Genomic DNA, 57,671 nt, shown 5'->3' with positions numbered 1-57,671 from the left:
AGTATTCTTTCTTACTTCATCTACACGTTTTAAAATTTCTTCTAGTGAGCGTCCGTCATTTGCCATTTTTGCAGCTTCAATTACTTGATATGCTAAAGCATGTGTAATAAATTGAGAATCAACAACTGTTACTTTTGTATCGGTCATTGATGCAGCGCTATTTGCAGTTGCTACAGTACCGCTCATTCCACTTGTCATATGGATAGAAAGGACTTCGCTTCCATCTTCCCCTAGCTTGTCATACATTTCTACAAATGTACCCATAGCTGGTTGTGATGTTTTTGGTAATTCCTCTGATTTAATCATTTCTTCAATAAATTCGTCAGGTTGTAAATCAACGCGATCTAAATATGTTTGTCCATTTACAGAGATTGATAATGGTAAAACATGAATGTCATATTTTTCGATTACGTCTTGTGATAAATCTGCCGTTGAATCTGTTACAATTTTAATTTTTTGCATACTATACTTCTTCCCTTTCCAATACGCTCTCCTTGTTATTATACTAGTATTCCCATTGCTTTCAACAATTTGGAACGAAATTTCATCAAATTAATTATATTTTCATACCTAAAATGAAAAAGACAGAGTTTACTAACCCTGTCCGTACTTCGTATCATGCATTTTTTTCAAGGGTATTTGTTTTATATACATTTAAATAATCATTCCACTTCAAACATTTTTGTAAATATTCACGGAAAGAATATGAAAATCTTGGGTGTTTTTGTTTTTGAATTTTTGCAATAAATAATTGAAGACGAGACTGAATTAGAAACGATAATGGATGCTGTGCCTGTAGGACAGGGATTTCAAATATTTTAATACAATCCCCTGTTGAATGAGTGAAATAAAAACTTTTCGTAATCACAATATCAATCCTCTTTTTCATTGGATTTTTGAACTTCTACTTTACGCTTGTAACACGTTGTTTAAAGTGGCGACTCCCATGAATACAAAAGTATCCTTAGACAATCTCTGTAGTCCTTATGGTTAGAAGATTTATACTCTATTCATCTCCACCTAATCCATCCCTCATCCTAAATTTCTAATAAGACGAGGACTCGTTATCCGTATATTGCTTAATATATTTAGTATAAACTTATAAAAGCGCAAAGTTTGTCTAAATTTTGGAGATTCTATATTTTTTTTCTTCTCTATATTGTATACGTTTATAGCTAGAGTATAACAAATAAATAAAAAAAGTGCCTTTATAACGAGGCACTTTTCGACTGAATTTCTTCTTCTCTTTTCTTTTTTCGCTTACTAACAATCTTTGATAAAGCAATACTAATTTCATAAATACAAATAAGCGGTACCGCAACTAAACTATGAGATAAAAAATCTGGCGGTGATATACACGACGCAATGATAATCAATGCTACGTAAGCATACCTTCTTATTTTTATTAGAAGTTCCGCCGTCAATAGTCCAATACTCGTTAAAAACATTACTACTACAGGCAATTCAAAAATTACAGCAAATGGAACTGTTAAATTAAGAACAAAATGAAAATACTTTTCTGTCGTAAACATCGTATTAAACATTTCATTACCTATCGTAGTTAAAAAATGAAATAAAAACGGCATTACAACGAAATATCCAAAGCATAAACCTGCAATAAATAATATAGACAATACCGGTATATACATTATTGTCAACTTTTGTTCATTTGGATGTAAACCTGGTTTTACAAATAACCAAATTTGTATAGCAGCAAAAGGAATTGTACAAACGATAGCAAATACTGTAGCAATCGAGAAAAAAATCCACAATACATCACTTGGACCGAGAACAGTTAATTTCATTGGTAAATCTTTTACAAGCCAAAAATAAATATCCTTTGTAAAAGTAAATCCAATAATTAAAAATAGTACAAAGGATAACACCGTATATATTACTCTTTTTCGAAGCTCAACAATATGTTCTACTACGCTCATTTCCCGATCTTCCATCTCGTTCACCACACTTTATTTATCCATTACAAGGAAAATACACTACATTTTTTCTTTCTTTTCCTTTTCTTGAAATGCGTCATCTGTCAATTCTTTCGTTGATTTTTTGAACTCTTTTAACGTTTCCCCTAAAGCCTTCCCGATTTCCGGCAATTTTTTAGGTCCAAATAAAATGAGTACTGCTACTAAAATTAAAATTAACCCTGGAAAGCCAATATTTGAAAACATTTCCCCATCCCCTTTATTAGTAGTTTCCTTGTCCTACTATTACATAATTTTATTTTGTCAAAAAAGTTTGAAAACGTCAACAAATCCATTGTCTTTTGTCAAAAAAATTCAAAAATATAATCAATTATACAAATTTCATTTTCTATTGCTCTTGTGTATGATATGGTAAGGGAAATGACATATTATTTTATCCCGCTTTAACGGGCAGTAAGAACCACCACCTCAAAATTCAATGCAAGCCAAGAAGTTACGTGGGGGCTCAACTGCCCGTAAAAGCCCGATTGGTTCAACTAATAATCAGTGGGGGATGCCCCCCACTGATTAAAGTTTCACTTTATGATAGTAGAAAGGATTTGCATTATGACTGAAAAAATGACACGAATGACCCAATTTGTAAAAGAAGAAATTGCAAATGCAATTACACATGGTATCGGTGCCATTTTAAGCATCCCTGCCTTAATCATATTGATTATTCATGCTTCAAAGCATGGTACCGCATCAGCTGTAGTTGCATTTACTGTTTATGGTGTAAGCATGTTCTTACTGTACTTGTTTTCAACGTTGCTACATAGCATTCATCATCCTAGAGTAGAAAAAGTATTTACTATTTTAGATCATTCAGCCATTTACTTATTAATTGCTGGCACGTATACTCCTTTTCTACTTATTACACTTCGTGGGCCATTAGGATGGACGTTGCTTGCTATTATATGGACACTTGCAATCGGAGGTATCATCTTCAAAATTTTCTTTGTACGTCGCTTTATAAAGGCATCAACTTTATGTTACATCATTATGGGCTGGCTCATAATCGTTGCCATTAAACCACTTTATGAAAATCTAACTGGACATGGTTTTTCACTACTTTTAGCAGGAGGAATTTTATATTCTGTCGGAGCTATATTCTTCCTTTGGGAAAAGCTACCTTTCAACCATGCCATATGGCATCTTTTCGTTTTAGGTGGTAGTGCGATGATGTTCTTCTGTGTACTCTTTTATGTCTTACCTACAGCATAATAAAAAAGGTTTCAGCTTACTATAAGCTGAAACCTTTTTTATTACTTATGTAATTGTGATGCGATAACTTCCTGTGTATGCTTCGTTAATTCTTTAATATCCATATTCGCATAATCTTCAGGTGTAATCGGCTTAGAAATTGTTACTATTGCATGAGCTGGCTTCATACGATTTCCATTCGCTTCAAACATCTTATATGTACCATCTAACGTTACAGGTAAAATTGCTACACCTGACTTTACTGCAAGATGGAAACTACCAGCCTTAAACTCTCCAACTTCCCCACCCTTACTTCTCGTTCCTTCTGGGAAAATTACGATAGAATGTCCATTCTTTAATAGTTCGATTCCATCTTTAATTGCTTTAAGAGATTGACGACGATCGCTACGATCCATAAATACACAATTCATCAGTTCCATCCAAGTTGGTACAACTGGGAACTTTTTAATCTCTGCTTTTGACACGAATCCAATTGGTTTATTTAAGTAACCTAGTAAAACAGGGATATCCATATTACTTTGGTGATTACTTACAACTAGTACCGGCTTGTCTTTCGGAACATTTTCAAGTCCTTTAACTTCTACTGTCCCTCCAGCTACACGTACCATTTTCTTACCAAACCAATTTGTCGTTTTGTACACAGCATTATCTTTTTCTTTTGGCGCCATCATATTTACTTGTCTTTTAAGACGCCACATTCTTGGTGTAATCGCAATTACAATTAAAATTAAATAAAAGATTTTAAAAAACGTTTGAATCATACAGAACCCCCACCTATTATCATTCCGACCTTCATTATACTAGACAAACGAAGGAAAAAGAAGAAAAAAAGTCCAAACAGCAAGTGTTTGGACTTTTTAAGCATTCTATATTAGAAACGTTTTGCTAATTCACGAGCATTAGCAATTGCGGCTTCTTTAATTTCTTGTGCTTTTTCAGGGTTTGCATTCATACCTTCAACTGCAATATATTCAGTATCATTTACACCAACAAATCCTAATACAGTTTTTAAATGATTGCGACCGAAGTCTACAGCTGCGTATGCTCCTTCAGAATATACACCACCTGTTGCTTGAATGTGAAGTGCTTTTTTACCTTCTAATAAGCCGACTGGACCATTTTCAGTATATTTGAATGTTTTACCTGCGATTGCTACGTTATCTAAGTATGCTTTTACTACTGGTGGATAGCTAAAGTTCCACATTGGAGTTACGAATACATAACGATCTGCATTCATAAATGTTTCTAAGTTTGTGTTCATTGCTGCTACTTTTTGTTGTTGAACTTCAGTTAAAGCTTCAAAGCCTTCACCTGCTGCAAATTTACCCCAAGCAGCAAATACATCTGCATCAATTGCTGGTACTGTAGTGTTGAATAAATCAATTGTTACAACTTCGTCTTGTGGATGTTCGTTTTTATAAGCTTCGATGAAAGCTTCCCCTACTGCCATTCCGAAAGAACCTTCTGCTGAATTTGGATTTGCTGTAATAAATAGTACTTTTGTCATTGTATTCTCTCCCTTTTTTCTCTTTATCTTTAATTCAAGATTTATTTTTCGAAAGTTAATAACTTACCTTATGTAAGTATGATACAAAAAGTTTCAATCGATGTCAATAAAAAATAGCTACTTTTTTTTCGTAAGTTAATGATTTATTTTGTTTCTTTAAAATTTAGTATACAGATATTAAGACTTCTCACACAAAAAGGCTATCTCTATAAATTATAGAGATAGTCTTTTATTACATATTATTTTTGAAAAACATGTTTTACTTTTTCAGCTGGAATGTTACTTCCACCTCTACCTTTTACATCTTCAATCATCATTGTAATGACCACATCTGGTGAATTTAAATCAAATGCAGCGAACCAACCTAGTTCTTTTCCTTCGGCCTCTTTTGATACTTTTAATTCCGCTGTACCTGTTTTTCCAGCAAGAGTCATGCCATCAATTTTAGCAATTTTCCCTGTACCATCTGGATCATTAATTACTTTCGTCATTGCAGTTTTTAATATATCCTGATTTCCTTTAGAAATTACATTTTCTTTCCAAGCTTTTGGTTGTTTATCTGTTTTAATAATATACGGTGACGGAATCGCTCCATCATTTACAATTGGCGCATACGTTAAAGCTAAATGAAGAGGAGTCATTAATACTTGTCCTTGTCCATATCCTGTATCTGCCATTTGAATATCATTTTTAATACCGTCATTTGCAATTTTAGAAGCAGGGAATCCATATTCAATTGGTAGTTTCTCATCGAATCCGAATTTTTTTGCTTCACTCATAAACTTGTCTTTTCCGATTTTTAAAGCTTCTTGTGCGAAGTAAATATTATCCGAGTATTTCATCGCCTTATCAAGATCAATCGGATTTGCATCTTTCACACGCGTTACATAGTAATTACCCCAAGAAGAATCTTTTGTCCATTTTAATCCTTCAATTTTCAACTCTTCTTTTGAATCAATCGTTTTCGTTTCAAGACCAATTGCAGCTGTAATAGGTTTAAATACAGAACCTGGTACCGACAATTGTGTAAAGCGATTTGTCATTGGTTTTTTCGGATCATTATTCCACGCTTCGCGTTGTGCCTTTGATGTCCCTCGTGCAATTATATTAGGATCATATGCTGGACTACTTACTAGTGCAATTGTTTCTCCACTTTTCGGATTAATTGCTGCACTTGAACCAGCTTCGCCCTTCATTTCATTATACGTTTTTTCTTGAACAACACTATCAATAGTTAAAGTTACATTTTCTCCATCAACAGCATCTGTTTTTGCCAAGTTTTTAATTTCTTTTCCTTGCGCATCTTCTACAAAGACACGGCCACCTTTTTTACCGCGTAGCTTTTCCTCTAATACTTGCTCTAAACCAGCTTTACCAACTGGATCATCAGCTTGATAGCCTTTCTTTTGTAGCGTTTTTAAATCTTCAGCATTTACCTTTCCAATATAACCAGTCAGATGAGCTGCCGCTTCCCCTAACGGATATGTACGAACATTTACAGGTTTTGTTGAAACACCTGGTAAATCAATGTACGTATTTTGTGTTGCCCCTTCAGGCAAAATTCCAATTGGTACGAGATACCCTGGTTTTACCCATTTAGCAGCTAATTTTTGATCAATTTCTTCTACAGACATATTTAACAACTTCGCTACTGTTTCTTTCGTTTGCGGAGCAGTATCGCCTAACTTTTCAGGAATCAATCCGATTTCAGAAGCTTTCCCATTCGTTGCAAGACCTTTTCCATTACGATCGTATATTTCACCACGTTTTGGCTGTGTTGTCTGCATACGCACTTTACTATCTTTCGTCATGCCAGGGAAAATAAAATCAGGAGTCCAATCTATTTTCCAAGATTCTTTATCTCCATCTTTTTCTTTCACCATTTTTGCTTCATGACCAAATGTAATTTTACCACCAACTGTATCCATGCTTACTTTAAAAGGAACAGGGCCTTCATCTTTTTTATCTTCTTTTACTTCCCCTGTTTCTACCTTTAAGTCTTTCACTTCGATACCAGAATAAATTTTCTCATATTTTTCAGTAAACTCTTTCTTTGAAATATCTTTTTTTGCATTTTTTGATAGTTGATCATACATATCTGCAAATTTTTGTTTATTCCACGCTTTTACATATGTATCAAACACTTCTTGTGGTTTTTCTTCTTTACCACATCCAACTAACATGAATGTTAAGCAAAGAAAAAGAATCCCCCATATCTTTCTCAATCGATTCTCCTCCTCTTTCTATATTAGTACTTTTGAAAATTTTAGCATTTTTACATGCTACCTCTCATTATAGCACTATCGAATCTCATCTATAAACTTATATTGGTGAATATAAATAAAAAGATTGACGTGAATTCTCACATCAATCTTTATTATTATTGTTGTTTCTCATATACATGGTAATAATACGTATACGGGTTTTTTTCATCCGTTAAACCTTTTTCTACAAAAATCTCTTTCCAATTTGTCATATCCATTTCTGGGAAGAATGTATCTCCTTCAAATGCATGATGGATTTTTGTTATATACAACTTGTCTACATAAGGTAAAAAGAGATCGTAAATTTGCGCTCCGCCAAAAATAAAAATCTCTTCTTCATTTTTACATAGTTCGAACACTTCTTCTACAGAATGAACAACTTCACAGCCTTCAACATGATACCCTTCATTACGAGTTACAATAATATTACGTCTTCCAGGCAGTGGTCTACCAATCGCTTCATAGTTCTTTCTTCCCATAACAAGCGGGTGACCCATCGTTGTTTTCTTCACGTATTGTAATTCACTCGGTAAACGCCAAGGTAAATTATTATCTTTACCAATTACTCTATTTTCGTCCATAGCGACCATAAATGAAACAATCATTTTTTCATCTCCTCTACAATTATACTGCAACCGGTGCTTTAATTGCTGGATGCGGATCGTATCCTTCAATCGTTAAATCTTCCATTTCAAAATCGAAAACAGATTTCACATCTGGATTTAATGTAAGTTTCGGGAATGGACGTGGTTCACGTGCCAATTGCTTTTCTACTTGTTCAAAATGATTCGTATAAATGTGTGCATCTCCAATTGTATGAACAAATTCTCCTACTTCAAGATCACATTCATGTGCAATTAAATGTGTTAGTAGTGAATAACTTGCGATGTTAAATGGAATTCCAAGGAATATGTCACCACTTCTTTGATATAGCTGACAAGAAAGTTTTCCGTCCGCTACATAAAATTGGAATAATGTATGACAAGGGGGTAATGCCATATTTGGTACGTCTTCAGGATTCCAAGCAGAAACGATTAAACGACGTGAGTCTGGTGTTTTTTTAATCATTTCAATTACATCTTTTAATTGATCAAGTGTCTCACCAGCTGTCGTTTTCCAAGCACGCCACTGTTTACCGTAAACGTCTCCTAAATAACCATATTTATTTGAGAACTCATCATCTTCTAAAACGTTCTTTTTAAACAATTCCATTTGCTCATCGTACTGTACTTTAAATTCTTCATCTTGTTGTGAGCGAAGACCAAAATCAGTCATGTCAGGACCAGTATACTCATCACTTTCTACCCAGCTCTTAAACGCCCATTCATTCCAAATGTTATTATTATGCTGCAATAAATAGCGAATATTTGTATCACCTTTCATAAACCAAAGCAGTTCACTTGCTACAAGGCGAAACGGTACTCTCTTTGTTGTTAATAAAGGAAAACCTTTACTTAGATCAAAACGCATTTGATATCCAAATACAGATACAGTGCCTGTCCCTGTACGGTCTTCTTTCTTCGTACCATGTTCCATTACATGGCGGCATAAATTTAAGTATTCATTTTCAGCATGTTTCATATGTAGGAAAACCTTCTTTCAATCGTATATGCAATTTATCATAACATGAAAAATGGTAAATTTAATAATCTTAATTAATAAAATTTCTTACATTAATTCTTACAAAATTATTAACTTTCCATATTTTAAAAGGTTTTCATTTTCTATTACCGAAAGTATAGTGCGGTAGAACAAAATTTATATTTGGAGGTTAGAAGTATGTCTAAACTTGGAACGCCTGTTATGACTTCTTTACAAACAACGGTTGAAAAAATGATGAAGGATTTAAATGTTCCTGGTGCTGCTGTCGCTGTTATAAAAGACGGTGACGTTATTATTTCAGAAGGTTTTGGCTATCGTAATATAGTAACAAAAGAGGCTGTTACACCGAATACTCGATTCGCAATCGGTTCCTCAACGAAAGCATTTGGCACACTTTCATTAAGTTTGTTAGCACAGCAAAAAAAGTTTAATTGGGATACCCCTATCCAGTCTTATATACCTAACTTTACTTTATCTGAACTACTTGCTAGCTCACAAGTTACAGGACTGGATTTAGCTTCTCATCGAACTGGAGTGAGTCGTCATGAGGCCCTTTGGTACAGTTCTTCCTTATCTCGAAAAGATCTCGTTGAAAAAATAAAACATTTACCACTTGATGCACCGTTCCGGACTGCATTTCTATATAACAACTTAATGTATGCAACAATTAGCTACATTGTTGAAAACATTACAAATCAAACGTGGGAGCAATACACTACAGAACATATTTTAGAGCCTTTAAATATGAATCAAACAAACTTCTCTGTTACAGATTCACAAACTACAGATGATTATGCTTTACCTTACGTTGAAAATGAAGGTGAAATAAAAGAAGTTCCATTCCATAACATCGATACAGTTGGCGCTGCTGGGTGTATTAATTCTACAATTGAAGATATGGCAAATTGGGTACTTCTCCACTTAAATGAAGGAAAATTTGGAGATCATGAATTAATCTCCTCTGAATTATTACAACAAATGTATACACCACACAATTCAATTCCAGATCAACCGGTTTTATCACTCCCTGAATCTCCATTAAATAGTTACGGTCTTGGTTGGTTTATTAGCGCTTATCGTGGTAAAAAAGTGATTCATCATGGCGGTAATATCGATGGATTTTCAGCGCTTGTTTCATTCATACCAACAGAAAACATAGGCCTTGTCATTTTAACGAATGCTGGAGGAACATTACTTCCTACTTATCTGGCTAATCAAATTTATGACGAACTACTTGAATTAGAATCCATTGATTGGCATAAACGTGCTGTAGAAGATACTAAAAAAATGAAGGAAATGATGAAAGAAGCAACTGAATCCCTCCCTGAACAAATTAAAGGGACTACACCTTCGCACAAGTTAGAGGATTATACTGGTACTTTTGAACATCCTGCATACGGAACATTACAAGTATACAAACGAGATGATTCGTTATATGTACAATTTATGGAAATGGATATTCAATTAGGGCATCATCATTACGACATCTTCTCTGCAAAAGTTGACTTATTCCAAATGAAAATGAGCTTATTATTCGCTTATGAAATGAATGTAAGTGGTGAATTCCCATCCCTTCAGTTATATGTACCAGCTACATTAAGTACTCAGCCGCTTACATTTAAGAAAATTAAATAAGTATTTTGATGGTAAAAAATAAAGGTAGGTGCGAATTACACCTACCTTTTCTATTCCTTATTAATCTTATCTAGTTGAAACCAAATTGGCTTCGATAACTCAAAGTTATTATGATCCTCTAAAACTATAGTAAGACGCTCTAACATATCATCTAACATATGCGGCGCTGCTCGTAATGTCCAGACAATCGAGGAGAAAACTGTCATGCCAACATACACCGTGTATAATTTCCAGAACTCCTCTGGTATTTTCCTATTAAAGTATCCTTCTATTTGTCCGATTGAATACGGAATACTAATGTCCCTTGCAAACAGTGCAATTTTTACAAAATCATGAAGTGGATCGCCCCAGTCGTAGCCATTAAAATCAACAACACCTACATATTTTCCATCCCGTACAATTATATTTTCTAAGTGAAAATCATCGTGTTGAAATCGATTCGGGCGGTTCTTTAAATATTTTTCATTTTCTTCTATAAACTTTATGATTTTATCATCATTTTTTATTTTTATTCCACATGTTTTGTATGCCTCTACATATTTACTATGTTTCTTCATTGCTCTTTCATACCATGGAAGTATATCATTAGGAGCTTCATATGTATGCATTTTTGCTAAATCTTTTCCTGCCTCTATACCAATATCATATTGTTCTTTTGGTGAATACGTAGGCAATAGCTTCTTCGCCTCCTCCCCTTCTAAATATGAAAAGATACCATAGCATAAACCTTCTTCTGCCAACAAACCCATTTCAATTGGTTTTTGTGCTTGCACACTACGGTTTTGCATTTCATTTTAAATTTGAAACTCTATTTTCTTTCTTTCATACTCTTTTATATCGCCTGTCCGCAATAAATATTTTTCATTATTCGCACTCGTAATTATATATTTCTTATCAGGCGAAAAACCTTTAGAAATTTCTTTAATATCCACTGCATCTTTTACAATTTGTATATTGTTTTGCCGTGCTGTAATTATCTTCATATCTATTCCCCTTACATTTCTGCATTTGGTGTATAGGCAACTTCTACAATAAATCCATTTGGATCGTAAAAATCAATCGTATAGTAACCTTCCGAATAATGATTCATTTCAATTGGACCACGTATTACCTTCACTTTCGTACTAGAAAGAAAATCTGCTACTTCATCAACTACCTCTCTATGAATAGCTTGATAACAAATATGTCTAGGCCCTAACGTCCTTACGATTTCCTCATCTACTTCTTTAAAATATATTTCACTTTCTCCTGTGCTATATGCTACTTCATTTAACTTTCTCCATCCAATTATGGAAAACAACTTATTATAAAAACAAATGGACTCCTCCAAATTCGCTACCCAAAATTCAATATGATGAATGCCTGCTCGAAGTGTATTCATATTAAGAATACGCTCCTTGTACTACTTCCACAATTTCCATCGGCTTATGAACCATATAATCTGGTGCATCTTTTTTCACTGTTTCAATAACATCATATCCCCAAGATACCCAAATTACGTTCACTTCAGCCTTTTTACACGCTGCTACATCTCGCTGTTCATCACCAACGTATAACATATCTTTCTCTGTTATTTTTTTCGATTTTAAAAACCTTTTTATCATTTTATCTTTACCAAACAAATTTTTAGAACAATACACTTCTTGAATATTTTCGATACCATTCTTGTGTAAAAAAGCCCGAATATGCTCTTCTGAGTTCGATGATATGACTGCAATTCCGTAGCCTTTTTTATGTAGTTTATCTAATACATCTTTCATTCCATGGAACAAAACGAGATTTTTTATAGCAGGCTGATATAATTTATAAAATTCCAACGCTAATATCGGTAATTTATACAGTGGTACATCAAGTTGTTTACATCTCTCTGGCATCGTTAATTTACGTAAATGCTCAATTTCTTCTTCCTTTACTGCTTTATACCCATGTTTTTCAGCAAGTTGATTATAAATCCGTACAAATATATTTTGTGAATCTACTAATGTGCCATCAAAGTCAAAAACAATATATTTTTGCATCTCCATACTCCTTTTGCTTCTTTTTTCTAAACCTATGTTATTCAACAACATAGTTGTCTGTCCCTTCTATAAAAATAAAAAAGAACAAGATTTTCTCTTGTTCTTTTTAAGACAACCATTTCGGCGGTACATTTGTATTCCAATAAATATTTCCTAACTCATGATGTCCAGAGTATCCATCATCAAAACGGTGATAATGGAAATTAAAATAATAACCATCTTGCGGCGGATGATCTCTTCTTACATGGAAACGCAATAAATCATTTCCTGATTTCGTATCGTAGACGTGAAAAATCTTTTCATTATTTCCACCAGCTGGTTTTTGAGAAATCGCTAATGATTGTAGTGAGTCTTCTGGTACATCACTAGCAAGCTCAGCAATTGCCTCTTCAATTTTTGGTAATATTACATCTTTAAATTCATCTTCAATTACTGGACCAATTTTAGTACCAAACTTTTGCATCGACTGCTTCTCTGCTTCTTGCATTGCATAAGTAATAAAAGTATCGGTGGTTAACCTGTCATTCGTTTCTTCATATGTATAGGACGTGCTCTCCAAACTTTGTTGCCCAGCTGTGCTCGTAGGCTTGTCCGCAGCTTTGGCATTATCAAGTAATATGGAAGGAGGCGTCACTAAACCAAATGTAAATACGGTAATTAATGCGACTAAGGTTTTTCTAAACCAATTTGGCATTTATGTTCCCTCCCCTTTCACTCATTATTTTTTATATAACGGTGGTTTCTTCTATTATACAAAATGATTATAATTTTTGCACTTTACAATTTTGTTAACGTTCACATATTTTTCACTTGAATATGAAATTGTAAGATTTCATACAATAAAAATACAACAACAACAATAAGGAGGCGATCAGATGACTTTAGATGTCATGTATTCCGCCGCAAGTATACTCGTTTTAGTATATTTTATTTATCAATGTGTTACAGACTAGAAAAAGAGCCGTCAATGGCTCTTTTTTAATGGTAGAAATACAATCCATACAATTAATAAAATAAAAACAACACTGCCTACCACAGCTGGCAATAAATAAAACTGTAAAAATATAACTGTTACAATCAAGGAAAAGAATAACATATAACTATCTATATATCATTATAAAATATTTATTTTTATGGCAGGAAAAAACATTTTTTAACAGAATATTAAATGTTTGATTACATTTTATTGGAGTGGATAATATGTCTTTTCAAATTCGTGAAGCAACGATAGATGATATAGACGCACTTTGTTCTTTAACGAAAGAATTAAAAGGTTCCTCTATTTCCTATGAAGATATGAACAATCGATTACAATTCGTACAAATGAGTCCGTTTGATTTTTTATATGTTTACGAGGAAGAAGAAGCTATATTTGGATTACTTGGATTTCGTATACGTGAAAATTTAGAAGATGTAACACGTTATGGAGAGATTTCAATTATTAGCGTTGATTCTAACATACGACGTAAAGGCATTGGACAAGTTTTGATGGATTATGCAGAACAATTAGCAAAGAAACATAATTGCATTGGCACATGGCTAGTTAGTGGAACAAAAAGAGTAGAAGCTCATCCTTTTTACAAAAAATTAGGCTATGAGGTAAATGGCTACCGATTTGTAAAACATTTTTAAACTACTTATAAATTGAAGGGACTATAACTATGACAAACATTAAAGCAATTTTCATTGATCGTGACGGTACAATTGGTGGTGACACTACAATACATTATCCAGGATCTTTTTCATTATTTCCATTCACAAAAACATCCTTGCAAAAACTAAAAGCTAAAAATATAAAAATTTTCTCTTTCACAAATCAACCTGGTATCGCAGATGGAATAGCAACTGTAGCCGATTTTGTACAAGAATTAGAAGGCTTCGGTTTTGATGATGTTTATGTATGTCCTCATAAACACGGTGATGGTTGTGAATGCCGTAAACCAAGTACAGGCATGCTGCTTAAAGCAGCAAAAAAACATGGACTTGATTTAACACAATGTGCTGTAGTTGGCGATCGCTGGACTGATATTGTTGCAGGGGCAAAAGTAAATGCGACAACGATTCTAGTCCGAACAGGCGCTGGGTATGATGCTTTGCATACGTACCGAGACAAATGGGCACATATTGAACCAAACTACATTGCAGATAACTTTGAAGATGCAACAAACTGGATTTTAAATCAACTATAATACAAATTAAAAGAGGCGTTTTCAAAATGAAAGCGCCTCTTTTAATCTATTATTATTTAAAACGTTAATTCATAATGGAAATAACGATTATCTCTCAAATAGCCATTTTCAGCGTATAATCGTTGTGCTGATAAATTATCAATCTCTGTTTGCAATTTTACACCTTTTGCTCCATTTTCTAATGCGTATTCTTTAGCAGCTTCTAATAATTTTTTACCTGTTCCGGCTCCACGCTTCGCCGCTTGTACAAATAAATCATTTAAAATCCATAATTCTTTCATTGAAATAGAAGAAAATGATGGATATAGTTGCGTGAACCCAATATATTCGCCGTCTTCAACTGCTACGAAAATAACGGACTCTTTTCTCTCAATTCGATTTCGTAAAAATACTTTTGCCCCTTCTAAATCAGAATCTTGTCTATAAAATATGCGATAGTTATTAAAAACTGATGCTAGTCCATCTAAATCTGCAATTGTTGCCTCATATATTCTCATTTTACTCCATTCCCCTTCCAATACTGTCTCATTATATCCGTTGCCCATTTAGGCTGGTGTATTTCTTCTGTCGGCATAAACCCTTTCATTATTGGTTTTATATCCAATATAGGAGTGCCATCAATAGCATCTAATCCCTCAACAATAATTGATTTACCTTCTCTTTTGATCATCTTGACAATTGTTACACCTATGCGATTCGGACGATTTTTCCCGCGCTGTGCAAAAATACCTACTTCAGGATAATCCTTATTATTTCTAGGATGTCTAGCAAAATACTGAATTTGCTCGTCAGTTACTTTATGAAAATAAAAAACAACTTCAATATGAGAAAAATCTTCAATCCCTTGTATACTTTCTTCTGCATACATTTCAGTTAAAGTTATACGGGATCTTACTTTCCCCCACTCATCATCTTTTATTTCCTTTCTTTCATTATGTACAAATGCGATTGGTTGAACTGAAAACATACGCATTCCCCCTTAAATGTAACCACTTACATTATAAAATATTTTCTGAATGTTTTCCAGATATACGAATCAAGTTTACATAATACAATTATACTCTATCTAGAGCTACCTTGACTGCTTCAATTGCATGTATATGAGTTGTATCAAATATCGGGACAGATACGTTTTCTTGCTTTATTAATAATCCTATTTCTGTACAACCTAATATGATTCCCTGTGCTCCTTTTTGCACTAACTCTTCGATGACTCTTTTATAATATTCTCTAGATTGAGATACTATTTTTCCTAAACATAATTCTGTATATATTACTTTATTTATTTCTTTTCTATTTTTTTCTGATGGTACTATTACTTTTATATTATTTTCTTCTATACGTGACTTATAGAAATCTTGCTCCATTGTATATTTAGTTCCAAGCAGACCAACCTTTTGAATGTCTTTTCTTTTAATTTCTTTTGCAGTTGCATCAGCAATATGTAAGACTGGAATATCAATTTTCGCCTTTATTTTTCCAACTACCTTATGCATTGTATTTGTACAAATAATTATAAAGTCTGCTCCTCCCTTTTGTAATGAATATGCCGCATTCCTAGAATTTCTCCAGCACCATCCCAATCTCCGCTAGACTGACATCGTTCAATCTCTTCAAAATCCACACTATTAATCAAACATTTTGCTGAATGTAGCCCTCCTAATCTCTCTTTTATTTCTTCATTAATAATTCGATAATATTCTGAAGTTGATTCCCAACTCATACCACCTATAAGACCTATCGTTTTCATATAAACAACACCTACCTAAACTTTTTTATAAAACTAATAACAACATTTTATTATGTATATTATACACAATAAAACAAGACTTTAAGTTTGGAATATAAGGTCTTGTTTTAACGTAAATATAGAATAATTATACTTTCATTTCCAAGGAAATTTTTATAGAATATTCTGAAATTAATGATCTGATATTTTTATAAATTCTTTATACTTATAATTAAAACACTCTCGATACAACTCTTTGATTTCATCATATGATGGAACACGTGGGTTATTAGCTGGGCTACCACTTTCAATTGCATCTGATGCCATTTTAGAGATAGCATTTTCAAATTCAATTTCATCGATTCCGTATTCTTTTAAATTTGGAATACGAAGATCATAGCAAAGCTTTTTTATTTCCCAAAGCGTATAGTCTGCTACTTCCTCATCAGAATTCGAATACAAATCCTTATTTAAGTTACGTCCAATTTTTGCTAACCTTTTCACTGCACTTGTTTTCGTAAACTCTAACACTGTAGGTAATAGTATGGCATTTGATATTCCATGCGGTACATGAAATAATGCTCCCACTGGCCTTGACATTCCATGAACTAATGTAACTGATGCATTAGAAAATGCAATTCCAGCTTGTAAGGAAGCAATCATCATCGCTTCTCTTGCCTCCATATTACGTCCATCTTCATATGCTATACGTAAATATTTCATAATACTTTCAATAGCTGAAAGAGCAAGTACATCTGTAAGTGGTTGTGAAAATTTAGAAATATAAGCTTCAATCGCATGACATAACGCATCTATTCCTGTTGCTGCCGTAATTTGTGGTGGTAACGAACTTGTCAAAACTGGATCTATAATTGCTACTTTCGGTATAAAACTAGGATGCTTCATCATCATTTTTACATCTGTTTTTTTATTCGTAATTACTGCTACACTTGTAACTTCCGAACCAGTACCAGAAGTTGTTGGAATTGCAATAAGTGGTAGTGGATTGTTTTCTATTTCAATATCCTTTTGGACATAATCCTCAACTTCTCCACCATTTGTATATAAAACCGCTACTGCTTTCGCAGCATCAATACAACTTCCACCACCAATACCAATAATAAAATCGCACTTTTCCTCTTTACAAAGAGATAACGCTTCTAATACGTGTATATTTGTAGGCTCAGCATCCACTTTATTATATGTACTAACAGTAATACCTTTCTTATTTAGTTGTTGCATACACTTTTCAACATATCCTAATTTCTCCATAATTGTATCAGTAACTATAAAAGCTCTTTTCCCTAACTTTTTTGATTGTTCTCCCAGTTTTTCAAGCGAATTCCTTCCATATAATACCGACTTTGGCATACGAAACTCAGAAACCTCTTGCAAGTCCCCCACCCCTTCTTATCCTAATTAATATTTTATAATATAAATTATCGATTTGATGAATCTTTACGATTCAAATTTTTTAATAGAGTCCTGTTAAAGTATAGAATGCGATAACTAAAAATACAGCAACCGTTTTCAAAATAGTAATAGCAAATATATCTTTATATGACTGTTTATGTGTTAATCCCGTTACTGTAAGAATAGTAATAATAGCCCCGTTATGTGGTAGTGTATCCATTCCTCCTGATGCCATTGATACGATACGGTGCATAACTTCTAATGGAATATCAAATTGATTGGCCGCTGCAATAAATTTATCTCCCATTGCGCTTAATACTATTCCCATTCCTCCTGATGCCGAACCTGTAATTCCAGCTAAAATATTCGTCGTTACTGCACCATTCACTAACGGATTTGTGAAAGTAGCAGAGATGCCATCTCTCATAATTGCGAAGCCTGGAAGTGCTGCAATGACACCACCGAATCCAAACTCAGCTCCTGTATTCATCGTTGCAAGTAGCGCTCCACCAATACTTGTATTCAATCCAGCTTGGAAACCTGTTACTACTCGCTTCCAATATAATAATAACGTTGTTAAGATCCCTATAATAAGTGCCAATTCTACAGACCAAATTCCTACTACTGCACTTAATTCTACTTTTCCAAATGCTTTCATACCAATTGCAGAAAAATCAAAACCGCTTGGATACCACTTCGGTATCATAATAGTAAACACTTTATTCATTACACCTACTAAAATAAGTGGTATAAATGCAATAAGTTGTTGTGCTCTTGTAATTTCAATGTTATTAATTAATGGCATATTTTTTTGTTCTAATTGCACAGATGCTGCCATTTCAGTATTTCCATCATTAAAACCAAAGTATCCTTCACCTGCTGCTTTTGCCTTCTTACGTCTACTCTCTAAATATAGTAAACCTAATGTAAGAACAAAAATTGCTCCTACAATCCCAAGTATCGGTGCAGCATAAATATCCGTTTTAAAAAATGTTGTAGGTATTACATTTTGAATTTGTGGTGATCCAGGTAGCGCATCCATTGTAAACGTTACTGCTCCAAGAACAATCGTTCCAGGGATTAAACGCTTTGGAATATTGGCTTGTCGAAACAACTTAGCTGCGAACGGATAAACAGCAAACACTACTACATACACACTAACACCACTATACGTTAAAATAGCCCCCATTAATACAATCGCTAATATAGTACGTTTTTCACCAACTAACTCAATAATTGTTTTTGCGATAGAATCTGCAATTCCTGACATTTCCACTACTTTTCCAAATATTGCTCCTAATAAAAACACAGGAAAATATAATTTTATAAATCCAACCATTTTCTCCATAAAGATATTAGAAAAGAAAGGTAATACATAACTAGGTTCTGTCAAAAATACTGCAAATAATGCAAATATCGGCGCGAATAAAATAACAGAAAAACCTCTGTATGCTACGAACATAAGTAAACTTAGTGCTAATAATATAATAACTAACTCCAATTTTACCCCTCCATTAAACAGAATATTCAAAATTTTATTGATAAATTTCTACTAACCTTTTAATTCTGACATCCCTCCTCTTATTCATACAAATTTTTATGCTAAAAATGTCTAATTATAATTATTCGATTACATATGAAAAATCCCTTTAAACAGAAACGAATTCATCGTCATACGTTATAAAGGGATTGCTAGAATCTATATTTACTGCTGTATTAAATTTTTCTCTACACAAAAATGATACAGTTCTTCAACATCTTTCACTATGTAGGTCGCACTAACTTCAGTCAGTTCTTTTTCACAGCCATAGCCATATAAAACACCAATTGAAGCAATTCCATTCTGATTTGCACCTATTATATCGTGCTTTCTATCACCAATCATTATCATTTCTTCTTTATTTAGTTCTTCATGTGTTTGTAAAATATGAGCAATTATTTCTTCTTTTTTTATTCTCGTACCATCTAAATTACTTCCAATGATGTCTTCGAAATAATTCGTTAATTGAAAATGCTCTATAACTTGTTTCGCAAATACAGTGGGCTTTGAAGTTGCTACGAATATGCGATTCCCTGAACTTTTTAATTGTTGCAAGAGCTTCAGAATCCCCTCGTATACATTATTTTCAAACAATCCACGCTGCTTTAAATACTCACGGAAGTAAAAAACAGCACGCTCAACCTCTCCTTCACTCATATTATATCTCTCTATGAATGATTGCTGAATAGGAGGACCTATAAATGAATCTAGCTCACTTATATGTACTTCTTCAATTCCTACTTTTTTTAATGCATATAAAACCGAGTTTACAATCCCTTCTTTCGGATCCGTTAAAGTTCCATCTAAATCAAATAGAAATGTTTTATACATGCTTCATTCCTCCACTTAATTTACGGTATAAATAAGTGCTAACATCTCTTCCACTTCTCCCTATTATACTATCATTATCTATTTTTCGAAAAATCAATTTCCATATGTCACATACTTTCAGTTACAAAATACGATAGATATGATAAAGTAAAAAAGTTACAATTATTTTAATAGAAACTGGTGAAACAAATGTCAATTACGTTAATTTTTATAATGGCTTTCACAATTGTGATTCACGCAGTTGAAACAAGCTCTTATAGTATTCGATTAGCGGGGGTTCGTTTAAAGAAGATTGCTGTCGCATTATCCGTCGTAGGAATCGTATTACTCATTTCAAGAACGTCAAACTTACTACAAGCCTTTTTACTTGGCGGGATTGTGGACGAAGCAAAACTAGATCCTTCTATTGATTTAGAGCATATTATACGTCTTGTACTATTATCTGCTTCTATCGGTACATTGCTTGCGATTATACTGTATCCAACTTTGACAAAACTATTTGGATATGTCATTCAAAACTTTGAAACAGACGGTTCTTTCATTCGAATGATGAAAACGAATAACATTCAAAAATTAAAGTACACAAAAAAATATGTCCGCTTTCCAAAGTTAGAAATGATTCATAGACTGCGTATCGGTGGTATTCCAAAGCGTATTATGCTTATTAACATGTTTGCTACTGCTATTTATACAGCGGGAGTTCTTTCCGCACTATATGCTTCTTTTTTAATTCCAGCTTTCGCAACAAAAGCCACTACAGCTTCCGGTCTTATTAATGGTTTTGCTACTATTTTATTAACAGTGCTACTAGATCCACGTATTGCTCTTTTAACAGAGCGAGCTCTTCAATCAGAAGAAGGTGCTGAAGCAATGAGTAAAATGTATGCTTGGCTAATGATTTCTAGACTTTTTGGTACATTACTAGCTCAACTGTTATTCATACCAGGTGCTTACTGGATTACATGGATTATAAAGCTTATGAATTAAATTTACTCTCTAAAAAAAAGCAGGTGAGATAACAAATGACTATACAAACAGAACAAGATATCATTCGCTTAATAGAAAACGACGAATGGATGATGAATGTATTACAAATGGCAAAATCACTAGAGCTACCTGATTGGTGGATTTGTGCCGGATTTGTTCGTTCTAAAATTTGGGATACTTTACATGACTATGAAGCGAAAACGGCTATGCCTGATGTTGATGTGATTTATTATGATAGTCTACATCAAGATGAGATATACGAACAATCATTAGAAACGAAATTAATGAATATTGATGCTACTATCCCTTGGTCTGTAAAAAATCAAGCTCGTATGCATGTAGTGAATAATATGCCAGCATATTCTTCTTCTGTTAATGCTATTTCTAAATTCCCTGAAACAGCAACGGCTTTAGGAGTTACACTTGATGAACTAAACAACGTTATCTTAACAGCCCCATGTGGTATTGAAGATGTCCTTTCCTTACAAGTGAAACCAACAGCTCACTTTCTTGAATCGAAAGAACGATTACATATGTACAAAAACAGAGTTATAAAAAAGAATTGGCAAAGTAAGTGGCCTAACATCACAATCACATATCCAGAAATTTAGAAAGGGTGCCTCTCATTTATAGAAGCACCCTTTTCTTCATTTCAAAAAATGTATGACTGTTTCTGCAAATCTATCTGCTTCCTCATAATGAGGTGAATGGCCGCTCTCTTCAAATACGATATACTTGCCGTTTCGGGCATCTTTATTAAATGTTTTAATTTGTTCTTCACACGTTACTACATCATGTTTTCCTACAATTAATAACATTGGATTTTGTACATCTTTTATTTTTGATAATAATGATGTATGACATGCTCCCTCTAATTTTAATCTATCAAAGTGAATTTTGGAGCGATTTGAAAATATTTCCCACTCTTCATCACTGTATAAACTCTCATCTGTCCTATCTTCCTTATTATTGTAAATCTCCATTCTTTTTTCTTCTAATTCAGCGCTTAATCTTATATAAGCTTCTAACAACTCTTCTGAACTAGCATCGCTAGATGAATAAGCAAAGCACTCTTTTGCTACTTCTTCTTTTCCATACTTTTTTAATAAATACCCTGTCTTTTGCAACAAAGCCCTACTTGTTAATGCAAAATCAAAAGTTGGTCCTTCAAATATTATTTTCTCTATTGAACTTGGATATATCGACGCATAAAGCAATGCTACATATCCACCGAAAGAATGTCCAATTATAGACCACTTCTCAATTTGTAATACTTTTTTTAATTCCTCACAGTCTTCAATCAAATCATTTAATCCAAAAGCTTCGTCTTCAGTAATTTTTTCTGAACGACCAACACCTCTTTGATCTATCATAATTACATATAGAGAATCTTTTAAACGTTCCGCTTGATGAAATGAAAAATCATAACAACTCTCTCCTGGTCCACCATGCAAGTATAAGACTGGCTTATTTTTAGGATTTCCATGTGTTTCAACGTATAGCTTTTTCCCTCTAATATTCATATACTCTCCTGTTTCTATCAAATTCGCCATAAACATCACCATCTTCTTTTTTTACTGAATATTATAACATTTATTGTTAAATAATCCCTATTACATTTAAAAAGACGATAATGATTGCGAGCGGTGCTACAAATCGAAGTAAAAATACCCAACAAGTAAATACTTTCTTTCCATAATTTCCACCTACAAAAAACTCTGCTTCTAGTACCTTCTTCTCCATTTTGAATGAAACGAAAATACTAATAAATAGTGCTCCAAGTGGCATTAATATATTACTAGATAAAAAGTCTACTGCATCAAAAATATTCTTTCCAAAAATCGTAATATCACTCCATACTCCAAATGATAACGCAGATGGTATACCTACTAAGAAAATGCAGAAGCCAATCATCCATGATAATTTCGTTCTTCTTTCTTGTTCACCATTTGCTAATGCTGAAACAACAGTCTCTAGTAGAGAAAATGCCGATGTTAATGTTGCAAATGTAAATAGTGCAAGGAATACTGTTAAGAAAAATCCACCGAATGGGATTTGACTAAATACAGATGGTAATACGATAAACAGTAATCCAGGTCCTTCTGTTGGCTCCATTCCTAATGAAAATACGGCTGGAAAAATAGCAAGACCTGCAAATAATGAAACAAATAAATTTAATCCAACAATTGTTATTGCTGATTTTGGTAAACTTTCTTTTTTATTTAAATAGGAACTATACGTAACCATAATTGAAATCCCGATACTAATCGCAAAGAATGATTGTCCCATTGCGAACAAAATACTTTCTGAAGTAATCTTTGAAAAATCTGGTTGTAAGAAAAACTTCACACCTTTCATTGCATCATCAAGTGTTAACGAACGAATAATAAGAGCGACAAATAAAACGAACAATGCTGGCAACATATATTTACTTGCTTTTTCAATTCCGTTTTGTACACCCTTTGATACAACCCATATCGTAATGAACATAAAAGCGAAATGGCCCATAATAGCCCAAGCGGGATTCCCAATTGTTTCAGTAAATAATGTAGCGTAATTTTGTCCTGGAGTAATCAGTTGTCCAGTTATTCCTCTGAATAAATAAATTAATACCCATCCACCTACAACACTATAAAACGAAAGTAGTATAAAACATGTTCCAACACCAAGGCGTCCAATCCAATGCCATCCTGTATTTGGTGCAATCCTTTTAAATGCTCCAACTGCTTGTTTCTGCGTACTGCGTCCAATCATAAATTCAGCTATAAGTAGCGGTAGTCCAATTAAAACAGTAAATAATATAAAGATTAAAAAGAACGCTCCTCCCCCACTCTTCCCAGCGATATAAGGAAACTTCCATATCGCACCAAGTCCAATTGCAGATCCTGCTGCAGCCATTATAAAACCTAATTTCGAAGTCCATTGCTCCGTCTGTTTCATCTCATTTTCCTCCTAATTAAATCTTTTTATATAAATAAATAAATTTTACAGACCTACCCAATTAAACCCTCCATTTCTTCTTCTATATAATAAAAAAATGGCCTAGCATCTCTATATAAAGAGACGCTAAGCCATTTACTTAACGCGGTACCACCCTTATTGATTCCATTATGAATCCACCTTAGTAGTAATCGTTTGATTACAAACCTAATATCGAAGGTTAACCGTTAAGATTTACTAAGAATGTGATTCCGTTCCACCTTACTGCTCCTAGGCGAGTTCAGGATGTCATTTGACTATGTCGCACCAACCCATAGCTCTCTGTACAAATACATGACCTTACTACTCCTATTCAACACATTTTAATATTTAGAATATATTTTCTTTTGAAATTACTATGAAGTATATCTGTTATATTTGTAACTGTCAAGGGATATATTGATTTTTTTGTCGAAATGGTTCATATTTCAACTGACTTTTACTAAGCTTATTAGCAAAAGAAATAGTCTATATTTTCACCTTTTCAAACGAACTATAAAAAAAGAATCTTCGCGACAATCGCGAAGATTCTTTTTACGGTATAAGACGAGTACAATCTCTCGGAAAAGCACTAGCCTCTCGTACATTTGTTAATTCTAAAAGTTTATATACAACCCTTTCTAACCCAATTCCGAAACCTCCATGTGGTGGACAACCATATCGAAATGTATTTAAATAAGATTGAAATTTCTCTGGATGTAATCCTTTTTCTTTAAACGAAGCGAGTAACATTTCATGATTATGAATCCGCTGTGCCCCTGACGTTATTTCTAACCCTTTATATAATAAGTCAAACGAATCAGTGATAGATGGATTCTCTTTATTCGGCATCGTATACATCGGTCTCGCTTCTTTCGGATAATGTGTAATGAAAACAAATTCACTATTATATATTTCCTTCACATATTTCCCTAGTAACTTCTCACCCTCTGTATCTAAATCCTCTACAGGAGATTCTTTACGATACTTACTTTTCAAAATTTCTTGTGCTTCTAACAATGTGATTTTCGGTATTTCAGTAATAACAGGTACTTCTATTTGTAATAGTTGTAGTTCTTTTTCACATTTTTTTGCTACTTGTTGAAACATATATCGTAAAACATCCGTTTCTAGTTGCATCACTTCATAAAAATCATGAATAAATCCAAGCTCTACGTCTAACGATATATATTCATTCAAATGACGGGAAGAATTATGGTGTTCCGCTCTATATACAGGTGCAATTTCAAAAACTCGTTCTAGTCCCCCAGCCACCATCATTTGCTTATAGAACTGTGGTGATTGTGCTAAATAAGCTTCTCTTTGGAAGTATGGAAGCTTAAAAACATTCGCTCCTCCTTCTGCCCCTTGCGAAACAATTTTTGGCGTAAATATTCGTGTGAAATCATTCTCTATTAGAACTTCACTAAAGCTCTGAACGAGTGTAGATTTTACTTTAAAAATCGCTGCAGTTCGCTCATGTCTTAATGAGAGTACCCGCTCATTAAGTAGTTGATCTAAGCCAACTTGTAACTTCTTTTTATTTATTTCAAATGGAAGTGGTTCTGCACCGTTTATTACTTTCACTTCATGAGCAAGTACTTCAACACCTAATTCTGTTTTCGACGTCTCGACTATTTCACCAATTACATGGACGATACTTTCTACATCAACTTTATATCCAGCCAATTCATTTTCTAATACACATTGAATTACTCCTGTTCTGTCCCGTAATAATAAAAAACTAACATTTCCAAGATGTCGAATCTTTTTTACCCATCCTTGAAGTAATACAACCTTTCCACTTTGCTTTGTACATTCTTTTGTGAGTGAACGCTTCATTATTGAATCCATTATTTTTCCCTCCAGTAATTTTATATTTATTTACGTTATTGTTGTCATCGTCATCATCCACGGTCACTCACCCCCTTTCAAAGAATACAAAAATCCGCCCCTATAAATAGGGACGGATTTTTTCCGCGGTACCACCCAAATTGTCATACTGACCATCTTAGCCCTGATAACGGTAGGTACCGTTTGCTTTTACTAATAATCACGTTCAAAGCAACACTCACAGGTGTCTTTCCATCATGCGGTATCGCAACCTTCCCAGCAACCGGCTGCTCTCTGTAGACCTTTGCACCATGTACTTTTCCTGATCATCACTTTTTATATTTACAGAGTATTCTAACTCCTTACCTTATAAAACGCAAGCTTTTTTTGAAACATTCTGGTTTTATAACTCCTAACTTCTTCTAAAGTGTGAAAAGTTAATTTTGTAATACATATTCTTATGTATTAAATCCAAAATTACACCTTTCATATTTTCCAATTTTTACATAAAAACTAATTCATTTACGCATATTAATAAAAATTTTAAAGCGAGGTGTGTATATGCAAAAAGCAATTAGTTTCTTTCTCCTTTTGTTTTGCTTAATTGTAGTAAACGAAACGTATGCCTATTCACCAAAATCTTTACCAATCTCTCAAAACTCTGATCAATGGCAAGTGAATATTGATAAACCGAAAAAAACAAACAAGAATATGCTTCAAGCTAAAAAAGAGGAATTTCAAACATATCATTTTTCAGTAAAGAATGTCGGGAATAGTGAAGTATATAATGTAAATGTCGAAGTATTCCGCAACGAACCAAATAAGAAAACGAAATATGAACTCTTTTCCCTAAAGGAAAGTCGTTTGGCAAGTGGAAAAACTGGATTTGAACACGCTAATTTACCCGTTGCTACAAAAGCAGATGAAGTTGATGTTATTATTACATGGCAAGAACACCCATTCCGATCGATGCGAAATGGTCAAAAAGTTGAATCTAGAAAATTTAAAGAGCATTTTGTTTTTAAAGAAGCTAAAAAGTAAATGGGATACGGATATATTCACACTATCATTGATATAGCTTTACTTACTAGTACCAGCTCTTAAGCAAATTAAAAAGTCGTGGCTTATAAATGCCACGACTTTTTATATTAATTCGTACTAATGCCTCTCGCTGCCCAAATGCGATCGATATCAGCAGCATGTTGTCCGCCATATAAAAGAGCATCCGCTTGCTTAATCGCTTTCGCTCCATCACTGAATTTAGAGTTTGGTGTTAATGACCAGTGTGATTGTAAAATGATTTTTGTTGCTACATCACGGCCAAAAGTTTGTGCCATTTCGTATTGACCTTGTGACCAAATTTCACCGTCAGCATGTACTTGATTTTTTATATCTTTCGGATACACTTTATTCGTATCTAATCGGCGTAAGCACGTTGGATCTGAACTAGAGTAAGCTGCCGCATCCCACTCTCCAACACATGCTTTTCCATATCCTGTTGTCGATACAGCATCTTCATACGTAGCACCTAAGAAGTCACCAAATCCTTCTCCCATCGCTCCGCCTTCTGTTGAACTACCAAAGCCAGGAACTTGGTTATCTTGGATCGAATGTCCGTATTCATGTGCGATAATTCCAGCATCTTCTGCATCATCAACACCGCCAGTACCAAATGTTAAAGCTTTCGTTGTCGGTGAATAGAATGAGTTATCAGCTGTTGTTCCATTCACATTCACTTTAATCGAACGATTATTAATATTTTTAAACCCTAGACTTTGAATATAACGTTGCAATGTATCAATATGATAATATGACATTACATCTTCAAAGCTATCATTTGCACGTGTATAGTTGAATTGTAAGTTTGTAGATTTTGTTCTCGCTTTTGAAGAAATCGTTACATACTCTCCAATTAAAAAACCTGTCCCATCTAAGCCTTTTAAAGTAACAGTTTTTAATTGGTTCGTTAGCGCTGTAGAATCTGCATCATTATTATCTTTTAATCCCACTAAACTCCCGCTTGATACGACAGGGTTAGGTAAAAATACTTTTCCTGTTCCTTCTACTTTTCGGTTTATATCAACTTTTTTAATTAACTTTCCATTTTCTGCATCAATAAATGTTTCCCACGCACCAAATGGATTATTAGAATGGACTACAACTTTATATACTGGACGAGCAATTCCTTCTTCAACAATATATCCGAATTCTTTATCTGTAGGAGCCCATAAATTTTGCTCACTTGCTTCTCCAACATACGCCATTGATTTTTGTATTGCATCTTTTTCACTAATTTTTGTCGTTACTTCCTTCACACCTGTAACAGGCTGATAATCAGAAACAGCGAGTACTCCCTTTCCCTCTCCGTTAAGCGTAACTGTTATTTGTTTTGAAAATACAGGTGCACCATTAACAACTTGTTGGAACCTAACATATGAAGCTACTGATGTTTCTGTTGTAGAAATATATTGCAAGTCTGAAAGATCTGTTTTCAATCCATACTGCGCAGCATTTTCTTTTAAATATTCAGTTGCTTTTTTCTGCGGTGAATAAGCTTCTAACTTTACTTGCTGTTGTTTTTCCAATGCCGAAACCGTAGAAATTGTCCCCATTACTAACGGCACAGTCATTGCCATTGCCACCATTTTTTTATTAAACATAGAACCACTCCCCCTAATAAAGTAGCTCAACCTTATCCCATTACCACTAGGCAATCATTCCCCGCAAAACGGATGGATAAAAATTGAATCTACGAGTAATTCTCTATGAACACTTCTATTACCTTTCCATTTAGAGTAAGTGAAATTTTCTCAATATTTATGTATGAATTGAACACAATACTGTAGAAATATATTTCTACGGTATTGTGTTCGGTACGCTATAAAAAAAGACAATTGCTAGTGGTCCTATCGAATGTATAGTCAAATAAATTCTAATCATACAAAAAAGGAAGTTGGAATCATTCCAACTTCCTTTTTTCTTTAATTAGCTGCACTTAATTTAATTCTAAGTTTTGTTTCACCTAAAGAAAGTTCATCGTCTTCGTTCGTTAAGTTACCAAATGTAAATTGTTTAACGAGTAAGTTTTCTTCCAATAAATCTTTATGGTTCGTTAACGTTCGCTGTAGTTCTTCTTCTGTATCAAGAATAATATCGACTCGTAAATTAACTGGTAAATTCAACTGTTTACGATATTCTTGAACCGCACGAATGAATTCACGCGCTACTCCTTCTTGTAACAATTCTTCCGTTACATTCGTATCTAACATAACTGTATATTGTCCGTTAGTCGTATTAGAGAATCCTGATTTTGCAACTTTCTCAACTAACACATCGTCAGCAGTTACAACTACTTCTTCTCCTAGTGTTGCTTCGTAAACTGCTCTTCCTGTTGATACAAAGTTTTGTACTTCTTCTTGTGATAATTGTTTTAGCCAACCATTCACTGCATTCACATTTTTACCGAATTTTGGCCCCGCTGTTTTAAAATTAAGCTTCAATTGATATGATGTGTATTTTGTTTCATCGAGTTCAACATGGAACGCTTTTACATTTAACTCATCCATAACGATATCACGATAAGATTCCCAATCCATATCATTCTCGTTATGCTCAAGTAATACAAGTTCTGCTAGCGGCTGTTTTACTTTTAAAGAATGCTGATTACGGTTACTTCTTCCAAGTTCAACAACTTGTAAAACAGCATCCATTTCCGCTTCTAATTTCGGTTGAAGTAGTGATTCATTTACAACTGGATAATCGGCTAAATGAACGCTTCTTCCTTCTAAATTCAGATGAATGTCTTCCGCAACAAACGGTGTAAATGGTGCAATTAATTTACTAATTGTTACAAGCACTTCATGAAGTGTCTCATACGCAGCTGCTTTCTCAGCGTTCATACCAGATTCCCAGAAACGATTACGTGAGCGTCTTACATACCAGTTACTCACTTCATCTACAAGTGCTGCAATTTCACGAGCTGCATTCGTAAATTGATAATCATCAAGTGCAGTTCTCACTTTTTTCGTTGTACTATGCAATCTTGATAATACCCATTCGTCTAATTTCGTAAGCTTTACATCATACGTTTCTTTCGGATTATACTCATCTAAATTTGCATATAAAACGTAGAAGCTATACACATTCACTAATGTATCTACAAATTTAGATTTCGCTTCCAGTACTGTTCTTTCAGAAAAACGCTTCGCATTCCACGGGGCACTATCAACAAGTAAAGCCCATCTTAGCGCATCTGCACCAAATTTATCTACTAAATCAACTGGATCTAGTGCATTTCCTTTGCTTTTAGACATTTTCTGCCCTTCTTCATCTAAAACATGCCCTAGTGATAACACTCGTTTATACGGTACTTTTCCTGTATATAGTGCTGATACTGCTAATAAACTATAAAACCAGCCGCGTGTTTGATCAATTCCTTCTGCAATAACATCCGCTGGAAACTGCTCTTCAAATAACTCTTTATTTTCAAATGGGTAATGATATTGTGCAAATGGCATAGAACCACTATCAAACCAAACATCAATCACTTCTGGTGTACGATTCATTGTGCCTCCGCATTTCCCGCAGCAGACTTGCACTTCATCTACATAAGGCTTATGCAATTCCAAATCTTCTGGTGTTTCTTTCGTACTATGCTTTCTTAATTCGGCAATGCTTTTCGGTGCGAACTGATGATCACAACTTTCACATTCCCATACATTCAATGGCGTTCCCCAATATCTATTTCGGCTAATATTCCAATCTACCATATTTTCTAAAAACTTACCAAAACGTCCATGTTTCATATGATCCGGATACCAAGTAACAGAATCATTATTTTGTAAAAATGTATCTTTAATTGCAGTTGTTCGGATTAACCAACTTTCTCCTGCATAATAAAGTAGTGGTGAATCACAACGCCAGCAATGCGGATAGCTATGTTCATATTTTTCTTTATGATACAGTAAACCTTCCTTCGCTAAATAACGAACGATATCCACGTCACAATCTTTTACAAATTTCCCTTTCAAAAATGGTACTGCCTCTGTATACTCACCTTTTTCATCTACAACGTGCAAGAATGACAATCCTTCACTTTGGACAACTCTATAATCGTCCTCTCCATATGCTGGAGCAATATGAACAAGTCCTGTACCACTATCTCCCGTTACAAAATCTGCTGCAATAACGCGGTAACCATTTGTAACTTCTTTCATCGGAAATGGCGCTGTATAAGATGTGTTTAATAATTCTTCGCCTTTATGAACAGATAATACTTCATAGTTCTCTTTTAATACTTCTTGTACACGTTCTTTCGCAACAATGTATACATGACTTTCTTGTTTTGCTTTAACGTATTCTATATTTGGATGGACAGCAAGCGCAACGTTTGCTGGAAGTGTCCAAGGTGTCGTTGTCCAACCTAAGAAATACTCATTTTCACTATCTTTCACTTTAAACTTCACAGTTGCACTTAAATCTTTTACTGTTTTATACCCTTGTGCAACCTCATGTGAGCTCAATGAGGTTTGACAGCTTGGGCAGTATGGTGAAACTCTATGTCCTTTATATAACAATCCTTTTTCATGGATTGTCCCCAAAATATGCCATACACTTTCAATATATGGATTCTTTAAAGTTACATATGGATCATCCATATCTACCCAATAACCAATACTTTCAGTGAATTCACGCCACTGCTTCTCATATGTGAAAACACTCTCTTTACACTTTTGAATAAATGGTTCAATACCATATTCTTCGATCTCATGTTTACCAGAAATACCAAGTTGCTTCTCAACGCCTAATTCTACAGGTAAACCATGTGTATCCCATCCCGCTTTTCTTAACACTTTATAACCAGCCATCGTTTTATATCTTGCTACTAAGTCTTTAATTGTTCGTCCAAGTGCATGACCTACATGCGGTAGTCCGTTCGCCGTTGGTGGTCCTTCATAAAATACGAAAGACTGTGCGCCTTCTCGATTCTGAATTGATTGTTCGAAAATATTTTGTTCGTTCCACTGTTTGCGAATTCGCATTTCTCTTCCTACAGCTGATTCTTTTACATCTACTTTTTCCATATACAATCACTCCTTTGAATATTTTAAAGCACACAAAAAACCCGTCCCTATAAAGTAGGGACGGGTTTACCCGCGATACCACCCTAATTCTATTAGCTTTTTCACTAATAGCACTTAGCAACGTACTATCATACGTGTTCTTTGTAACGGTAGACATCCGTCCGGGCTTACTCACTTTCAGCCTCGGCTCCTCGGAGATGATTTTCAAATAACGTCTGCACACCGGCTTTCAGCAATATACCGGCTCTCTGGAGAACAGCTCACTATTTTACTCTTTCTCGTCTTCAGATTTGTATACTTTGTTAAAAGTTATTTTATTCCATTTAGCAACTAATTGTCAACTAATTCAAAATATATCCTTATCTTTTTTCCTATTCTTATACAATTACTTTTCAAATTCTCGCAATGCTGCTAAATTTTCATCATCCTCAATAAGTTCAGCAAAGAATCCCGATTCATCCTCACGAAGGACAAATTCAAGCTCTTCCTTCGCCTCTTCATTTCTATTTAACTGTGCTAAATAACAAGCACGATCATATCTTGCTAACAAATCACTCTCGTCAATTATTAATACTTCATTTGTTATTTTTTCTGCCTTTATCGTTTGGCCGGCACCATGATATGAAGATGCTAAAGAAAGGAGAATTGCTGTTTCATTTGGATGATGTATAGAAGCATTTTCTAATACATGAATTGCCTCTTCAAATCTTTCTTGACTTTGATACATTTCTCCTAAAGCAAGAAATGCTCTACTTACAAACGGTGTTTGCTCTGTTAATTGTAAGATAATCTTTTCTGCTTTTCTTTCTTCCCCTGCTTTAAAGAATACTTGTGCTTGCAGAAGAAGAGTATCATAATCATCTGGTAGTTCTCGAACCATTTGTTTCGTTAATTCCAAAGCATCTCTTAACATATCTTCTTCCTCGCACTCAACGAAAAGATTTGCAAGTTGCTTCGCTACGTCATAATCCCATTTATTTTCTAGTGACGTGTGCAGAATCTCTATTGCTTCTTTATTCATCTCTACATTCTCATAAAATAGCGCAAATCGCTGTGCTGCCATACTATTTTTCGGATTTAACTTTAAAGAGATTTCATATAAATCAATTATCATAGTAACCATTGAAATTTCTTTCGCACGATTTTTCATACAATAAAAAGCTCTCGTAATGATAGATCGTTTCGGCTGTTCATGCAGCTGGCGTTCAATCCATATTTCCGTAACCGCAGCTGCAGCATACATGAATGCTGTACTCCTTTCTGCTTTTTTCACCTTTAACGTATGAAGAAAATCTCGTATGTTAGACAATTTTTTATGTTGCTCTACTGCTTTTACATAAACATCAAATATACGTTCATTATCAAAATCTTTTTGTATTACTTTCATTGCAACTTCAATTGCTTTTACATTTCTTTTTTTCACTAATACTTTTGCATAATGATATAGAACTTCTATATGCTCACCATCTAATTGTAGCGCGTATTCAATCTGTGCTTGTTCTTTATCTGTTTCATTCATCGCACCATGCACATATGCAATCGCATCTAAACGCCATATTTCAGGTACTTCGTCCGCTAATTGTTCTAGTTCAGTCAGCAATTCTTCCTGAAGATTCATATCTACTGAAAGCTGTGCTAAATATTCCATATTAATATGCAACGGCTCTTCTTTCATCGCCTGAACCATATGACTTTGTTCTTTAGAACGGTTTTCTTCTTTTTCGTATATTTCCGCAAGCTGTAAATGTACACCTACGAAATTCCCATCAAGCTCTAAACATGTTTCATACGCTTGTTTTGCTTCCGTCAATTGCCCTAATGCCATAAGTGTTTCACCAATTCGGTAATACGGTAATGCCGTTTCCATTTGTTCTATCGCCTTATTATATCTTTTCATCGCTTGGCCGTACTGTCCAATAGATTCATATAAAATACCTGCATAACAACCGTACTCACTTACTTCATTTCTTTCTTTGTGTAACGTTCTTAAAAATGCTATACCTCGTTGTACAAATTCCGTTCCTTTAATTCGATTCACATATTCATCTAACGCACTTGCTACATTATAATCACTTTTCTTTATACCATTTTCTAACTTAGATAGCGCTACTTTAAATCCTTCTTCATTTCCACCAAGTTCAATTTCAGCATCCCATAAAACCATTCCTGCATTCATGAGGAAATCTTGGCTCTTTTCAATTTGCTTCTCAAGACCAAGAATATATTCTTTTGCTTCCTTATATTGTTCTCTTGCCATATACACTTGTGTAAGTCCGAAGTGAGAATAAACATCCTCATCATTTTCTTCTAAAGCACGCTTATACAATACTTCTGCTTCTTCCAAGCTATCATTTTGAAAATGATAGTCACCTAATTTTACGTAAAGAGGTGCTTTATCATCACAATTCTCAATACCGTTTAATAAAATTTCTTTCGCACTTTCCTCATCCTTCAAATCAGATTCGTATATTTCCGAAAGTTTCGTATAAATGTAAGGTGCATTACTATCCAAATGAATCGCTACTTTAAGCCCTTTTATTGCTAAATATAATTTTCCTAGTTGATGTGCACATCTCGCTCGTTCATACCATACATGTGCTTCATATTTATACTCTTTTAACAAGTCATTAAAGATCTCATATGCTTCTTCATATTTTTCTAAATCTATTAATATTAAACCGTGATTTGTTAAAGTGAACCTTTCAGGACTACGCTCTAACGCAACTTGAGAGTATTGCAATGCTTTTTCAGATTGATCAATATACATATAGGATAAAGCGAGAAAACTCCAAGCAATAGGCTGATCTGCGTCTAATTGTAACGATGAACGAAAGCTTGAAATCGCTTCTAGATAACTTTCCTGTTCAAAAGCATATCTTCCGTTTATTAAATGATATAAAGCACGATTATTTTTCGTCTCAACGCTTGTCAGCATTTGCTCCGCTTTCTCTACTTCCTGAAGACGAATAAAACACTGTGCACCATGCAATTTAACAAAGTCCGAGTTCGGAAACTTTTCCATTAACTTATCGATACAATATAAAATAAATTCTTTATCTACTTCAACATCTAAGTGCTTTATCGTATATAACCACGTATTTGGATTATCACTCGTTTCTTTTAAAAATTGTACTAAGTTACTAATCCCCTCTTTGTCATGTTCATCTAAATGATCCGTAAGAGAAAAAATAGATTTAAAATAACGATTTTCTTCCTCACTTAGAAACGCTAGTTGCTCCTTCTTTTCTTTCGGAACAAACGTGATTGCTAAACAGCCTGTATAACGATATTTTTCTTGTAATTTACTATATTCCACAAGAACTGGTTCTATAAAGTTTGGATCTTGAACATAGAAAGCTTGCAATGTATCATCATATCCAGATAGAACTTGTACGTGTGAAGCATGCTCAATATCTATACTTAATAAAACAGGAATTCCTTCGTCAATCAGTCTCTTATAATTCTCTTCATTCCCTTTAAAATAACGATATTCATAACCTAATTCTTCTAAATAAGAAACAGTATCTGAAAACTTCGAACCTGTCATATCAAAAATAAACTCTGCTATTTCATCTTGTGTACGTTTCTCTCCCCATATACGCAACATCATCTCTAAACTTGTCGGAACACAATAATTATCCTTTTGTACAATAGGAACTATCGGCAAGTGAACCTTTTTTCCATCCGGATTTTTTTCTAAATTATGATATAAAGATTCTTTTAAACTCTTTTCTTCTTTTAATAGTTTTTGTAAATCTGCAAATTTATTCATTTTGTACAGTGCTTCTGCACGTAAATGTATAAAGTAAGTATTATAGGCATGATACGGCAGCTGAGTATTTATGTTATCTATTACCGCTAACATCTCTTCATATTGCTCTAAATCTAATAAATACTTTATCTTCTCAAAATGAAAATATGGTACTTGTGGGAATTTTACAATTGCATCATCGATTAACTGTATCGCGCGTTTTTGTTCTCCTTTATTCGCATACAATTGTGATAATAAATAGGTAGATAACTCTTCACAATCTTCATGCTGCATGCCAGCAATAAATTGTTCTTCCGCTTTCTCCCATTCACCTGTATACATATAAACGTAGCCCCATTTATCAAACACTGCGCGTGTACTGTACTCCTCTGCTTTTTGCATATACATTAACGCTTCTTCGTTTCGTTTCATTTCTAAAAGACATCGTACTAACGTAAAGTATGTTTTCGCTAAGAAATCTGCATCTATTTCTTCTTTACTTAACTCTTCTAAAGAAGATTTTAACAACTGCTCTGCTTCAAGAATTTTCCGCTCATCAATTAACTCATCACAATATAAAGAGAGCGTTCTCATATTTGGGAATTTTTTATAAGCGTAACGAATGAGGAATGAACTGTATTGGTGCATAAGCCCTTCATCAGTAAGGCGAATTAATATATCGAGCTCCTTATGCGAAGGAATATTGGCCAGCCAATTCTTCACATAGGATAAAGTATTCGTTTCTTTTATATATGCAATTTCATTATTTATTTCCTGTAATCCATCTACAAATCTCTTGTCTTTTAAACAAGTTTCTAACTGCTTAAAATCTAGCATGCATTCACCTCGAATTTATATTTAAACTGCTACTTGCTTAGATTTTACACACCATATAGTATGTATTCAACTAAAATCTCTTATAATGGATCGTATTAATTAATATTATTCAAATTTATAACAAAATATAGTAAAAATGATTGTTTTTCTCCGTATTTTGTTTAATTATATGGAATAACGTAACATGCAATTTTAATCTTGTAGAAGCTGAAATTAGTACATAAAATTATCTCGGCGATAATTCAAATATATCAGCGATTCTTTCATTTTATCGGCGATTTTCAAATTATATCGACCGATTCTTAACATTTATCAGCGATTATATGTCGAATATCGACTTATCGACATTAAACGACAATCCTTATACATCATACCTTTTAACAAACTATGTCACCAAATTTAATTTTCATATTGGGAGCGTATACAAAAGAAGAATACACATGAAATATTTTAAAAAATCGTAGTTCAGCTTCATATTGAGCTAGCGCATTATCATATATTAATCCTCTGGCTATTAAACGTTCTACAAATTGTTGCTTATCACCCGGATCACCTGCAATCCCCTCTTCTTTTAATGATTGATACAAATCGTTTTTATCATTGTGATGCATATTTAAATCTAAAAAGTTCACTTTATCGCTTACTCTACATTCAATATTTTTCACACCTAATTCACTTAAATATATCGGTATTTTCATGCCTATATTGCCATCTTTACCATTTCTTTGCGTATCACTTTCAAATAATTTCTGCAAAACACCTAGCTGAATAAATTCCGATTGTTTCTCCCCATCTAGTAAATAAGAAGCCATATTAGAAATCCAATGTGGTTCAAAACAGATTATTTTCCCGCCTCCTTTTATATACAAAACTAAAGTTCTCTATATAATAGCCGTATTCCTACACTTTTCTTAAAATTTCAAAGCAAAAAGCTAGTGTATTATTAAAAATACACTAGCTTTTTATTTGGAAGAAAAATTTAACAAGTACAATCACAATCAAAACAATCCGTACAGTCTAAATCGTCACAATCTGCTTTTCTCTTTCTTTTGTTTCTTTTAAGATAATAATACAGTAGCCCAAACAATAGTATACAAATAACAAAAGCTATTATTGCTTCTGTATACTTATTTTGAGTCATAAAACCAATTCCACTTCCGCCTGAAATAAAAATTAGAATTAAATAAATCCAGAACATCTATGTAAATACCTCCATTACTATATATCTTAAGATAATATCCATATAACAGTAGATGAAATGAATAATCCCATACCATTACCGCTTAATACACCAGTAGTTATTCTTAGCAAATTTGAGCTACTTCTCCATTTCCACTTTTGGGTGAACCCATCGATAAGTAACGGAATTTGAGCGAAAAATGATAGTATGATTGCCAAAAGAAATGAAGGTGTCATATAAAAATAAATTGGAAACATTAAAATACCAATAAGCATGCCTGTACAACGCGCACATAAAGGTATGTACTTTTGTAGTTTAAAAAAACTCCTATCTAATCTTCTATGACAAGGAATTTGTAAAATAAAAGTTCGAATCAATATGAATCACCCTCTCTAAAAAGATTTTAATTGATTTTGCAAAAAAAATATATATCCAATAAAAAAACAAACCAGGTTTATACTAGACCCAGTTTGTCAGTTAACTACTATGTTACATTTCCTCAGGTGCCTCCACCCCAAGTAAACGTAATCCTTCTTTTAATACAACCGTCACAGCATAAACCAATGCGAGTCTGCTGTCTTTTTCTTTGCTCTCTTCTAATATACGAACATTACCGTAATATTTATTGAATGATTGTGCTACATCTAATATATATTTCGAAATAAACGATGGCTCATTTTTATTGAAAGCTGCTTCAATTATTTGCGGGAATTTATTTAGTAATTTTACGACACTCCAGCTATGATCGTCTTTTAAAGCAAATGTACATGTTTCAAATTCTACACTTTCTTTTCTTAAAATAGAACAAGCACGTGCATGTGTGTACTGTACGTACGGGCCTGTTTCTCCTTCAAATTTCAGCATGTTTTCTAATGAGAATTCAATATTGTGCATACGCTCATTTTTTAAATCGTGGAAGATGACTGCACCAACACCGACTTGCTTTGCTACTACTTCTTTTTGTTTTAAGTTTGGATTTTTCTCTTCAATATTTTGTTTTGCAAGTTCGATTGCTTCTTCGAGTACTTCTTCAAGTAAAATAACTCTTCCTTTACGTGTCGACATTTTCTTACCATCTTTTAAAATGAAGCCAAACGGTACGTGTTCCATACCATCAACCCAAGTATAGCCAAGTTTTTTTAATACGGTGAAAAATTGATTGAAATGTAAGCTTTGTTCTGGACCAACAACATATAGCGCTTTATCAAACCCATAAGTGTTTTGACGATATAAAGCTGCCGTTAAGTCACGCGTTGCATAAATCGTCGCACCATCTGATTTTCTAATTAAGCAAGGCGGCATTCCTTCTTCTTCTAAATTAACGACTAATGCACCTTCTGATTCTTCAAGCAACTCATGTTCTTCTAAAATCCCAATAAAATCTTCCATTAAATTATTATAAAATGCTTCTCCCTGAAAATTAGTAAATTCTACGCCGAGAAGTTCATAAATGCGAGAAAATTCTTTAAGGGACTCATGACGGAACCAATTCCAAAGTTCTACCGCTTCTTCATCACCTTCTTCTAGTTTCTTAAACCAAGCACGTCCTTCTTCTTCTAGTTCTTCGTCGTCTTTTACCTCTTCATGGAATTGGACATATAACTTAAATAGCTCACGTATTGGATCTTCTTTAACTACTGCTTCATTTCCCCATTTTTTATAAGCCGTAATTAACTTTCCAAACTGTGTTCCCCAATCTCCTATATAATTAATCCCTACAACTTCATAGCCACATTTTTCAGCGATATGTTTCAGCGAATTTCCTATCATTGTAGAACGTAAATGCCCCATCGAAAAAGGTTTCGCGATATTAGGAGAGGAATAATCAATTACTACTGTTTTTTCACAGCCAAAGTGGTTTTGACCGAACTCTTCTTTCTCCGCTAAAACTGTTTTTAATACTGCATCACTTACAGTTTCACGATTGAAAAATACATTTACATAAGGACCAACGGCTTCTACTTTCGTAAAAAACGGATCATTGAATTTCTCAGCAACTTCCTTTGCGATAAGAGCTGGTGCTTTTTTATATTGCTTCGCTAATGAAAAGCATGGGAACGCTGCATCTCCAAATTCATCTTGTTTCGGTGTTTCAATTAAATCTAAAATTTGTTTTTGCGTTAATTCATTCGTGAAAATATTAGATAAACTTTCCGCAAACTGCATTTTATAATCCATGATACAACCTCCTTATTTTTTAAAACACAAAAAACTCGTCTCTAAAAAAGAGACGAGTTTTAACCCGTGGTACCACCCTTGTTGTTCGTTACGAACCACTTTCCCGTTTATAACGAGGACAGGGGGCCTCGGCTTTCTCTACTATTCGTTCAAGAAGCATCTCCGAAGTGCGCTTCATCTTTTTCTTCCGTACTAGGCTCACACCATCCCTAGCTCGCTTTCCTTCTAAAAAAGACTACTCTCTTCATCACAGACAGTATATTTAATTAATTATTGCTTATTATACATCTTTTCAAACAATTAGCAAGGGTCAATTACACCAAAGTGAAACTTAGCACTTTTTCTTTTGTATACATGAAAATTGTGTTTTTCAAATCTAGAACTACGAAAATGATCTTTTAAAACGACACGTTTTCTCGCCACTCGTTTTGCCTCCGCAATTGTTTCGTCAGTAATATCATGATACAAAGCGAAGTGTTTTAATCCTTTAATTCCATCAGATTCTATGACAGTTTCTTCAAACATCGGATCAAGGTAAACGACATCGTAACTATTGTCTTCACATTGCGCTAAAAATGAAAAATGCTCCGTTTGCTTTACTTGAATTCTTTGCATTGCTTCATCAATTTCAGAAACGGATGAAGACCATGTTTTCAAACCATTTTCCATAATATAAGCCATATACTCATTGCCTTCAAGTCCTGTTACTTTTCCGCTTTCACCAACAACATAACTAGCTACAATACTATCTGATGCCATCCCGAGCGTACAATCTAACACTGTCATTCCTCTCTCTAATTGCGTGGCTTGTACAAACGGATCGTGTTCTCCACGCATTAACCTTTTCACACGAAACATCGCTGAGTTCGGATGAAAGAAAAATGATTCTTCCGTACCTTTCGGATAAATAGCTAATCGGTTCTTCCCTACGACAAGCACATCTTGTTGATACTGCTCATGTAATTTATGCACTGGTATGTCATTACGTTTAACGAATGAACGATTTAATTCTGCGGCTACCTGCTTTGCATAATCTGTCATTTCTTTATTCGTTCTTCCTGCTGTTGTTACGATCATTGTTTCACCTCTATATAAAGAAAAGAGGGAGATTTACTCTCCCCCTTCTTTAGCAATTCTTTTCGAAAGCTTGTTCTAAGTTCGTAATAATTTCGTCCATAGTTGCACCTTCAATTTCATGACGGTGAATGAAGTGAACAACTTCTTTTCCTTTTAATAATGCCATAGATGGTGAAGATGGAGGAATTTCTCCGAAGTATTCACGCATTTTTGCAGTAGCATCTTTATCTTGACCTGCGAATACAGTTACAAGATGATCAGGTTGTTTTTCAGCACGAACAACCGCTTGACCTGCTGATGGACGTGCTAAACCAGCTGCACAACCACAAACAGAGTTTACAACTACTAAAGTTGTACCTGATGTATTTTCCATAAATTCTGTTACAGCTTCTTCTGTAGTTAACTCTTCAAACCCAGAACGCACTAACTCTTGGCGCATTGGGATTACCATTTGGCGCATGTATTCTTCATAAGCATTTGACATCTTGTAATCTCTCCTTCAACTTTCATTCCAAATTCATCATATCACGCTCTATTAATAGGTGCAAAAGAAAGATAACGATGATTTCATTTTTTTGTAGGGATTTCACAAACCCCACCGCGGCAATGCCCCACTGGAACAAGTTTTCTATTATTAGCGATATAATCGTATACTTTACTTCCAAAACCAAGTACGATAGATAGCTTTATAAAAGGAACGGCAAACCAATAAGATGGAACGGCCTTTGCTAATACATCTATGCTCTGAATACCGTCATACCACTTATTATGTTTTAAAATATACAATCTTTGTTCCATCTTGCTTTGTAGTTCTTGAGAAAGTTCATACTTCTCAACTACATTTTCATCTCGAAATGAAACAAATTCCATCTTACCCTTTTTATCTAATTTTTTCGTACGTTCTGCAACGGCCGTACACATCGGACACCAACTATCATAGAAAACAATCATATATTATTCCCCTTTACGAGACTCCGTCATTTGTTTCCATACAGAACCTTTTGCTTCTTCTCCGCCTTCAATACGCTCTAATGCTAGACGTGCTTGCATGGCTACTTCAAACTCTGGATCATCTTGCGCTGCTTTTAATGCTGGAATCGCACTTTCATCTCCAAGTTCAAATAAGAACATAGCTGCACGCCAGCGTACTAATTTACTTGGATCTTTCAGAGATTTAATCATAACGAACATCGCTGCCGGATCACCTACATCTGATAAACAATCTCCTGCAGTACGACGAACACTTACAGAGCGATCTAATAAAGCTTTATATAATAACGGTAATACTTCATCACCTTTTACCATACCTAAATACGCTGTTGCTAAACGACGAATTGAAACTTTTTCATCATCTAACGCCATCTTCAACACTGGAATATCTTCTTCAGTAGGATCCATTTGTTCTAATGCTGCAAAACGGTTTTTCCAGTCAGAATCTTTCATCATCTCTTCTGTTACTTTATATGGCTCACGCTTTTGAATCGTTACTTCAACAGCACCTGCTTGATTTAATAATTCTTTAACCGTTTCATTTACACGTTCTTCTGAATAAGCAGCAACAATCTCTTCTACTACTTCTTTCCCGATTTCTTCAAAGTTACCGTAACGTGTACTTTGTTCTACCCATTTACGCTCTTTTACAACGTTTGGTGCAGACATTTGCACTTTCATAATTGATTCTTTAAAACGATCTGGTAAACCAACACGTGCTTCCGTCGTTCCATCTGTTAACTTTACTTGCATTGGAATTGTAAAGAACATTTGAACAAACACTTTCACTTCTCCAAAATGAGCAAGTTGTTGTTCTTCACTTTCTTCCAATACTTCTTCGCCGAAAACAGCACGAACTTGTTGTAATAAAACTTTCCAGTCATACTTCGCATTTCGCTCCACTGCTAAAAAGTCGGCTACATGATATACACCTTTAATGCCTTCAATTTTCAAAATTTCTTGCACTTGCATTGGTGCTTGTTCTTTATTTTCATTTGTATAATTATTACGCGCTCCTGATGGTAATACTTCATTCAAAATAACTTTCATTGTATTTGGACTTGGCGTCGGTTCAATTGCTTTAATCTTCACGTAAAAAACTCTCCTTTATTGCATGTTCTTAGCTGTATTGTAACATGTTATCACTCTATACTCCTACTCGGATGCTTAATTTTACTACTTTCTTCCCGCTACCATACTATTTCATTCTTTTTACATTTTAAATTAGGAACGGGATTTTAAAAGCTTTCGTTTCCGATGATTTTTACTTTTTATCCATTTCTTGAGGCATCGCCATTATTTTTGAAAAAAACACGCTAAGCAAAAAATATAATAAGCTATCCATATGGATAGCTTATTTACATATTTTTCGTTCTCGGAAGTTGATCTTGTAGCGCTCTTTCTCGTAATTCACTATGTTTTCCAAAGAAAATAGTGAAAGACAAGGCGATGAATACATTTGCAAAATGACAAAACTGTAAGAATACACGAATGTTTGTAAGAAAGTTCGATGTTTTCCTTTTTCTTTTTTTATTATAGTGAAAAAGAAGAACGAAATATTCTCTTATGTAGGAAAGGAAGATAATAATGATTGATTTATTAAATAAATGGATGTTAGAAAGTACAGGCAATTTCAATATCGTTGTAGGACTTACAGCACTTCTATTTTTGGGTTCAGTAATTGCACTTATTATTATTTACAAAAAAATTGGTAAACCAGATGAAAGAACAAATCCTATTTATTTAAAAATTATTTCTTGTATGTTTACTACTCAAATTCTAATGAATTGCATATTTATCTCTTTAGTTGGTAAAGATATTGAGAATTTCCGTCAAATCTTTATATTATTTGAAACCTTTGTATTCTTCGTTGGAGCTATTTATTCGTTTAAATTATATAGACAAGAATTTAAATAATTTACTTGCAAGAAACAATAAAAAAGGGGATTCCTTACTCTCAGAAAGGATCCTTTTTTTATTTTCTATCACTCGATTCATCTTTTTATACATTCCTATCCTGTGATGGGTTTTACGATTCTCGTTTGTTACTGGATTAGCCAAAAAACGTTCTAAAATTTTATATACTCTTTACTTATTTTTTCAAAAAAGCTGGCGGTATCCCCTCTTTAAGTTTATTAAAATACTTTCCACAATTTTTTCCGAAGCTATTACTTAAAATCACCTTTTATTACGATGCCCCCTCCCGCCTTCTCTCCAAAAAGGTAATACTCTCAATCACAACTTCAGTTCTATATATTCTCTTGCCTTGTTCATCATCGTAATTACTAGTCTGAATACGCCCTGTAATCCCAACGAGCGACCCCTTCTTACAATATTCAGCTACATTCTCAGCCGATTTGCGCCAAACGACACAATTAATAAAATCGACTTGTTGTTCACCTAAACTATTTCGAAATCCTCTATTCACCGCAACACATATTCGTGCATAAGCGACGCCTTGTTTTGTGTAGTATAATTCTGGCTCCTTTGTCAATCTACCGATTAATACAACTCGATTCATCATAAGTTATACCACCTCACATGTTTTTCTTCATTGTAAGGAGAAATGTTTGAATGGTAAAAAGCACAAAATGATATATCCGTAAGTAAAAAGTATTATTTTAGACCTTACAAAACAAAAAAAGAAACCATACATAGTTCAAACATGTATGGTTTCAAAATTTATTACACTTCAGTACAAGATATGTAATATCCTCCGTGAGCCATCTTTATTTCAGCACGGTACATTGCATTTTCTAAGTAGAAAGTAATCGGTTTAACTTTACTCTCAAATTTTAGTCTTTCATTGCATTCAGCTGCATATCCTTCAATCGCTGAAGTAATAACTTTTGATGATGGATACGTTAAAGCTTCATCTAGTTCTATGAAAAAACTTTTAGAAAATAGTTTTTTCATAATCCCCTTCTTCTCTTTCATCATATTCCATCTCCTTCACTTCAAGTTGCTAACATCCATATTATACCATACATTCAATATATCTTTGAAAATAAAAAAATCCTGCATTTTTCATGCAGGATTTTTTTATTAGTCATTTTTCGTAAAGTAAGAAACAAAACGAAGAATTTCTAAGTATAACCATACTAATGTAAGCATTAGTCCCATCGCAGTATACCACTCCATATATTTCGGAGCTTGACTACGTACACCATTTTCGATTAAATCGAAATCTAGTAATAAGTTTAATGCAGCAACTACAATAACAACTGCACTAATAATAATACCGATTGTACCACCTTGGTGAATGTATGGAACAGTTACACCAAACATATTTAGTAGGAATACGACTAAATACATAACCATAATTCCAAGTGTTGCTGCCATAACGCCAGTACGGAATTTATCCGTTACTTTTACTACGCGTGTTGCATATAACACTAACATTGCAAATAGAATTGAGATTGTTAGTAATACAGCATTTAAAACGATAGAATCGCCAAATTTCATTGTATAAACTGCTGAAATACTTCCTAACACAACCCCTTCTACCGCTGCATAGATTGGTGCACCAAAAGGTGAAATACGCGGGAAGAACATAGACGCGAATGCGATGATTGCCGCAACGATTAAAGCACCAATTAATACTGGCATCTTCATCGTCCCCTGCATCATCTGTATGTATGAATAGACAGACGTTGCAAGTAGCAAGATAAGCATAATAAACGTTTTGCCTACTGTTCCGCCAATCGTCATCGCAGAAGCGCTTGCTCCCTCTTTACGGAATGCCTCTTTTTTCAACATTGGATTAGATGTTCTCATTTTTTCCCTCCTAAAATAGGTTCTACCAATAGTGTAAAGTTTTTCTCTTTACTTTTCAATATATGCAGCTTGTTTTTATTTTAATCCTTCAACGATGTCTGATAGTTCACTCCATCTTTCCATCTTTTTTTCTAGCTCTTCTTCTGTTTTCTGCTGTGCTTCAGATAATTCTTGTGCCTTTGTGAAGTCAGATCCAACTTTCGCAAGTTCTTCTCCAATTGACTCAATTTTCTCTTCAAGTTCGGCAATTGTATCTTCAATCGTTTCCCATTCACGCTGTTCATTGTATGAAAGTTTACGTTTACGTTGTTGTTTTGGAGCTTCTTCTACAACTTTTTTCTCTTTTTGAACTTCCGCTTTCTCCATAAGTTCTCTCGTTTTTTCCATTTCTAAATAATCTGTATAACTACCTAAAAACTCACGCACTTCGCCTCCACCAGTAAAGATGAACAGTTCATCTACTACTTTATCTAAGAAGTAACGGTCATGCGATACAGTTAAAACGACACCTGGGAAATCTTCTAAATAATCTTCTAGTACTGTTAATGTTTGTGTATCTAGATCGTTCGTAGGTTCATCAAGTAAAAGTACGTTTGGTTCTCCCATTAAAATACGTAATAAATATAAACGTCTTCTTTCACCACCAGATAGTTTACCAAGTGGTGTACCATGTGAATGCGTCGGGAATAAGAAACGTTCTAACATTTGAGATGCACCAATTACTTTTCCATCTGTCGTATGAATAACTTCTGCAATCTCTTTAATGTATTCAATCATACGCTGATTTAAATTCATCTCTTCATTTTCTTGCGTATAATAAGCAACTTTTACAGTTTGTCCTACTTCAACTTCACCACTATCAGGAGATAACTTACCTGCAAGCATATTTAATAGGGAAGATTTCCCGCTTCCATTCGCCCCAATAATTCCGATACGATCACCCGGTTTCACAATATGATTAAAATTATGTAATACCGTCTTATCGCCAAATTTTTTCGTTACATCTTTTAACTCAAGTACTTTCTTTCCTAGACGACTTCCGCTTAGTGCAATATCAACTGACTGTTTTGCAGCTGGTCCTTCTTGTGCCTTTAGCTCATCAAAACGCTGAATACGCGCCTTTTGTTTCGTAGAACGGGCTTTTGCACCACGACGAATCCAAGCAAGTTCACGACGATATAAATTTTGGCGTTTCGATTCTTGTGCCAATTCTTGCTCTTCACGAAGTGCTTTCGCTTCTAAAAATGTACTATAGTTTCCTTCGTAGCTATATAATTTACCATTATCTAATTCAAAAATACGATTCGTCACACGATCTAAGAAATAACGATCATGGGTTACAAGTAATACCGAACCTGTATATCTCGCTAAATATTCTTCTAACCATTCAACTGTCTCATGGTCAAGATGGTTCGTAGGCTCGTCTAAAATTAATAAATCAGGTGTTTCAATAAAACATTGTGCCATTGCGATACGTTTTTTCTGTCCACCAGATAAGTTCCCAACAATTGCAGTGAAGTCCGTAATTCCTAATTTCGTTAAAAGAGATTTCGCATTTGCATTTGCTTCCCATGCACTCATTGCATCCATACGTTGCTGCACTGCAAATAATTGTTCCTGTACTTTTTCATTACTTGGATCTTTTTCAATATTTAATAGTGCTTTTTCATAATCACGAAGAAGACGAATTAAAGGTGTATCACCATGGAACACTTGCTCTAATACTGTCAGTTTTTCATCAAACTCTGGTTGCTGTGATAAATAACTAATTGTATACCCACGTGAATGCGTCATATCACCTGTATCAGGAGTTTCTAATCCTGCAATAATTTTTAATAATGTCGATTTACCAGTTCCGTTTACACCAATAATTCCGACACGTTGTCCTTCTGTAATACTACATGATAATCCATCAAATAACGGCTTTTCCCCATATGATTTTGATAAGTTCTCCACAGTTAACATTTTCATATTTGTGCATTCCACTCTTTCATAAATTGTTCAATAAACTGTTCCATATAACGATGACGAATTTCAGCCTCTTGTTTTGCTGCATTCGTATTCATTAAATCTTTTAATTTCAAAAGTTTTTCATAAAAATGATTTAAAGATGGATCATTATTTTTTCTATATTCTTCTTTCGTCATTTCTTCACGCGGCGGAATAGTTGGGTCATACATTAATCTCCCTTTCGCCCCACCATATGCAAATGTACGAGCAATTCCTATTGCACCAAGAGCATCTAAACGATCCGCATCTTGAACAATTTTCCCTTCAAGTGACTCTAATGTGCCGCCATGGCCACCTTTATAAGACATATTGGCGATGATATGAAGAATATGTTTACTTTCCTCTTCTTCAACCCGCAGCTCTTCTAACCAATCAGAAACTTTTTTCATTCCTGCTTCTTCACTTTCATTTAGCTTTTCATCTGCCACATCGTGAAGTAATGCTGCCATTTCAATTATAAAACGATTTCCACCTTCTTGCTCAGATAAAGAAATCGCCATTTTATGTACACGTTCAATATGATACCAATCATGCCCACTCGCATCTTTTTCTAAAATATGTTTTACAAAAGTAATTGTTTTTTGAATTTTTTCTTGTTTTGTCATTTTATCTTCACCCAGTTACTTATTGTAACACGCCCGCATTTTTTCATCACATATTTTCTTGTCCGCCCATACACTAGGTGGTAGGCATCATCATGAAGGAGGAATAAACATGTTCTATAATAATCAACCGCCTTATCCAAGGCAACCATTGTATCCTCAACAACAAGAACAGAGATACACAGAACAATACGAAGAACAAGAGTTACAACAGCAAGAACCACAATATGACGAAAACCCATATGCAACAACGCAAAACCAAGAAACTGAATTTCAACAAAATCCATATGACGCACGTCCAAATTATGAATATCCTCAAAATCCATATGTAATACCACAAAACCAAGAACAACAATATCAACAAAATCCATATGCAGCACCACAAAACCAAGAACAACAATATCCTCAAAATCCATATGTAGCACCACAAAACCAAGAACAACAATATCCTCAAAATCCATATGTAGCACCACAAAACCAAGAACAACAATATCCTCAAAATCCATATGCAGCACCACAAAACCCATACACAACTCAACCACAACAACCGCAATACCAACAACAAATGTATCAACCAAACTACGACGCACGTGTCTCACCACCTAAACCACCAACAATAGATCCAACTCAACCACAAATTTTACCGCCTGGACCAACACTAGACATTACACAACCACAAATATTGCCACCTGGACCAATTACTGAACCAACACAACAACAAATTCAACAAGTTGTCGGTACACAGTTTTTACCTTTCAAGAAACCCGTACTAGATTTCGTAAAACCATGGGTAGATTACGGTTTAAATGAAGCAAAACATACATCACATGAACACGCATTAACAGAAGTTGCTGCCATTATGTTTTTAGTTGGTAAAGGCTTCAATCCGACGATTGCACATTATATCGTTGAATCTTGGGAAAAGAATGAGCAGTTTTAGAATTGTTTATTTGATAAAACATAAAAAACACAAAAGTGCCAAACCCCTTATACCACAAGGGTTTTGGCACTTTTTAATATCTAGAATAAATTTTATTGAAATAATTATTTTTATAGATTTTCATACTTTTTTATATAGTACGTGAGCAAAATGTGCGCAAATATATGAATCACATTTTGCTGTTGGTGCACCGGTTATTTAAACCAATTCTCAATTATGAGATTTATATGAAAAACCAACACTTTTTCCTGTTGGCACTCGGAAAGTTTCCTGATATCCAGCCACGACACTCATGCACCGTGGCTGGATATATAAAATCAATTAAGCTTTTCGTCTTTTTCTTCCTTTTTTCTCCGTCCATTCCGACCAAGTAACGTTTTGATAAAGGAGCTACGCTATCCCCACAGTATTCTTTTTTCAAAGAACAATTAACTGTAGAAATATCGTACCGCCGATTCCAATGTAAAAAGGCACCTAATTAAGTGCCCTAAATAGTGCCCCGAACAGTACTCCTAAAATTCCATTACTTTTTAAATCATGCCAAGCGCTGTAGCAAAGTTGATGATACCTGATTTACGTTTTCTATAAAACTTACCTGGTTTCATTCCAAGGATAGTATAAATGTAATCATTATTTAATTCTTTGATACTCATATACTTCATTATATAACCCTCCCACTTCTCAATCCTACATATGTAAGACTAAAATTTAAAACATTTTAGTTATATGCCTTTATATGTGTATGAAATTAGTTCTGTATCCCAAATAGGTTGGAAACCTTCATTTTTCTTATGCCTATTACTGTGTAATTTACTAGCAGTGATCATTTAACTTAACACAATCACACTACATTCTCATAGTATATTTAATCATTTTCACCAGACATAAAGTATAAAAACAATTAAAGAAAAGAGACTGTCTTCAAAAGTTAATCTGAGGATACTTTTTTGACAATCTCTTTTCTTATATCAAAATTTTCAACTACAAAACTTACAAGTGATTATACGAATGTTATTCCTGCACTTGCGAAGCCTGTAATAGCAGTAGCTATATCAAAACCAGGTGTAGTTGATGAAACAACAAGTAATATCTTATCTTGTGGAGCGACCGCAATGGCTTGTGCGCTAATACCACTTGAAGTATTACCGATAGCAATAAGACCACTAAATGCTGGTGTTAATAGTAACGGTGTACCTACTGGAGTGAAAGTATTACTTGCTGCTGGTGCGCTGTACAACTGCATTTGAATTTGTATGCTTCCTAATGCTAAAGCAACCGCTACAGTTACACTAAAGAATCCTGCTAACGAAGTAATTGTACCTGCGCGAGGAGCTACAAATGCGAAATCAAATACTGGAGGTACAGGACCTATAGTAATCGGGCCACCAGGTGGGACAATTACAGGGAAGAATGAACTTCCAAATCCAAGAAGTGCTCCTGTGTTTGCTAATCCACCTAAAACAGTTGCTAATGCTACTGGCCCACCTGATGCGAACGGAATAACTGCTCCAGCTCCCGTTGCTCCTGTTAGGCCTGTTGGACCTGTTAGGCCTGTTGGACCCGTTGGACCCGTTGCTCCTGTTGGACCCGTTGGACCTGTTGGACCTGTTAGGCCTGTTGCTCCTGTTAGGCCTGTTGGACCTGTTAGACCTGTTAGACCTGTTGGACCTGTTGGACCTGTTGGACCTGTTGGACCTGTTGGACCTGTTGGACCTGTTAGGCCTGTTGCTCCTGTTGGACCTGCTCCGGTTCCTGCTGGGCCTGTTGGACCTGTTGGACCTGTTGGACCTGCTCCGGTTCCTGCTGGGCCTGTTGGACCTGTTGGACCTGTTGGACCTGTTGGGCCTGTTGCCCCTGGAGTAGCATTGATTAATTGAATTAATAAATTAAAAAGAATTTGTAAAGTTGCAGGGTCGACATTTGAGTCGCAGGATATAGGGATCAAATCTAAAGCGAAGAAGAATTGTGCAAGTGCGCTATAAAATTGTTGCAATAATGTTGACAATTGACCTAAATTAGGAGCTGGAGATTGTAATAAAACTAAAATACTTTGAGTTAATTGTTTCAAAAAATTAACTTCTGGGGAAGGTAATAAGGAATTTAAGAAAATTAAAAATTGATTAAACAAATTGAATAACGCTACTCTATTTGCATCACTTGGATTTGCAAAAAATGCTGAAATAGCTGATACTAATGAGTTTAGCAAAGTAATTAATTGACTTAATTGTTCCCTAGTAATAGGAACTGACTGTGGATTTTTACAACAATCTGCTGAAAAAACAATCGGATTGCAGTTATTATGATCAAAACAACCATTATTTTTCATATATTTCCTCCTTATTTAATAATTTTGAGAGAATATTCTTATACTAAGAAACACTCAATTGTAATGGTGTTGAATATTTTTAAATATCCATTTTTCTTAGAATAAAAATAGTTACTAATAATTAAACTATAAAAATTCAGTTTAATTACATTCACAACTCACATAATATAAGTATACGCATCTATTTATCTAGTGCTTAGATTAATTCCCTAATGAAAAAGCGTATTTTTAAAGGAATACGTTATTACTCCTATCAACGCGTTTATTTTGTCAATAAACGAAAAGGCATATTAATTTATAAGTTCAATAATGCCATTCTAGAGTAATACCAAATGAAGTTTTTTGAAAAACTTTAATCTTCACAACCTAGTTGTTTATATCATGAGTTTCTAATAATGCATTTCATTTTCCATTAAGAGCTAATCATTTTGCTTTTGCTGACTAATTATTTCTTTGTAACAACTTATACTCATCTTACATACATTATCTTGAATCCTTACTTGTTAAACCATTTAATTGTTCATGACTCACAAACATCAACAATATATAAATGGTGTACTGATTCATAAAAGAGTACCCTATAATGGTGCTCTTTTTTATTTTTTGTAACAACTTACACTCATCTTACATATATTATCTTGAATCCTTACTTGTTAAACCATTTAATTGTTCATGACTCACAAACATCAACAATATATAAATGGTGTACTGATTCATAGAAGAGTATTATATAATGGTGCTCTTCTTTATTTTTTTATAACGATTTATACTCATCTTACATACATTATCTTGAATCCTTACTTGTTAAACCATTTAATTGTTCATGACTCACAAACATTAACAATATATGAATGGTGTACTGATTCATATAAGAGTACCATATAATGTAGTGATCCCTGTCAAGTAGACAGGATTTAAAAAGCGCAACTAAGCAACCTGAGTTCTATATTTATATGGACTCAGGTTGCTTAGTTGCGCACGGCAAATTTAACCTCATCTGCTTTGCGGAAGGAATATAAATGAAAGCATTCTGCCTTAAAGTGACTGAAGAAGTTTTCCATCCAAGCTTTATCCCAACAGTTACCTCGTCGAGACATACTTGCCTTCAGCTGATTTTTTTTAAGTAATTGATTATATTGAAGAGATGTATATTGAGACCCTTGATCACTATGTAAGAGGATTCCCGTTACATTTCTTTTTTCTTTACCTTTTTAATTGTATCTAACGCAAGCTTTAAGTCGTTTCTACGACTGGTTTCATAGGCAACAATTTCATTGTTGTACAAATCCTAAATAGCTTATAAGTACAGGCGTTGCCCATTGAAAATCAAGTAGATTATATCCGTTACCCATTTCTCATTTGGTTTTGAAGCTTGAAATTCTCTATTTAATGTTTAACTAAGAATTATAGAAAAAAAGTTCTTTTCTCTACTTTACATACACATAGGCTTCATTTGCAGTTACATAGTATGTTGTGCCTTTACTGTTGTGTACTTTGTATTGTGGTGAACCATTAACGGATACTTTAGCATCAATAGTAAATCCAAGTCCTTCATCTACCGTTCCTGCTACATCTTTATCAGACCAAGAAGCAGAGTCATAGAAACGAAGGTCATCCACTTTAGAAACAACACGTTTTCCTATTACAGAACTTGAAGTAGTAGTTTGTTCCCCTTGATATTTAATGTAAGATGGGTTGTTATAAATCCATTGATTACCGCCAAGATTTAACCAATCACCTTGTTTTCCCCATACTTGATATGCTTCTCCGTTATTTAATTGACGGATAACACCATAATTTGTTGATGGTCCACTTCTTAGGTTTATGTTAAATCCATCAATATAAGCTACTCCTGTTTCGCCTACAACGTTTTGAGATAGTTCTTGTGGTTTTGGTTTAACTGTAACTATTTCGCCTTCATACGCCTTTTGTACGTCTACTCTGAATTGTGATTCTGATACACCGTGATTGCGAAGGTAATCAATCGGATCTTCGTGGTCAGTTCCACCTAATTTGTAAGTAATATCTTTATGTGTCCATAAACCTTTGCTTGGATGAATCCCTCTATATTTTAAAATCTTAGCTAATAGTTTTACATAACGCTCATAAGAAGATTTAAATTTATCTGGGTTGCTAGTTTCAGAAAGTTCTACGTGAACAAATCTTTTATTTGCAGCTGGTCCAGCACCATAAGCAACATATTTTGTATCAGCAATTTGGACTGTTTCGTTCCAATCTACAGCATAATGTACAAATGCATTTCTCCATGTTCTAGCTTCATAATTTCGAATGTTAATTGCTGGTGCTTCTGGTGTTGCAGTACTATGTGCAACAACGCCCTCATAAGAACCCACACCGTAGCGATATGCTTGTTTCGGTAAGTCTTGGATAATCAGTACTCTATCGGCAAAAGAAGCCGTAGCAAACGAAAATAAGAGTAATAGAGTCATAAATAACGAGCTAAATAGTTTAATTGGTTTTTTCATTGTGTATTTTCCCCTTTTTGCCAAACAAAAAGAGCACCGTCTTTTGACATTGCTCTCCTTATGTAAGGCGTGTATTTTTTTATTTGGTATTATGTTTTTCTTTTCGTGCATCACTTCTTTGGATTTTTGCTTGTATTTCGGATGCTACACTTTCTAATAACCATGCAGGAATCCATTTTTCCCAGCCAATTCGTGCACAGTTTGCTGCGAAACTATTAAAGATGTGGTAACTCAATCCACCGACTACCATGAAGAAAAAGAAATCAGGTAGTTTAAGAGCAATATCAAATAAATGTGCAAGAGCTGGTAATGATAAAAGCACCACGGTTCTCGTGATGCCCTCAATGCCATATTGCGATGAGTATGTTCCATCTAATTTTGAAGCCTTACTACCAGTAATCCAGTCGAGCATGATAATCCAGCAGTAAATTGATATCCAAATTAAGTTCGCTTTACCGTATAACAAATTGATTATTGTTCCTAATCCACCACCTATAGCACCACCTACTTTAAATTGAGTACTTGTAATAACATCGCTTATATTCAATGCCTTGATGAGTTCGTGAATTCTTTCCAAGTTCTCACCTCCTTTCAAATTTTGACCAAAATAAAAAAGCCTGCTGCAGCACGCTTGGTTTTAATAAAGTTATATGTTCATTTTCTTCCACGCGTATTCTAGTGGTTCAGTACGTGGTGGTTTCATCACTGCTTTTTCAGTAGTTTTACTTTCGTTTCGGGAGAAATCAAACATAACTCCTTTGCGTATAGCAGTTGCTCTAACTCCTGTAATATACATGTTACTGATTTCTAATTTTGAACCTTTGCGTATTTGTGGTTTACGTTGTACGGTTGGATACAGTGTTTTCGGTTGAAATATTATGCCTTTTATTGTCATAAAATCACCAGCCTTATTCTACTCTTAATGCAATGTTGAACTCCGAAAATGAACTCCATACATTTGAGTAGTAGGTGTTAAATAATTTATATTTCTGGACTTCTCCATCTTGAGAAATTTCAACGATATCGCCAATTACAAAATTTGAACCTCTATATGTGTAAAGGCCATCAAATTTTGCTCTTAATCCATCTACGTTATCTCCTATAAAAAATGATGTAAATATTATATTTCCTTCTAAAGATGGTGCCTTTAAAAATACCTTATCCCAAATGAAAATAGGAACAGAAACATTTTTTAATCCCTCATATATAAGTTTACTTCTAGCAGCCACCAGTGCTGCATAAGGGTCCCATTTTGGACAAACGCTCACCAATACACTAAAAGGAGAAGATATAGGTGTGAATTGTTCTTGTTGATATAGTTCATCTGGAATACCAAATAATCCTATTACAGTCTTCCCTTTTCGTTCTGGAAGATTATCATCATTTTCATAAACACAATAGATAACAATGTCTTTATCAACGTATAAATATAGGTCCACCATAGCAATTGGTTTACTAATAGTAGTAGTAATACTAGCGTTGTTAGTTGTTTTCCCTTGATGAAAACATAATGGGTAGAACGAACCAGGTCCTCCAAAAGTAATATCCTTCTCTTTATCATATCGTTCAATTAATCTAAAGCTTGCATCAGTAGCAGACTTACCAGGATCTCTTATATCATAGTCCCTATATACTCCTGCTATAATATCTTGGCTACTTGCAGTGACGTGATCGAATGGGCGCAATTCTATAGAATGGTTCTTCATACCGTCGTTACCGCTTGAGTACATGACGTAAATTTTATCTTTTGATGGCGCATCAGCATTTAATTGCTGCCACCCAGCCTTTTTCATTTCATCGATAATCTTCATAAAGACTTCTCTTCGCTCTAGTCTGTGTAACTTACAAATTTTATTTGTCATTCTGTATGTTCCTCCTTAACTTAAACGTATCGCTTTCATAGAAATATTAAAAGTGGAGTTTGCTACGCCCCTATTTTCTATATAAAGATGGACCTTGTTTGTATGATCTTTATCCTCGCAAGGAATGGATAAAATATCATACGTTCTTTTTTCGGATAAGCTTTTATAGATTTGATTCCCATTCTCTTTTTGGTCGTACATAAATAGCATTGCTTCAACATTTGAATCATTTGTAACTTGAATCGTGCGAATATCGTATTTGTTACAGCCTACATCCAATGGAGTATATAGAGTTTTTCCTGGTTCAATTGTTATTTGCACATTCCTCTCAATAAGGATTGACGGTGTAATCTCACTTTCGGATGTATATCTATATAATTTCATTACAGTTCCCATATTGTATTCACCTCAATTATGTTTTAGATGAATATTAAAATAAATTGGTTCGAATGCTAGGAAATTTGTATCCTTCACAACTTTTACCCAAAAATCACGTGTGCTTTGTGCGGCTACTGAATCAATCTGTATTTCATTTAAAAAGCTTGTCCCATCTAACGAAATAAGCGCCCAGGTGTAACCGACTTTCTCCATGTACTGTTGAATGGATAGTTTTATATTTGTAGCAGCACCGATGTTGTCATTTACGATTGTCATTTTTACAATACGTTCATTATTCACCATGTAACCTAAATTCGTTGGATCCGTTGTATTTAATTCTGCGCTATTCATTTTGATTTGTAGGGATGAACCCATACAATACATATCCCCACCATAGAAGGTAGCTTGTTTCTTTGCTATCAGTTCGTTTTCCTCGTCATATATTTCTATGATTCCCTCAAACTCTAAAGAAGGAAGTAGAATATCAATGCCGGTATGAGCTGCAGCTACGATGTTAGTAGACAGGATATTATCTGCAGTATCTTTTAATACAACCTTATAATTTTCATATAGTTGGCGCAGACGTAACATATTGCTTGTTGTCATAATAATTTTATTGATGTCTAGCGGTACAAATTCCTCTGCAGTTCCTCTTTTTAAAACAACACCAATTCTTTTTGCTGCCAATGAATCGTTATCCGCATAATCAAAAAATGTATCTGTCTTTGTATAAAAGTCCCATTGATCCTCCTTGCATATTGCCATCCACTCTTTATTGCTTTGTGAACCATTAGCAGAATAGGATTCAAGAAACTCGACTTTATTCTTTTCATTTTGATAAATCAGTAAGCCGCCCTCATCTCCTTCTTTTGTAGGAGCATAATCCGCAATAACCTGGATTGCAAAGTCACTTTGTGGTTTATCGATTAAAAGCACAACGTCTTTATCTGCAGAATGATTCATACGTAAGAATCCTTTTTTGATAGCATTGTTAAATGAATTTGATGGTGACATAAGCCATTTTGGATTTACGGAATCAAAATCATCTACAAATATTTTTCCGCTTTCTTTTTCGTATAAGGATACTTTTATTTTTTCTTGTTTAAAAGGAACTAGCTTTCCTTTTAGAATGTCAATTGCATCAAAATTTATATTAAGACCAGATAGTTTAACTGTATGAAAATCTTCTTTTAAATCCATTTTCTCATAAACTAGTGCCTGAGGTTTTAAAGGGTTATACGTATAAATAATGTTTTCGGATGGCATGTCATCAATTGAAATTTGACCTACATCATACGAAGAAGATAATAAACCTATAATTCGTAAAGCTTTCCCATAGAATTTGAATTGTACAGTTGCTGGCTTGTTATTTTCTGGACAAAAGTGTATAGAACCTCCATAGTGTTCAACTGATTTAGATATGTCCCATGCTCCAGAATAATGAAAATTACTATCCGTATCATCAAATCGTGACCAACCAAGTTGAGGTTC

At 34.3% G+C, this 57,671-nt stretch carries 52 protein-coding genes, 5 pseudogenes and 4 other annotated features (2 of these 61 cut by a window edge); of the genes and pseudogenes, 9 read left to right on the top strand and 48 right to left on the bottom strand.

The genetic code is table 11. From position 1 onward, the window contains the following. The 4 genes from ACTFRH_RS07390 to ACTFRH_RS07375 all read right to left on the bottom strand — a co-directional run. Window positions 1-462 carry the 5' portion of a DegV family protein gene (locus ACTFRH_RS07390; protein ID WP_001169470.1) on the bottom strand. The gene continues 381 nt to the left of window position 1, outside the view, so the window shows 462 of its 843 coding nt (coding positions 1-462); the start codon lies at window positions 460-462; the stop codon falls past the left edge of the window. Window positions 463-616: 154 nt separating this feature from the next. Continuing rightward, a complete protein-coding gene (locus ACTFRH_RS07385) occupies window positions 617-868 on the bottom strand; it encodes a DUF2535 family protein (protein WP_000629011.1) in 252 nt (83 codons plus the stop codon). A gap of 340 nt (window positions 869-1,208) precedes the next feature. Continuing rightward, window positions 1,209-1,952 (bottom strand): twin-arginine translocase subunit TatC, encoded by a 744-nt coding sequence (tatC, locus tag ACTFRH_RS07380; protein ID WP_000390118.1) that lies wholly within the window; start codon window positions 1,950-1,952, stop codon window positions 1,209-1,211. A gap of 42 nt (window positions 1,953-1,994) precedes the next feature. Further along, window positions 1,995-2,180 carry a twin-arginine translocase TatA/TatE family subunit gene (locus tag ACTFRH_RS07375; protein ID WP_000492443.1) on the bottom strand — a complete coding sequence of 62 codons (186 nt, stop codon included), beginning with the start codon at window positions 2,178-2,180 and terminating at the stop codon, window positions 1,995-1,997. 360 nt (window positions 2,181-2,540) lie between these two features. Here ACTFRH_RS07375 and trhA point away from each other — a divergent pair, with 360 nt between their 5' ends. Further along, a complete protein-coding gene (gene trhA, locus ACTFRH_RS07370) occupies window positions 2,541-3,197 on the top strand; it encodes a PAQR family membrane homeostasis protein TrhA (protein ID WP_002163996.1) in 657 nt (218 codons plus the stop codon). A 41-nt stretch (window positions 3,198-3,238) separates the two neighbouring features. Here trhA and ACTFRH_RS07365 read toward each other — a convergent pair whose 3' ends face one another. The 5 genes from ACTFRH_RS07365 to ACTFRH_RS07345 all read right to left on the bottom strand — a co-directional run bounded on the left by ACTFRH_RS07365 (window position 3,239) and on the right by ACTFRH_RS07345 (window position 8,549). Then, window positions 3,239-3,958 (bottom strand): lysophospholipid acyltransferase family protein, encoded by a 720-nt coding sequence (locus ACTFRH_RS07365; protein WP_000616574.1) that lies wholly within the window; start codon window positions 3,956-3,958, stop codon window positions 3,239-3,241. 110 nt (window positions 3,959-4,068) lie between these two features. Next, window positions 4,069-4,704 (bottom strand): FMN-dependent NADH-azoreductase, encoded by a 636-nt coding sequence (locus ACTFRH_RS07360; RefSeq protein WP_000170025.1) that lies wholly within the window; start codon window positions 4,702-4,704, stop codon window positions 4,069-4,071. A gap of 239 nt (window positions 4,705-4,943) precedes the next feature. Further along, window positions 4,944-6,929: a penicillin-binding protein 3 gene (gene pbpC, locus ACTFRH_RS07355; protein ID WP_001227260.1), complete on the bottom strand. Its 1,986-nt coding sequence runs from the start codon at window positions 6,927-6,929 to the stop codon at window positions 4,944-4,946. A 155-nt stretch (window positions 6,930-7,084) separates the two neighbouring features. Further along, the gene (locus ACTFRH_RS07350) at window positions 7,085-7,573 is read right to left on the bottom strand and encodes a dihydrofolate reductase (protein ID WP_000637212.1); all 489 of its coding nucleotides are present in this window, start codon (window positions 7,571-7,573) and stop codon (window positions 7,085-7,087) included. A 19-nt stretch (window positions 7,574-7,592) separates the two neighbouring features. Continuing rightward, entirely contained in the window at window positions 7,593-8,549 is a 957-nt protein-coding gene (locus ACTFRH_RS07345; RefSeq protein ID WP_000679606.1) for a thymidylate synthase, read from the bottom strand. Window positions 8,550-8,747: 198 nt separating this feature from the next. Between ACTFRH_RS07345 and ACTFRH_RS07340 the strand changes: the two genes are divergently transcribed. Then, window positions 8,748-10,205 (top strand): serine hydrolase, encoded by a 1,458-nt coding sequence (locus ACTFRH_RS07340; protein ID WP_000040029.1) that lies wholly within the window; start codon window positions 8,748-8,750, stop codon window positions 10,203-10,205. Window positions 10,206-10,255: 50 nt separating this feature from the next. Here ACTFRH_RS07340 and ACTFRH_RS07335 read toward each other — a convergent pair. From ACTFRH_RS07335 to ACTFRH_RS07320, 4 genes and pseudogenes are all read right to left on the bottom strand, one after another. Next, a pseudogene (locus ACTFRH_RS07335) lies at window positions 10,256-11,188 on the bottom strand (aminoglycoside phosphotransferase family protein). Window positions 11,189-11,199: 11 nt separating this feature from the next. Next, complete coding sequence (locus ACTFRH_RS07330) at window positions 11,200-11,586, bottom strand: VOC family protein (protein WP_001094649.1); 387 nt, start codon at window positions 11,584-11,586, stop codon at window positions 11,200-11,202. Between the two features lies 1 nt (window position 11,587). Further along, window positions 11,588-12,223 carry an HAD family hydrolase gene (locus ACTFRH_RS07325; protein WP_001175004.1) on the bottom strand — a complete coding sequence of 212 codons (636 nt, stop codon included), beginning with the start codon at window positions 12,221-12,223 and terminating at the stop codon, window positions 11,588-11,590. A 106-nt stretch (window positions 12,224-12,329) separates the two neighbouring features. After that, on the bottom strand, window positions 12,330-12,917 hold the full coding sequence (locus tag ACTFRH_RS07320) for a YpjP family protein (RefSeq protein ID WP_001134421.1): 588 nt from the start codon (window positions 12,915-12,917) through the stop codon (window positions 12,330-12,332). A gap of 506 nt (window positions 12,918-13,423) precedes the next feature. Between ACTFRH_RS07320 and ACTFRH_RS07315 the strand changes: the two genes are divergently transcribed. Then, window positions 13,424-13,855, top strand: a complete 432-nt coding sequence (locus ACTFRH_RS07315; protein WP_000009776.1) for a GNAT family N-acetyltransferase — start codon at window positions 13,424-13,426, stop codon at window positions 13,853-13,855. Window positions 13,856-13,884: 29 nt separating this feature from the next. Continuing rightward, window positions 13,885-14,412 (top strand): HAD-IIIA family hydrolase, encoded by a 528-nt coding sequence (locus ACTFRH_RS07310; protein ID WP_000181773.1) that lies wholly within the window; start codon window positions 13,885-13,887, stop codon window positions 14,410-14,412. 56 nt (window positions 14,413-14,468) lie between these two features. Here ACTFRH_RS07310 and ACTFRH_RS07305 read toward each other — a convergent pair whose 3' ends face one another. From ACTFRH_RS07305 to ACTFRH_RS07280, 6 genes and pseudogenes are all read right to left on the bottom strand, one after another. Beyond that, a complete protein-coding gene (locus tag ACTFRH_RS07305; RefSeq protein ID WP_001223853.1) occupies window positions 14,469-14,909 on the bottom strand; it encodes a GNAT family N-acetyltransferase in 441 nt (146 codons plus the stop codon). Next, window positions 14,906-15,379, bottom strand: coding sequence for an SAM-dependent methyltransferase (locus ACTFRH_RS07300; protein WP_000493266.1), 474 nt, complete (start codon window positions 15,377-15,379; stop codon window positions 14,906-14,908). The genes ACTFRH_RS07305 and ACTFRH_RS07300 overlap by 4 nt, the downstream gene beginning before the upstream one ends. Window positions 15,380-15,467: 88 nt before the next feature. After that, window positions 15,468-16,162 (bottom strand): annotated as a pseudogene (locus ACTFRH_RS07295) (aspartate/glutamate racemase family protein). A gap of 171 nt (window positions 16,163-16,333) precedes the next feature. Next, complete coding sequence (locus tag ACTFRH_RS07290; RefSeq protein ID WP_001158671.1) at window positions 16,334-17,536, bottom strand: iron-containing alcohol dehydrogenase; 1,203 nt, start codon at window positions 17,534-17,536, stop codon at window positions 16,334-16,336. 79 nt (window positions 17,537-17,615) lie between these two features. Next, entirely contained in the window at window positions 17,616-19,055 is a 1,440-nt protein-coding gene (locus ACTFRH_RS07285) for a GntP family permease (protein WP_000424329.1), read from the bottom strand. Between the two features lie 204 nt (window positions 19,056-19,259). Continuing rightward, window positions 19,260-19,925, bottom strand: coding sequence for an HAD family hydrolase (locus ACTFRH_RS07280; protein WP_000278478.1), 666 nt, complete (start codon window positions 19,923-19,925; stop codon window positions 19,260-19,262). Between the two features lie 189 nt (window positions 19,926-20,114). Between ACTFRH_RS07280 and ACTFRH_RS07275 the strand changes: the two genes are divergently transcribed. Both ACTFRH_RS07275 and ACTFRH_RS07270 read left to right on the top strand, forming a co-directional pair. Next, entirely contained in the window at window positions 20,115-20,912 is a 798-nt protein-coding gene (locus ACTFRH_RS07275) for a lipid II flippase Amj family protein (RefSeq protein WP_000028911.1), read from the top strand. A 35-nt stretch (window positions 20,913-20,947) separates the two neighbouring features. Next, window positions 20,948-21,523, top strand: coding sequence for a nucleotidyltransferase family protein (locus ACTFRH_RS07270; protein WP_000155285.1), 576 nt, complete (start codon window positions 20,948-20,950; stop codon window positions 21,521-21,523). Between the two features lie 36 nt (window positions 21,524-21,559). Here ACTFRH_RS07270 and ACTFRH_RS07265 read toward each other — a convergent pair whose 3' ends face one another. From ACTFRH_RS07265 to aspS, 3 genes are all read right to left on the bottom strand, one after another. Continuing rightward, a complete protein-coding gene (locus ACTFRH_RS07265; RefSeq protein ID WP_001284945.1) occupies window positions 21,560-22,465 on the bottom strand; it encodes an alpha/beta fold hydrolase in 906 nt (301 codons plus the stop codon). 46 nt (window positions 22,466-22,511) lie between these two features. Next, the gene (locus ACTFRH_RS07260) at window positions 22,512-23,852 is read right to left on the bottom strand and encodes a sodium-dependent transporter (protein ID WP_440048729.1); all 1,341 of its coding nucleotides are present in this window, start codon (window positions 23,850-23,852) and stop codon (window positions 22,512-22,514) included. A 116-nt stretch (window positions 23,853-23,968) separates the two neighbouring features. Continuing rightward, window positions 23,969-24,217 (bottom strand) — a binding site (T-box leader). Window positions 24,218-24,425: 208 nt separating this feature from the next. After that, on the bottom strand, window positions 24,426-25,724 hold the full coding sequence (gene aspS, locus ACTFRH_RS07255; RefSeq protein ID WP_000377337.1) for an aspartate--tRNA(Asn) ligase: 1,299 nt from the start codon (window positions 25,722-25,724) through the stop codon (window positions 24,426-24,428). A 105-nt stretch (window positions 25,725-25,829) separates the two neighbouring features. Further along, window positions 25,830-26,042, bottom strand: a binding site (T-box leader). Between the two features lie 222 nt (window positions 26,043-26,264). Between aspS and ACTFRH_RS07250 the strand changes: the two genes are divergently transcribed. Continuing rightward, window positions 26,265-26,744 (top strand): hypothetical protein, encoded by a 480-nt coding sequence (locus ACTFRH_RS07250; protein ID WP_001167917.1) that lies wholly within the window; start codon window positions 26,265-26,267, stop codon window positions 26,742-26,744. Between the two features lie 107 nt (window positions 26,745-26,851). Here the strand turns inward: ACTFRH_RS07250 and ACTFRH_RS07245 are convergent, their stop codons facing one another. The 12 genes and pseudogenes from ACTFRH_RS07245 to ACTFRH_RS07190 all read right to left on the bottom strand — a co-directional run. Further along, a complete protein-coding gene (locus ACTFRH_RS07245; RefSeq protein WP_000482280.1) occupies window positions 26,852-28,363 on the bottom strand; it encodes a M36 family metallopeptidase in 1,512 nt (503 codons plus the stop codon). Between the two features lie 321 nt (window positions 28,364-28,684). Then, complete coding sequence (gene ileS, locus ACTFRH_RS07240; protein WP_000416529.1) at window positions 28,685-31,786, bottom strand: isoleucine--tRNA ligase; 3,102 nt, start codon at window positions 31,784-31,786, stop codon at window positions 28,685-28,687. Window positions 31,787-31,839: 53 nt separating this feature from the next. Beyond that, window positions 31,840-32,080, bottom strand: a binding site (T-box leader). A gap of 91 nt (window positions 32,081-32,171) precedes the next feature. Then, window positions 32,172-36,374, bottom strand: coding sequence for a bacteriocin-processing peptidase family protein (locus tag ACTFRH_RS07235; protein WP_000883852.1), 4,203 nt, complete (start codon window positions 36,372-36,374; stop codon window positions 32,172-32,174). 377 nt (window positions 36,375-36,751) lie between these two features. Beyond that, window positions 36,752-37,237: pseudogene (locus tag ACTFRH_RS07230) on the bottom strand (methyltransferase); the annotation flags it as partial. A gap of 116 nt (window positions 37,238-37,353) precedes the next feature. Beyond that, a complete protein-coding gene (locus ACTFRH_RS07225; RefSeq protein WP_000498604.1) occupies window positions 37,354-37,572 on the bottom strand; it encodes a hypothetical protein in 219 nt (72 codons plus the stop codon). A gap of 29 nt (window positions 37,573-37,601) precedes the next feature. After that, window positions 37,602-37,931, bottom strand: a complete 330-nt coding sequence (locus ACTFRH_RS07220) for a DUF2085 domain-containing protein (RefSeq protein ID WP_000621477.1) — start codon at window positions 37,929-37,931, stop codon at window positions 37,602-37,604. Between the two features lie 112 nt (window positions 37,932-38,043). Then, window positions 38,044-39,732, bottom strand: a complete 1,689-nt coding sequence (gene argS / locus ACTFRH_RS07215) for an arginine--tRNA ligase (protein WP_000384908.1) — start codon at window positions 39,730-39,732, stop codon at window positions 38,044-38,046. A gap of 45 nt (window positions 39,733-39,777) precedes the next feature. Next, window positions 39,778-39,992, bottom strand: a binding site (T-box leader). 40 nt (window positions 39,993-40,032) lie between these two features. Next, window positions 40,033-40,809: a class I SAM-dependent methyltransferase gene (locus ACTFRH_RS07210; RefSeq protein ID WP_000637452.1), complete on the bottom strand. Its 777-nt coding sequence runs from the start codon at window positions 40,807-40,809 to the stop codon at window positions 40,033-40,035. A gap of 49 nt (window positions 40,810-40,858) precedes the next feature. Next, a complete protein-coding gene (locus ACTFRH_RS07205) occupies window positions 40,859-41,293 on the bottom strand; it encodes a BrxA/BrxB family bacilliredoxin (RefSeq protein ID WP_000063706.1) in 435 nt (144 codons plus the stop codon). An 83-nt stretch (window positions 41,294-41,376) separates the two neighbouring features. After that, on the bottom strand, window positions 41,377-41,760 hold the full coding sequence (locus ACTFRH_RS07200; RefSeq protein ID WP_000634872.1) for a thiol-disulfide oxidoreductase DCC family protein: 384 nt from the start codon (window positions 41,758-41,760) through the stop codon (window positions 41,377-41,379). A 3-nt stretch (window positions 41,761-41,763) separates the two neighbouring features. Continuing rightward, window positions 41,764-42,891: a conserved virulence factor C family protein gene (locus ACTFRH_RS07195; RefSeq protein ID WP_000692561.1), complete on the bottom strand. Its 1,128-nt coding sequence runs from the start codon at window positions 42,889-42,891 to the stop codon at window positions 41,764-41,766. Between the two features lie 281 nt (window positions 42,892-43,172). Beyond that, window positions 43,173-43,247: pseudogene (locus tag ACTFRH_RS07190) on the bottom strand (transposase); the annotation flags it as partial. A 139-nt stretch (window positions 43,248-43,386) separates the two neighbouring features. On the opposite strand from ACTFRH_RS07190, the gene ACTFRH_RS07185 reads away from it, so the two are divergent. Continuing rightward, complete coding sequence (locus tag ACTFRH_RS07185) at window positions 43,387-43,716, top strand: hypothetical protein (protein WP_000566284.1); 330 nt, start codon at window positions 43,387-43,389, stop codon at window positions 43,714-43,716. A gap of 271 nt (window positions 43,717-43,987) precedes the next feature. Here the strand turns inward: ACTFRH_RS07185 and ACTFRH_RS07180 are convergent, their stop codons facing one another. The 5 genes from ACTFRH_RS07180 to ACTFRH_RS07160 all read right to left on the bottom strand — a co-directional run bounded on the left by ACTFRH_RS07180 (window position 43,988) and on the right by ACTFRH_RS07160 (window position 48,191). Beyond that, complete coding sequence (locus ACTFRH_RS07180; RefSeq protein WP_000982014.1) at window positions 43,988-44,323, bottom strand: single-stranded DNA-binding protein; 336 nt, start codon at window positions 44,321-44,323, stop codon at window positions 43,988-43,990. A gap of 161 nt (window positions 44,324-44,484) precedes the next feature. Then, window positions 44,485-44,739, bottom strand: a complete 255-nt coding sequence (locus ACTFRH_RS07175; protein WP_000975136.1) for a DUF4318 domain-containing protein — start codon at window positions 44,737-44,739, stop codon at window positions 44,485-44,487. A gap of 105 nt (window positions 44,740-44,844) precedes the next feature. After that, entirely contained in the window at window positions 44,845-45,576 is a 732-nt protein-coding gene (locus tag ACTFRH_RS07170) for a Bax inhibitor-1/YccA family protein (RefSeq protein WP_001260655.1), read from the bottom strand. Between the two features lie 75 nt (window positions 45,577-45,651). Next, window positions 45,652-47,547, bottom strand: a complete 1,896-nt coding sequence (locus ACTFRH_RS07165) for an ABC-F family ATP-binding cassette domain-containing protein (protein WP_000783169.1) — start codon at window positions 47,545-47,547, stop codon at window positions 45,652-45,654. Continuing rightward, the gene (locus ACTFRH_RS07160; RefSeq protein WP_000165964.1) at window positions 47,544-48,191 is read right to left on the bottom strand and encodes an HD domain-containing protein; all 648 of its coding nucleotides are present in this window, start codon (window positions 48,189-48,191) and stop codon (window positions 47,544-47,546) included. The genes ACTFRH_RS07165 and ACTFRH_RS07160 overlap by 4 nt, the downstream gene beginning before the upstream one ends. A 109-nt stretch (window positions 48,192-48,300) precedes the next feature. Here ACTFRH_RS07160 and ACTFRH_RS07155 point away from each other — a divergent pair, with 109 nt between their 5' ends. Further along, window positions 48,301-49,128 (top strand): hypothetical protein, encoded by an 828-nt coding sequence (locus ACTFRH_RS07155; RefSeq protein WP_000499714.1) that lies wholly within the window; start codon window positions 48,301-48,303, stop codon window positions 49,126-49,128. 530 nt (window positions 49,129-49,658) lie between these two features. Here ACTFRH_RS07155 and ACTFRH_RS07150 read toward each other — a convergent pair. From ACTFRH_RS07150 to ACTFRH_RS07110, 9 genes and pseudogenes are all read right to left on the bottom strand, one after another. Continuing rightward, window positions 49,659-49,790: pseudogene (locus tag ACTFRH_RS07150) on the bottom strand (ArpU family transcriptional regulator); the annotation flags it as partial. Between the two features lie 338 nt (window positions 49,791-50,128). After that, window positions 50,129-51,454, bottom strand: a complete 1,326-nt coding sequence (locus ACTFRH_RS07145) for an exosporium glycoprotein BclB-related protein (RefSeq protein WP_003304248.1) — start codon at window positions 51,452-51,454, stop codon at window positions 50,129-50,131. Between the two features lie 968 nt (window positions 51,455-52,422). Beyond that, window positions 52,423-52,635 carry a DDE-type integrase/transposase/recombinase gene (locus tag ACTFRH_RS07140; protein WP_080545931.1) on the bottom strand — a complete coding sequence of 71 codons (213 nt, stop codon included), beginning with the start codon at window positions 52,633-52,635 and terminating at the stop codon, window positions 52,423-52,425. A 246-nt stretch (window positions 52,636-52,881) separates the two neighbouring features. Next, a complete protein-coding gene (locus ACTFRH_RS07135; protein ID WP_161508164.1) occupies window positions 52,882-53,940 on the bottom strand; it encodes an N-acetylmuramoyl-L-alanine amidase in 1,059 nt (352 codons plus the stop codon). Between the two features lie 79 nt (window positions 53,941-54,019). After that, window positions 54,020-54,517 (bottom strand): phage holin family protein, encoded by a 498-nt coding sequence (locus ACTFRH_RS07130; protein ID WP_000439586.1) that lies wholly within the window; start codon window positions 54,515-54,517, stop codon window positions 54,020-54,022. Window positions 54,518-54,586: 69 nt separating this feature from the next. After that, window positions 54,587-54,835: a hypothetical protein gene (locus tag ACTFRH_RS07125; protein WP_161508163.1), complete on the bottom strand. Its 249-nt coding sequence runs from the start codon at window positions 54,833-54,835 to the stop codon at window positions 54,587-54,589. A 13-nt stretch (window positions 54,836-54,848) separates the two neighbouring features. Beyond that, window positions 54,849-55,802 (bottom strand): hypothetical protein, encoded by a 954-nt coding sequence (locus ACTFRH_RS07120; RefSeq protein ID WP_161508162.1) that lies wholly within the window; start codon window positions 55,800-55,802, stop codon window positions 54,849-54,851. A gap of 15 nt (window positions 55,803-55,817) precedes the next feature. Further along, window positions 55,818-56,198 (bottom strand): DUF1998 domain-containing protein, encoded by a 381-nt coding sequence (locus ACTFRH_RS07115; RefSeq protein WP_161508161.1) that lies wholly within the window; start codon window positions 56,196-56,198, stop codon window positions 55,818-55,820. A gap of 12 nt (window positions 56,199-56,210) precedes the next feature. After that, window positions 56,211-57,671: the 3' portion of a hypothetical protein gene (locus ACTFRH_RS07110; RefSeq protein ID WP_000323411.1), read on the bottom strand. 444 nt of this gene lie beyond the right edge of the window; only the last 1,461 of its 1,905 coding nucleotides appear in the window; its start codon lies beyond the right edge, outside the window; it ends in the stop codon at window positions 56,211-56,213.

The organism is Bacillus cereus group sp. MYBK216-1 (assembly GCF_051916495.1).
GTDB classification, from domain to species: domain Bacteria; phylum Bacillota; class Bacilli; order Bacillales; family Bacillaceae_G; genus Bacillus_A; species Bacillus_A thuringiensis_K.
Note: the sequence above shows the minus strand (reverse complement) of the source record. Positions and strands in the feature narration are given on the sequence as shown.

Bases quoted from the DNA above. Each gene is read 5' to 3' on its own strand.
- tatC (WP_000390118.1), bottom strand. From the start codon at position 1,952: ATGGAAGATCGGGAAATGAGCGTAGTAGAACATATTGTTGAGCTTCGA.
- ACTFRH_RS07375 (WP_000492443.1), bottom strand. From the start codon at position 2,180: ATGTTTTCAAATATTGGCTTTCCAGGGTTAATTTTAATTTTAGTAGCA.
- trhA (WP_002163996.1), top strand. From the start codon at position 2,541: ATGACTGAAAAAATGACACGAATGACCCAATTTGTAAAAGAAGAAATT.
- ACTFRH_RS07365 (WP_000616574.1), bottom strand. From the start codon at position 3,958: ATGATTCAAACGTTTTTTAAAATCTTTTATTTAATTTTAATTGTAATT.
- ACTFRH_RS07360 (WP_000170025.1), bottom strand. From the start codon at position 4,704: ATGACAAAAGTACTATTTATTACAGCAAATCCAAATTCAGCAGAAGGT.
- ACTFRH_RS07350 (WP_000637212.1), bottom strand. From the start codon at position 7,573: ATGATTGTTTCATTTATGGTCGCTATGGACGAAAATAGAGTAATTGGT.
- ACTFRH_RS07345 (WP_000679606.1), bottom strand. From the start codon at position 8,549: ATGAAACATGCTGAAAATGAATACTTAAATTTATGCCGCCATGTAATG.
- ACTFRH_RS07340 (WP_000040029.1), top strand. From the start codon at position 8,748: ATGTCTAAACTTGGAACGCCTGTTATGACTTCTTTACAAACAACGGTT.
- ACTFRH_RS07330 (WP_001094649.1), bottom strand. From the start codon at position 11,586: ATGAATACACTTCGAGCAGGCATTCATCATATTGAATTTTGGGTAGCG.
- ACTFRH_RS07325 (WP_001175004.1), bottom strand. From the start codon at position 12,223: ATGCAAAAATATATTGTTTTTGACTTTGATGGCACATTAGTAGATTCA.
- ACTFRH_RS07320 (WP_001134421.1), bottom strand. From the start codon at position 12,917: ATGCCAAATTGGTTTAGAAAAACCTTAGTCGCATTAATTACCGTATTT.
- ACTFRH_RS07315 (WP_000009776.1), top strand. From the start codon at position 13,424: ATGTCTTTTCAAATTCGTGAAGCAACGATAGATGATATAGACGCACTT.
- ACTFRH_RS07310 (WP_000181773.1), top strand. From the start codon at position 13,885: ATGACAAACATTAAAGCAATTTTCATTGATCGTGACGGTACAATTGGT.
- ACTFRH_RS07305 (WP_001223853.1), bottom strand. From the start codon at position 14,909: ATGAGAATATATGAGGCAACAATTGCAGATTTAGATGGACTAGCATCA.
- ACTFRH_RS07300 (WP_000493266.1), bottom strand. From the start codon at position 15,379: ATGTTTTCAGTTCAACCAATCGCATTTGTACATAATGAAAGAAAGGAA.
- ACTFRH_RS07280 (WP_000278478.1), bottom strand. From the start codon at position 19,925: ATGTATAAAACATTTCTATTTGATTTAGATGGAACTTTAACGGATCCG.
- ACTFRH_RS07275 (WP_000028911.1), top strand. From the start codon at position 20,115: ATGTCAATTACGTTAATTTTTATAATGGCTTTCACAATTGTGATTCAC.
- ACTFRH_RS07270 (WP_000155285.1), top strand. From the start codon at position 20,948: ATGACTATACAAACAGAACAAGATATCATTCGCTTAATAGAAAACGAC.
- ACTFRH_RS07265 (WP_001284945.1), bottom strand. From the start codon at position 22,465: ATGGCGAATTTGATAGAAACAGGAGAGTATATGAATATTAGAGGGAAA.
- ACTFRH_RS07260 (WP_440048729.1), bottom strand. From the start codon at position 23,852: ATGAAACAGACGGAGCAATGGACTTCGAAATTAGGTTTTATAATGGCT.
- aspS (WP_000377337.1), bottom strand. From the start codon at position 25,724: ATGGATTCAATAATGAAGCGTTCACTCACAAAAGAATGTACAAAGCAA.
- ACTFRH_RS07250 (WP_001167917.1), top strand. From the start codon at position 26,265: ATGCAAAAAGCAATTAGTTTCTTTCTCCTTTTGTTTTGCTTAATTGTA.
- ACTFRH_RS07245 (WP_000482280.1), bottom strand. From the start codon at position 28,363: ATGTTTAATAAAAAAATGGTGGCAATGGCAATGACTGTGCCGTTAGTA.
- ileS (WP_000416529.1), bottom strand. From the start codon at position 31,786: ATGGAAAAAGTAGATGTAAAAGAATCAGCTGTAGGAAGAGAAATGCGA.
- ACTFRH_RS07235 (WP_000883852.1), bottom strand. From the start codon at position 36,374: ATGCTAGATTTTAAGCAGTTAGAAACTTGTTTAAAAGACAAGAGATTT.
- ACTFRH_RS07225 (WP_000498604.1), bottom strand. From the start codon at position 37,572: ATGTTCTGGATTTATTTAATTCTAATTTTTATTTCAGGCGGAAGTGGA.
- argS (WP_000384908.1), bottom strand. From the start codon at position 39,732: ATGGATTATAAAATGCAGTTTGCGGAAAGTTTATCTAATATTTTCACG.
- ACTFRH_RS07210 (WP_000637452.1), bottom strand. From the start codon at position 40,809: ATGATCGTAACAACAGCAGGAAGAACGAATAAAGAAATGACAGATTAT.
- ACTFRH_RS07205 (WP_000063706.1), bottom strand. From the start codon at position 41,293: ATGTCAAATGCTTATGAAGAATACATGCGCCAAATGGTAATCCCAATG.
- ACTFRH_RS07200 (WP_000634872.1), bottom strand. From the start codon at position 41,760: ATGATTGTTTTCTATGATAGTTGGTGTCCGATGTGTACGGCCGTTGCA.
- ACTFRH_RS07185 (WP_000566284.1), top strand. From the start codon at position 43,387: ATGATTGATTTATTAAATAAATGGATGTTAGAAAGTACAGGCAATTTC.
- ACTFRH_RS07180 (WP_000982014.1), bottom strand. From the start codon at position 44,323: ATGATGAATCGAGTTGTATTAATCGGTAGATTGACAAAGGAGCCAGAA.
- ACTFRH_RS07175 (WP_000975136.1), bottom strand. From the start codon at position 44,739: ATGATGAAAGAGAAGAAGGGGATTATGAAAAAACTATTTTCTAAAAGT.
- ACTFRH_RS07170 (WP_001260655.1), bottom strand. From the start codon at position 45,576: ATGAGAACATCTAATCCAATGTTGAAAAAAGAGGCATTCCGTAAAGAG.
- ACTFRH_RS07165 (WP_000783169.1), bottom strand. From the start codon at position 47,547: ATGAAAATGTTAACTGTGGAGAACTTATCAAAATCATATGGGGAAAAG.
- ACTFRH_RS07160 (WP_000165964.1), bottom strand. From the start codon at position 48,191: ATGACAAAACAAGAAAAAATTCAAAAAACAATTACTTTTGTAAAACAT.
- ACTFRH_RS07155 (WP_000499714.1), top strand. From the start codon at position 48,301: ATGTTCTATAATAATCAACCGCCTTATCCAAGGCAACCATTGTATCCT.
- ACTFRH_RS07145 (WP_003304248.1), bottom strand. From the start codon at position 51,454: ATGAAAAATAATGGTTGTTTTGATCATAATAACTGCAATCCGATTGTT.
- ACTFRH_RS07135 (WP_161508164.1), bottom strand. From the start codon at position 53,940: ATGAAAAAACCAATTAAACTATTTAGCTCGTTATTTATGACTCTATTA.
- ACTFRH_RS07125 (WP_161508163.1), bottom strand. From the start codon at position 54,835: ATGACAATAAAAGGCATAATATTTCAACCGAAAACACTGTATCCAACC.
- ACTFRH_RS07120 (WP_161508162.1), bottom strand. From the start codon at position 55,802: ATGACAAATAAAATTTGTAAGTTACACAGACTAGAGCGAAGAGAAGTC.
- ACTFRH_RS07115 (WP_161508161.1), bottom strand. From the start codon at position 56,198: ATGGGAACTGTAATGAAATTATATAGATATACATCCGAAAGTGAGATT.